General features: G+C 36.7%; 56 protein-coding genes, 1 pseudogene and 1 other annotated feature (1 of these 58 only partly in view). Of the genes and pseudogenes, 43 read left to right on the forward strand and 14 right to left on the reverse strand.

The features are described from left to right. Window positions 1-379 precede the first annotated feature (379 nt). The 5 genes and pseudogenes from HMPREF0381_RS08100 to HMPREF0381_RS15025 all read left to right on the forward strand — a co-directional run bounded on the left by HMPREF0381_RS08100 (window position 380) and on the right by HMPREF0381_RS15025 (window position 3899). A complete protein-coding gene (locus HMPREF0381_RS08100) occupies window positions 380-1258 on the forward strand; it encodes a LysR family transcriptional regulator (protein WP_040461800.1) in 879 nt (292 codons plus the stop codon). A 126-nt stretch (window positions 1259-1384) separates the two neighbouring features. Beyond that, entirely contained in the window at window positions 1385-1855 is a 471-nt protein-coding gene (locus HMPREF0381_RS08105; RefSeq protein ID WP_008751473.1) for a flavodoxin, read from the forward strand. Window positions 1856-1883: 28 nt separating this feature from the next. After that, window positions 1884-2651, forward strand: coding sequence for a carboxymuconolactone decarboxylase family protein (locus HMPREF0381_RS08110; protein ID WP_008751474.1), 768 nt, complete (start codon window positions 1884-1886; stop codon window positions 2649-2651). A 110-nt stretch (window positions 2652-2761) separates the two neighbouring features. Beyond that, a pseudogene (locus HMPREF0381_RS14625) lies at window positions 2762-3349 on the forward strand (BREX system Lon protease-like protein BrxL); the annotation flags it as partial. Between the two features lie 382 nt (window positions 3350-3731). Next, window positions 3732-3899, forward strand: coding sequence for a hypothetical protein (locus tag HMPREF0381_RS15025; protein WP_169311800.1), 168 nt, complete (start codon window positions 3732-3734; stop codon window positions 3897-3899). 78 nt (window positions 3900-3977) lie between these two features. On the opposite strand, the gene HMPREF0381_RS15180 is transcribed toward HMPREF0381_RS15025, so the two are convergent. Beyond that, window positions 3978-4223, reverse strand: a complete 246-nt coding sequence (locus HMPREF0381_RS15180) for a hypothetical protein (protein ID WP_154647094.1) — start codon at window positions 4221-4223, stop codon at window positions 3978-3980. Between the two features lie 87 nt (window positions 4224-4310). Here HMPREF0381_RS15180 and HMPREF0381_RS15590 point away from each other — a divergent pair, with 87 nt between their 5' ends. Continuing rightward, a complete protein-coding gene (locus HMPREF0381_RS15590) occupies window positions 4311-4442 on the forward strand; it encodes a hypothetical protein (protein WP_278244431.1) in 132 nt (43 codons plus the stop codon). Window positions 4443-4543: 101 nt separating this feature from the next. Here the strand turns inward: HMPREF0381_RS15590 and HMPREF0381_RS08130 are convergent, their stop codons facing one another. Next, window positions 4544-4831 carry a type II toxin-antitoxin system YafQ family toxin gene (locus HMPREF0381_RS08130; protein WP_008751480.1) on the reverse strand — a complete coding sequence of 96 codons (288 nt, stop codon included), beginning with the start codon at window positions 4829-4831 and terminating at the stop codon, window positions 4544-4546. Then, on the reverse strand, window positions 4828-5103 hold the full coding sequence (locus HMPREF0381_RS08135) for a type II toxin-antitoxin system RelB/DinJ family antitoxin (protein WP_008751481.1): 276 nt from the start codon (window positions 5101-5103) through the stop codon (window positions 4828-4830). Before HMPREF0381_RS08135 ends, HMPREF0381_RS08130 begins: the two co-directional genes overlap by 4 nt. Before the next feature lie 606 nt (window positions 5104-5709). On the opposite strand from HMPREF0381_RS08135, the gene HMPREF0381_RS08140 reads away from it, so the two are divergent. From HMPREF0381_RS08140 to HMPREF0381_RS08195, 12 genes are all read left to right on the forward strand, one after another. Then, a complete protein-coding gene (locus HMPREF0381_RS08140; RefSeq protein ID WP_008751483.1) occupies window positions 5710-6552 on the forward strand; it encodes a site-specific integrase in 843 nt (280 codons plus the stop codon). Window positions 6553-6614: 62 nt separating this feature from the next. Further along, window positions 6615-7025 (forward strand): hypothetical protein, encoded by a 411-nt coding sequence (locus HMPREF0381_RS08145; RefSeq protein WP_008751484.1) that lies wholly within the window; start codon window positions 6615-6617, stop codon window positions 7023-7025. A gap of 345 nt (window positions 7026-7370) precedes the next feature. Next, window positions 7371-8309, forward strand: a complete 939-nt coding sequence (locus HMPREF0381_RS08150; RefSeq protein ID WP_008751485.1) for an Rpn family recombination-promoting nuclease/putative transposase — start codon at window positions 7371-7373, stop codon at window positions 8307-8309. A gap of 148 nt (window positions 8310-8457) precedes the next feature. Then, entirely contained in the window at window positions 8458-9798 is a 1341-nt protein-coding gene (locus HMPREF0381_RS08155) for an FAD-dependent oxidoreductase (protein ID WP_008751486.1), read from the forward strand. A gap of 215 nt (window positions 9799-10013) precedes the next feature. Continuing rightward, a complete protein-coding gene (locus tag HMPREF0381_RS08160) occupies window positions 10014-10997 on the forward strand; it encodes a diaminopimelate dehydrogenase (protein ID WP_008751487.1) in 984 nt (327 codons plus the stop codon). Between the two features lie 119 nt (window positions 10998-11116). Continuing rightward, window positions 11117-11491, forward strand: coding sequence for a hypothetical protein (locus HMPREF0381_RS08165; RefSeq protein ID WP_008751488.1), 375 nt, complete (start codon window positions 11117-11119; stop codon window positions 11489-11491). Window positions 11492-11625: 134 nt separating this feature from the next. Further along, complete coding sequence (gene rpsO, locus HMPREF0381_RS08170; RefSeq protein ID WP_008754825.1) at window positions 11626-11892, forward strand: 30S ribosomal protein S15; 267 nt, start codon at window positions 11626-11628, stop codon at window positions 11890-11892. A 232-nt stretch (window positions 11893-12124) separates the two neighbouring features. Continuing rightward, entirely contained in the window at window positions 12125-14227 is a 2103-nt protein-coding gene (locus HMPREF0381_RS08175; RefSeq protein WP_040461303.1) for a polyribonucleotide nucleotidyltransferase, read from the forward strand. 28 nt (window positions 14228-14255) lie between these two features. After that, the gene (mgtE, locus tag HMPREF0381_RS08180; RefSeq protein WP_008751491.1) at window positions 14256-15605 is read left to right on the forward strand and encodes a magnesium transporter; all 1350 of its coding nucleotides are present in this window, start codon (window positions 14256-14258) and stop codon (window positions 15603-15605) included. Window positions 15606-15712: 107 nt separating this feature from the next. After that, complete coding sequence (locus HMPREF0381_RS08185; protein WP_008751492.1) at window positions 15713-16321, forward strand: GTP pyrophosphokinase; 609 nt, start codon at window positions 15713-15715, stop codon at window positions 16319-16321. Between the two features lie 3 nt (window positions 16322-16324). Further along, window positions 16325-16996: a response regulator transcription factor gene (locus tag HMPREF0381_RS08190; protein WP_008751493.1), complete on the forward strand. Its 672-nt coding sequence runs from the start codon at window positions 16325-16327 to the stop codon at window positions 16994-16996. A gap of 1 nt (window position 16997) precedes the next feature. After that, window positions 16998-18254, forward strand: a complete 1257-nt coding sequence (locus tag HMPREF0381_RS08195; protein ID WP_040461306.1) for a sensor histidine kinase — start codon at window positions 16998-17000, stop codon at window positions 18252-18254. 55 nt (window positions 18255-18309) lie between these two features. On the opposite strand, the gene HMPREF0381_RS08200 is transcribed toward HMPREF0381_RS08195, so the two are convergent. Continuing rightward, on the reverse strand, window positions 18310-19035 hold the full coding sequence (locus HMPREF0381_RS08200; RefSeq protein WP_242824412.1) for a UTRA domain-containing protein: 726 nt from the start codon (window positions 19033-19035) through the stop codon (window positions 18310-18312). A 223-nt stretch (window positions 19036-19258) separates the two neighbouring features. On the opposite strand from HMPREF0381_RS08200, the gene treP reads away from it, so the two are divergent. From treP to topA, 18 genes are all read left to right on the forward strand, one after another. Beyond that, window positions 19259-21196, forward strand: a complete 1938-nt coding sequence (gene treP / locus HMPREF0381_RS08205) for a PTS system trehalose-specific EIIBC component (protein ID WP_008751496.1) — start codon at window positions 19259-19261, stop codon at window positions 21194-21196. An 8-nt stretch (window positions 21197-21204) separates the two neighbouring features. Next, the gene (gene treC / locus HMPREF0381_RS08210) at window positions 21205-22836 is read left to right on the forward strand and encodes an alpha,alpha-phosphotrehalase (RefSeq protein WP_008751497.1); all 1632 of its coding nucleotides are present in this window, start codon (window positions 21205-21207) and stop codon (window positions 22834-22836) included. Window positions 22837-22876: 40 nt separating this feature from the next. Next, window positions 22877-23009, forward strand: a sequence feature (ribosomal protein L10 leader region). 44 nt (window positions 23010-23053) lie between these two features. Beyond that, complete coding sequence (gene rplJ, locus HMPREF0381_RS08215) at window positions 23054-23548, forward strand: 50S ribosomal protein L10 (RefSeq protein WP_008751498.1); 495 nt, start codon at window positions 23054-23056, stop codon at window positions 23546-23548. Window positions 23549-23572: 24 nt separating this feature from the next. Then, entirely contained in the window at window positions 23573-23950 is a 378-nt protein-coding gene (rplL, locus tag HMPREF0381_RS08220) for a 50S ribosomal protein L7/L12 (RefSeq protein WP_008751499.1), read from the forward strand. A gap of 98 nt (window positions 23951-24048) precedes the next feature. Continuing rightward, a complete protein-coding gene (locus HMPREF0381_RS08225) occupies window positions 24049-25347 on the forward strand; it encodes a dihydroorotase (RefSeq protein ID WP_008751500.1) in 1299 nt (432 codons plus the stop codon). A 420-nt stretch (window positions 25348-25767) separates the two neighbouring features. After that, window positions 25768-26175, forward strand: coding sequence for a GntR family transcriptional regulator (locus tag HMPREF0381_RS08230; protein ID WP_008751501.1), 408 nt, complete (start codon window positions 25768-25770; stop codon window positions 26173-26175). Next, entirely contained in the window at window positions 26165-26749 is a 585-nt protein-coding gene (locus tag HMPREF0381_RS08235; protein ID WP_008751502.1) for a UvrB/UvrC motif-containing protein, read from the forward strand. Before HMPREF0381_RS08230 ends, HMPREF0381_RS08235 begins: the two co-directional genes overlap by 11 nt. After that, window positions 26739-27776, forward strand: coding sequence for an ATP--guanido phosphotransferase (locus HMPREF0381_RS08240; protein ID WP_008751503.1), 1038 nt, complete (start codon window positions 26739-26741; stop codon window positions 27774-27776). Before HMPREF0381_RS08235 ends, HMPREF0381_RS08240 begins: the two co-directional genes overlap by 11 nt. A gap of 12 nt (window positions 27777-27788) precedes the next feature. Beyond that, window positions 27789-30284, forward strand: coding sequence for an ATP-dependent Clp protease ATP-binding subunit (locus HMPREF0381_RS08245; RefSeq protein WP_008751504.1), 2496 nt, complete (start codon window positions 27789-27791; stop codon window positions 30282-30284). Window positions 30285-30458: 174 nt separating this feature from the next. Further along, on the forward strand, window positions 30459-31136 hold the full coding sequence (locus tag HMPREF0381_RS08250; protein WP_008751505.1) for an ABC transporter ATP-binding protein: 678 nt from the start codon (window positions 30459-30461) through the stop codon (window positions 31134-31136). A gap of 5 nt (window positions 31137-31141) precedes the next feature. Further along, the gene (locus HMPREF0381_RS08255) at window positions 31142-32890 is read left to right on the forward strand and encodes a COG1361 S-layer family protein (protein WP_008751506.1); all 1749 of its coding nucleotides are present in this window, start codon (window positions 31142-31144) and stop codon (window positions 32888-32890) included. Then, window positions 32890-34248 (forward strand): ABC transporter permease, encoded by a 1359-nt coding sequence (locus tag HMPREF0381_RS08260; protein WP_008751507.1) that lies wholly within the window; start codon window positions 32890-32892, stop codon window positions 34246-34248. Before HMPREF0381_RS08255 ends, HMPREF0381_RS08260 begins: the two co-directional genes overlap by 1 nt. A 9-nt stretch (window positions 34249-34257) precedes the next feature. Then, a complete protein-coding gene (locus HMPREF0381_RS08265) occupies window positions 34258-34956 on the forward strand; it encodes an IMP cyclohydrolase (protein ID WP_008751508.1) in 699 nt (232 codons plus the stop codon). Continuing rightward, entirely contained in the window at window positions 34956-36134 is a 1179-nt protein-coding gene (locus HMPREF0381_RS08270) for a phosphoribosylaminoimidazolecarboxamide formyltransferase (RefSeq protein WP_008751509.1), read from the forward strand. Before HMPREF0381_RS08265 ends, HMPREF0381_RS08270 begins: the two co-directional genes overlap by 1 nt. A gap of 99 nt (window positions 36135-36233) precedes the next feature. Then, window positions 36234-37301, forward strand: coding sequence for a UDP-glucose 4-epimerase GalE (gene galE, locus HMPREF0381_RS08275; protein WP_008751510.1), 1068 nt, complete (start codon window positions 36234-36236; stop codon window positions 37299-37301). Between the two features lie 106 nt (window positions 37302-37407). Then, window positions 37408-38928, forward strand: a complete 1521-nt coding sequence (locus tag HMPREF0381_RS08280; RefSeq protein ID WP_008751511.1) for a YifB family Mg chelatase-like AAA ATPase — start codon at window positions 37408-37410, stop codon at window positions 38926-38928. Between the two features lie 9 nt (window positions 38929-38937). Then, window positions 38938-40053 (forward strand): DNA-processing protein DprA, encoded by a 1116-nt coding sequence (gene dprA / locus HMPREF0381_RS08285; protein WP_008751512.1) that lies wholly within the window; start codon window positions 38938-38940, stop codon window positions 40051-40053. A gap of 13 nt (window positions 40054-40066) precedes the next feature. Further along, the gene (topA, locus tag HMPREF0381_RS08290) at window positions 40067-42136 is read left to right on the forward strand and encodes a type I DNA topoisomerase (RefSeq protein WP_008751513.1); all 2070 of its coding nucleotides are present in this window, start codon (window positions 40067-40069) and stop codon (window positions 42134-42136) included. A gap of 85 nt (window positions 42137-42221) precedes the next feature. On the opposite strand, the gene HMPREF0381_RS08295 is transcribed toward topA, so the two are convergent. Both HMPREF0381_RS08295 and abc-f read right to left on the reverse strand, forming a co-directional pair. After that, window positions 42222-42422, reverse strand: coding sequence for a hypothetical protein (locus HMPREF0381_RS08295; protein ID WP_008751514.1), 201 nt, complete (start codon window positions 42420-42422; stop codon window positions 42222-42224). Between the two features lie 21 nt (window positions 42423-42443). Further along, window positions 42444-44369 (reverse strand): ribosomal protection-like ABC-F family protein, encoded by a 1926-nt coding sequence (abc-f, locus tag HMPREF0381_RS08300; RefSeq protein ID WP_008751515.1) that lies wholly within the window; start codon window positions 44367-44369, stop codon window positions 42444-42446. A 185-nt stretch (window positions 44370-44554) separates the two neighbouring features. Here abc-f and HMPREF0381_RS08305 point away from each other — a divergent pair, with 185 nt between their 5' ends. The 7 genes from HMPREF0381_RS08305 to HMPREF0381_RS08335 all read left to right on the forward strand — a co-directional run bounded on the left by HMPREF0381_RS08305 (window position 44555) and on the right by HMPREF0381_RS08335 (window position 50054). Beyond that, window positions 44555-45211, forward strand: coding sequence for a redox-sensing transcriptional repressor Rex (locus HMPREF0381_RS08305; protein ID WP_008751516.1), 657 nt, complete (start codon window positions 44555-44557; stop codon window positions 45209-45211). Further along, the gene (gene acpS, locus HMPREF0381_RS08310; RefSeq protein ID WP_040461311.1) at window positions 45204-45572 is read left to right on the forward strand and encodes a holo-ACP synthase; all 369 of its coding nucleotides are present in this window, start codon (window positions 45204-45206) and stop codon (window positions 45570-45572) included. The genes HMPREF0381_RS08305 and acpS overlap by 8 nt, the downstream gene beginning before the upstream one ends. A 26-nt stretch (window positions 45573-45598) precedes the next feature. Beyond that, window positions 45599-46477, forward strand: coding sequence for an NAD(P)H-hydrate dehydratase (locus HMPREF0381_RS08315; RefSeq protein ID WP_008751518.1), 879 nt, complete (start codon window positions 45599-45601; stop codon window positions 46475-46477). Then, window positions 46464-47642 carry an alanine racemase gene (gene alr, locus HMPREF0381_RS08320; RefSeq protein WP_008751519.1) on the forward strand — a complete coding sequence of 393 codons (1179 nt, stop codon included), beginning with the start codon at window positions 46464-46466 and terminating at the stop codon, window positions 47640-47642. Before HMPREF0381_RS08315 ends, alr begins: the two co-directional genes overlap by 14 nt. Window positions 47643-47704: 62 nt before the next feature. Then, window positions 47705-49051 carry a hemolysin family protein gene (locus HMPREF0381_RS08325; RefSeq protein WP_008751520.1) on the forward strand — a complete coding sequence of 449 codons (1347 nt, stop codon included), beginning with the start codon at window positions 47705-47707 and terminating at the stop codon, window positions 49049-49051. Between the two features lie 96 nt (window positions 49052-49147). Then, complete coding sequence (locus tag HMPREF0381_RS08330) at window positions 49148-49876, forward strand: YebC/PmpR family DNA-binding transcriptional regulator (protein WP_008753045.1); 729 nt, start codon at window positions 49148-49150, stop codon at window positions 49874-49876. Window position 49877: 1 nt separating this feature from the next. Then, window positions 49878-50054: a DUF4250 domain-containing protein gene (locus HMPREF0381_RS08335; protein WP_008753053.1), complete on the forward strand. Its 177-nt coding sequence runs from the start codon at window positions 49878-49880 to the stop codon at window positions 50052-50054. 235 nt (window positions 50055-50289) lie between these two features. Here HMPREF0381_RS08335 and HMPREF0381_RS08340 read toward each other — a convergent pair whose 3' ends face one another. The 8 genes in view from HMPREF0381_RS08340 to HMPREF0381_RS08375 are tightly spaced (at most 12 nt apart) and all read right to left on the reverse strand, a layout consistent with a single transcriptional unit that may run on beyond the window. Then, the gene (locus HMPREF0381_RS08340) at window positions 50290-50946 is read right to left on the reverse strand and encodes a precorrin-8X methylmutase (protein WP_008751523.1); all 657 of its coding nucleotides are present in this window, start codon (window positions 50944-50946) and stop codon (window positions 50290-50292) included. Window positions 50947-50958: 12 nt separating this feature from the next. Next, window positions 50959-52464 (reverse strand): cobyric acid synthase, encoded by a 1506-nt coding sequence (locus HMPREF0381_RS08345; protein ID WP_008751524.1) that lies wholly within the window; start codon window positions 52462-52464, stop codon window positions 50959-50961. A gap of 3 nt (window positions 52465-52467) precedes the next feature. After that, window positions 52468-53499, reverse strand: coding sequence for a pyridoxal phosphate-dependent aminotransferase (locus HMPREF0381_RS08350; RefSeq protein WP_008751525.1), 1032 nt, complete (start codon window positions 53497-53499; stop codon window positions 52468-52470). Then, window positions 53486-54247 carry a precorrin-4 C(11)-methyltransferase gene (cobM, locus tag HMPREF0381_RS08355; RefSeq protein ID WP_008751526.1) on the reverse strand — a complete coding sequence of 254 codons (762 nt, stop codon included), beginning with the start codon at window positions 54245-54247 and terminating at the stop codon, window positions 53486-53488. The genes HMPREF0381_RS08350 and cobM overlap by 14 nt, the downstream gene beginning before the upstream one ends. Next, complete coding sequence (gene cbiB / locus HMPREF0381_RS08360; RefSeq protein WP_008751527.1) at window positions 54232-55251, reverse strand: adenosylcobinamide-phosphate synthase CbiB; 1020 nt, start codon at window positions 55249-55251, stop codon at window positions 54232-54234. The genes cobM and cbiB overlap by 16 nt, the downstream gene beginning before the upstream one ends. 6 nt (window positions 55252-55257) lie before the next feature. Next, window positions 55258-56016, reverse strand: a complete 759-nt coding sequence (locus tag HMPREF0381_RS08365) for an adenosylcobinamide-GDP ribazoletransferase (protein WP_008751528.1) — start codon at window positions 56014-56016, stop codon at window positions 55258-55260. 2 nt (window positions 56017-56018) lie between these two features. Next, complete coding sequence (locus tag HMPREF0381_RS08370) at window positions 56019-56537, reverse strand: bifunctional adenosylcobinamide kinase/adenosylcobinamide-phosphate guanylyltransferase (RefSeq protein WP_008751529.1); 519 nt, start codon at window positions 56535-56537, stop codon at window positions 56019-56021. Further along, window positions 56534-57671, reverse strand: the 3' portion of a protein-coding gene (locus HMPREF0381_RS08375; protein ID WP_008751530.1) for a nicotinate-nucleotide--dimethylbenzimidazole phosphoribosyltransferase. 23 nt of this gene lie beyond the right edge of the window; the window shows 1138 of its 1161 coding nt (coding positions 24-1161); its start codon lies off the right edge, out of view — the gene reads right to left on this strand; it ends in the stop codon at window positions 56534-56536. Before HMPREF0381_RS08375 ends, HMPREF0381_RS08370 begins: the two co-directional genes overlap by 4 nt.

Below are 57671 nucleotides of genomic sequence, written 5' to 3' on the forward strand. Positions count from 1 at the left end.
TCGAAAGTTTTCGCAGACTCAAGATAACAGAGGAAGATGTATCCTACATTTTGAGATATACAACAATATATCTCGAATGACAGGGTTATTGTATCATAGGAGGTGATTGAAGGGAAGATGCAATATTAAAAAAACAGTAAGTTATCCACAAAATTTCAAAATTGGCATAATACGCCCATAAAAAGTGGATAACACAAATAATTTACAACGCAGTAGTGGATAAAATGCCGGAAAGTAAAAAAGGGGAATAGAGATAAAAATATAAAATATTTATTCCTCACTGCTGTTTGAGCTATGAAGCTATGGAATTTGTAGGCGATATCTGATAAAATAGAGAGTAAGAATGGCGATACAAATCGGAAGTTGTGGAATGAAAAATATGGAATTAAGACTATTGCGCTATTTTCTGACGGTGGCAAAAGAACAGAGCTTTACAAAAGCGGCAGAACAATTGCATATTACACAGCCAACGCTTTCCAGGCAAATGACTGCATTGGAAGATGAGCTTGGAATTACATTGTTTCTTCGAAATGGTAAAAGGAATACCCTTACTGATGAGGGAATTTTATTAAAAAGACGTGCCTTGGAAATCCTTAATCTTGAAGAAAAAACACTGAAGGAACTGAAGGGAAAAGAAGATGTGGTAGAGGGCACTATAACCATTGGATGTGGTGAATTTGCGGCGGTAGAGACCTTGGCAAGGATATGTAAAACGTATAAAGAAAAATACCCACTGGTTCAGATTGCACTTCATACCGCAACAGCAGATACGGTTTATGAGATGATGAAAAAAGGACTTGTAGATATTGCATTATTCCTAGAACCAATGGACACCGAAGGGCTGGATTATATTCGTATTGCAGATTGTGATCATTGGTGTGTCGGAATGCGACCGGATGATCCGCTGGCAGAAAAAGAGCTTATAAAAAAAGAAGACCTCATCGGAAAACCATTGATTCTGCCCGAAAGGATGAATATTCAAAGTGAACTTGCCAATTGGTTTGGAAAAGATTTTTCGAACTTGCAGATTGCTTTTACGAGTAATCTTGGAACCAATGCAGGAGTCATGGCGGCAAATGGATTGGGGTATTCAATATCAATCGAAGGTGCCGCAAAGTATTGGAGAGAGGACATTCTTGTACAGCGAAGAATTTCTCCCGAAATCATGACAAGTACGGTGATTGCCTGGAGGCGAAACATCCAATATTCTCTGGCAGTCAGTAAAATGATAGAAGAAATAAATGCTTTTCAGGCATAGAATAGAATTCGATATAAGCATTAGACATAATAAAATAATGGGGTATAAAATAGATGTATAAGAGAAATTCAAATCTTATATATCTATTTTTATACAAGAAATTCGCAAAGAAAGGGGCTTTTTATTATGAGCAAAAAATTAGTGGCATTTTTCAGTGCAAGCGGAATAACAAAAAAAGTAGCAGGGATGATTGCAGAGGAAGCAAAAGCTGATTTATTTGAGATTGAGCCGAAAGTTCCGTATACAAAGGCTGATCTTGACTGGATGGATAAAAAATCCCGAAGCAGTGTAGAAATGAGTGATAAGAAATACAGACCGGAGATTATGAAGAAAGAGATAGATATGAGTTCTTATGACGAGATCTTTCTGGGATTCCCTATCTGGTGGTATGTAGCTCCAACAATTATCAATACATTTTTGGAAGCTTATAATTTCAGCGGTAAAAAGATCGTCCTTTTTGCAACATCCGGTGGAAGTGGATTCGGTAATACTGTAAAGGAATTGCAGCCATCCGCACCAGATGCGGTGATCGCAGAAGGCAGCCTGTTAAATCGTGGAACACAACAGGAAATCAGTGAGTGGTTAAAATCTTTATAAATAACAGTGCTATGGAGGTATACAGAATATGGAAAAAATAGTACAAACAGCAGGACGAAATGCACTTGGTGAATTTGCACCGGAGTTTGCACATTTTAATGATGATGTGCTTTTCGGTGAAAACTGGAACAACCGGGATATTGATGTAAAAACAAGAAGTATCATTACAGTGGTTGCTCTGATGGCTTCCGGAATTACGGATTATTCTTTAAAATATCATCTTCAAAATGCAAAAAATCATGGTGTGACGCAAAAAGAGATTGCTGCAGTGATTACACATGTCGCATTCTATGCAGGATGGCCAAAAGCATGGGCTGTTTTCAATCTTGCAAAGGAAGTGTGGGAGGCAGGTGAAGGAGATTTACCATACGAAGAGGAAGCAATGCGGGCGCATGCAAAAGAGATGGTATTCCCAATTGGTGCACCAAATGATGGCTTTGCACAGTATTTTTCTGGCAGAAGTTTTCTTGCACCGATCTCCACTTCTCAGGTTGGAATTTTCAATGTGACATTTGAACCTGGATGCAGAAATAACTGGCACATCCATCATGCAAAAAGTGGAGGTGGGCAGATCTTAGTATGTATTGCCGGAAGAGGATATTATCAGGAAGAGGGAGAAGATGCTGTAGAAATGAAGCCTGGTGACTGTATCAATATTCCGGCAGAAGTGAAACACTGGCATGGTGCCGCACCGGATGAATGGTTTTCTCATCTGGCAATTGAAGTGCCGGGTGAAGAGACATCGAATGAGTGGTGTGAGCCGGTTGCCTACGAAATATATAAATTGCTCAGATAACTTCCGGTTTGTAGACCTAAAACAGAATACCGTTCCTTACATAGCAGTCATGCGCTTCGGTGCCTGGCTGCTAATTTTTTTGCGAAGGAGCAGTATCGAATGAAGCTTGTATCAATCAGAGCGTAGATGTGTTGCTCAAGACTTACTCTCTGTTTGACCCGTTCCCGCTGGAGATGGGAACGGACACAGCCTTTCTTGACCGTCTGCATGGCTATATTCCAGACTGGGAGATTCCGAAGTTTCGTTCGGAGCATTTTACCAATGATTACGACTTTATCACGGATTATCTGGCGGAGTTTATCTGAGAACTGCGGAAAGAACAGTATGGGGATGCGTTGGATAAGTACTTCCGCCTTGGGAAAAACCTGAACCAGCGCGATACAATTGCTGTCCGCAAGATTGTGGGCGGCTATGTGAAATTGCTGTATCCGGATGGAAAATTCACGAAGGAACAGATTGAAGAAATTCTTGTATTTGCGCCGGAAATGCGCCGTCGTGTCAAGGAACAGCTGAAAAAGCCGGGTGGAATGGAGTTCTATGATGTGAACTTCAGCTATATCGACCTTGATACCTTTGAAGAAAAATTTGTTTCCGTGCCGGAGCAGGGCGGTGGAAAGCTCATCCCCGATGGCATTTGCAATCCGGGACAGGTATATACCGTAAGTCAGGGCAAGTCCGGTATGATCGGTGTATTCCGCTAGATTGTTATAATCAACATTTTATGTGGGGAGCGATGCCCCTTAGTACACCAGGAAGTAATGAACAGGTATCTACTGATAACAGCAGAGATTGTCTGGGTAAAGTTCTTAGATATATTGCTGGTTAAATATAGCAAGGGATAATGACAAAATCAGTAGGAAGGAGGAATTGCTTAGTCAACCTCGAATAAAGAATGACGGCTTATGCTTCGATATATCCGACGAAATTTTAGTAGATATGAATGTCCCGTTCTTCGTGACCGTCCACCGTACTGGCCATCATCGGAACTTTGAACCCGGTGGTGGGTGCGTTGGTTCATAATGTCGGTTCGGTGTTGGTTATCACAAATTCAGCGTTCTTATTGAAATGGAGGAAAAAATAATGGCAATTAAAATCGTTGGTCTTATCATCGGTATTCTCATTTTGGGTGTAGGAGTTTACTACCTTGCAAAAGAAATAACGGACAAGGAATCTAAGAAAATTTATACGATAACAAGCGTTGTTGGGGCTCTCATAGACGTGACTTGCGCTGCGCTGCTGTTTCTTTGACTTGACGCTTAATGCAGGCGGAGAAAATTCAATCTTCAGTAAACACATAAAACCGCCATTCAATGACGATTTTGCGTGTTAAAAATCAGACGGCGGTTTTGAAATATTATATTTCAAGCCGCCACTTTCCTTTTGAAAAAATGGATTTACGGGGAGTGCGGTAAAGTCGCCTTTTTTAAGGATACGGCGGTTTCCGAGGAGGTATCGCCGTGTCAATTTTGCTTTTCCATAGCGCTCATAATCTGCACCAGCTAAAAAAAGCGTAGCCCCTCCATGAGCAAAATTATGAATGGTGCAAGAGCAATCACCGCGATTGAACTTCATAAGATTTCTGAATATCTTCAAGTGTCGATGGATTCTCTGATGAAGATGTCCGAAAAACCGATGGATATGAGTGTGATCCATTCGTTTATGGGGCGAGTAAAAACAGAAGAAGCAAGAAAAGGAATCCAACTTGCAGATGAACTGTCCAACATGATTCTGTTCCACGCTATGGTATGTGAGAATGGGAAGAAGATGAAGCAATCTTGGGAGGATAAGTGATGAGCAATGTTCGGGAAAATAGTCATTTGATTCAGGACAAGGTGCTTTTTCATTTCTGCGGAAAGAAAAATGAACCCGGCGTTTGTACCGAGTGCATTTTCTTACTTTCCAAACAAATCGCTGTGCGTTCCTGTTCGGGATAATGTCAAGACGAGCAAATCATTTTCAATCCGATAGACCAATAGCCAATCCGGCTGAATGTGGCACTCACGATGCCCGACCCAGTTTCCGGTTAAAGCGTGGTCTTTATTCTTTTCTGGAAGCTGTTCGCTGCTTGCCAGTTTGCGAATGATGTCGTCCAGAAGGTCAATATCAAGATGACGTTTCATCGCCAGCTTGTAGTCCTTCTTAAATTGATTTGTCCAAACAATGTCTAAATGTTTAATCATTCTTTTAACGCCCTCAATGCTTCCTCTATATCAGAGTAGCGTTTTACAGACGGATCACGGGCAATGCGTTCTGCTTCCAGCATTGCTGCCATCGTTTCCTTGTTCGGTTGCTCCATGCGAACATCAAAAGGAAAACCGCCGACACGGAGCGACTGGCGAAGAAACACATTGATAGCGGTAGTAAGGTTGATGCCTAATTCACCATACAGTGCTTCGCACTGTTTCTTGATGTCGCTGTCCATACGGACACTGAAATTAGTTGTGGTAGCCATGAATTTCAACTCCTTTCCTTGCTATTGCACTTATATTATATGTTGATTACATTGCATAGTCAATCTATTAGACGTAAAATTTACAGAAAAGATTACAATTATTTTTGGAGGAACAGCCTATTGAATGTATTTGAAGAGATAAAAACCAATGTTACTACCGGACAGGCGGCAGAGATATACGGCATTCAGGTCAACTGTCACGGCATGGCAGTCTGCCCGTTTCACAATACAAAAATCTAAAACTGCGTGTGGAATGTCCGGTTATTTATCTTGCTGACTAAGTTGGTATTTACGCTTTTCATGATGCCCCTGAAGCAAGTTGCTATTGAGGAGAATTCAGGCTTATATAGAATCATCTTCGGTGCCTCGTTGGGAAACCAATGGGGTATTTTGTTGCCTTAATCCGGCTGCATAGGACACTGAAAAGTCAAAACGAACCGCAGGTAGTCCTGCAATGACAACCAAAGTGCACCTACGAGGCCAACGCGAAACCGGAGGATTCTTGTTAAACTTACTTTGTAAGGACGAAAGTCCGGATGTCCCTTGAAAACTGAATACTCATTCTTCAGGTACATTCCTGTTTGGTCGAGCCTTCGACTGCACGCCATGAAGCTGTCAAAGTATAAGATGAGTCTTATATGGGTGGAGAAACTGGCTCCAACTCTTCGTCTATGTGATATATCAAGGGTTGAATATCAGCAGATTATCAATGACTATGCCAAGGAGCATGAGCGTCAGGCAACCATGGATTTTCATCACCAGCTAAAGGGTGCTATACTGGATGCGGTGGATGAGGGGCTTGTTCCAAGAGATCCGACAAGGAAGGTTATTATCAAGGGGAAGATTCCGTCAAAAAAGAAGGTTAAGTATTTGAACCAATTTGAACTTCACAGTCTTTTAAAGAGCCTGACTCTTTCAAATGAAGTAAGTTGGGATTGGTTCATTTTACTTTTGGCAAAGACAGGAATGAGATTTTCAGAAGGCCTTGCGATTACACCGAATGATTTTGATTTTGCACATCAGACCGTATCGGTGAACAAGACCTGGAATTATAAGGAGGGTGGAGGTTTTTCACCTACAAAAAACAAATCATCAGTGCGAAAGATACAGATTGACTGGCAGGTGGTGATGCAATTTGCAACCCTTGTAAAGGAGCTTCCGGCAGATGAACCAATATTTGTAAGGGATAATAATGTCTATAATTCCACAGTTAACGATATTTTGGTAAGGTATTGTAAGAAGCTGAATATTCCGGTTATCTCTGTGCATGGGCTTCGTCATACACATGCTTCTATTTTGCTATATGCAGGAGTGTCTATCGCCAGTGTAGCAAGAAGGCTTGGACATGCAAGTATGACTACCACACAGAAAACATACTTGCATGTGATACAGGAGCTGGAAAATCAGGATATTGACCTTGTAATGAGGTCGCTTTCAAATCTTTTATAGAGAAAGTATTTGTTAGGTATACAGGAGTGCATATAATATAGTTTTATAACCGATGGAGGACCATGGATAAATTTATCAGACAAAAAAATATTGTTTTCAGCCTTAACGGCAGCAGAGTAAAGGAAATAAAATTCCATAATAAAATGCTTACTCTAAAGGCGGATACATTATTTAGATATGTTGACAATGAAGAAAAAGAATATACAGGTGAAATTCGTTTTAATGACTGTGATTTAAGCCTATGCAGTGTGTTGATTTTTAATAAAACCTTAGGTAAAGGACGTTTTATGGGTAATGCCGTTTATTTAGAGGAATTTATGGAAAGTTATAAAAATTGTGAGTTTGAGATTATTACAGAAGGTTACTTTGGAAATTCAACTACTTACTCAGGATGGCTTTGGGAAGAAAGGAAGAATCCTGTATCAGTTATTATGTATATTTGGAATAGTGGAGATATGGAGTATGGCATCTAATGAATGGAAGAATATAGATGAGTTCTATTGATAACTCAGATACAAAAAATTCAGTTGGTAGAGTTTATCAACTGAAACCCTACCAACCTAATCAATCATAATGAAATCAAAAAATAATTTTCGGTACCTTTCACAATTAAAATATAATACCGGTGTACTGTAACCAAATATTTATTCCTCACCGTTTCCACCTTTAGTTTTACCTTGTAAATATATTTATAAATTGATATAATTGACTAAACAAAGTCAATTATTTATGGTACGTGGTGTTATTCTAAAGAGGTATGTTAAGCGTATAATTATTTTATTCTAATTAGTTTCTGTAACAATTTTATAGGAGGGAGTATGGCAGAGAAAGATATAACCGAAAAGATGCTTGAGCAGTATAATGATGTTTTTATGGATATAGTAAACGTATTGCTGTTTAACGGTGAGATGGTAGTAAGGGAGGATGATTTAATTGATTTACCTACAAGCAGTTCAAAAAAGATAGGCAGAAAAATCAACTATCAGGACAGAGATGTAGCAAAGTATTGGCAGGGAAATAAGATAAATATTGCTATGTTCGGGGTTGAAAATCAGACAGACCCTGACAAGCTGATGCCTCTAAGAGTTATAAGCTATAACGGTGCAGAGTATGGTATGCAAGCCAACAGAAAAAACAAAGATAAAATGAAATATCCTGTTATCACATTGGTATTGTATTTAGGACATAAAAGCAGATGGAATTATCCGAAAAATATAATGGGTATAATAGATGTGGATAATAGATTAAAGCCATATATAAATGACTATAAAATCAATCTTTTCGAGATAGCTTATCTACCTGAGGAAAAGAGAAAGCTGTTTAAAAGTGACTTTAGGGTAGTGGTTGACTATCTGTATCAGATTCGAAAAAATAATAAATATGAACCTGAGATGTATAAGATAGAACATATAGATGAAGTATTGAATCTGATGTCTGCAATAACAAATGACAACAGATTTGAGGAAGTGATAGAAGAGGTACATGAAAAGGAGGCAAAGTATATGTGTGAGGTTATTGATATTATGCTGAACAAGGGATGGCAGGAAGCTATGGAAGAAGGAATTCAAAAAGGCCTTGAAGAAGGAATTCAAAAAGGCCTTGAAAAGGGAATTCAAGAAGGTCTTGAAAAAGGAATTCAAGAAGGCGCTGAGATTGAAAAGAAAAATATAGCACAGGTCATGAAAGAAAAGGGCTTTGATGTAGGTTTGATTATGGAAGTTACAGGATTATCAAAGGATAAGATTTTAGCACTGTAAGCAGCAGATAAATTATATTTTAAAATATAGCTGTCTCTCATATCTCTTATATGCTTTTTCAGTTGAATAGTTATTTAATTTTAAGTATTTCAATTGTGTAAAATTAGGTGTATAATAATCTAAAATTATAATGAAAAGGAGTTAAGCTATGAAAGCTGAATATGATATAGTTGTTATCGGTTTCGGCAAAGCCGGAAAAACACTTGCTGCAAAGTTTAGTAAAGCAGGTAAAAGTGTTGCTTTGGTTGAGAAAGATGAAAATATGTATGGAGGTACCTGCATCAATGTAGGTTGTATTCCTTCAAAGCGACTTATAACAGATGCGTCAAAATCTCCAAACGGAGAGTTTGAGAAAAAAGCACAGTACTACAAGGAGACGATTGCTGAAAAAAAGAAACTTACAGCTGCACTTCGTAAGGCAAATTATGATAAGATAGCAGGTGCCGGAGTAGATATTATTGACGGTATGGCTACATTTAAAGATGTCCACCATATTACTGTTTCAACAAAGGATAAAAATGTAGAGATTGAAGCAAAGAAGTTTATTATCAATACAGGTTCTCTTACTGTAATACCGGATATTGAAGGTGTTAACAGTAAAGGTATCTATACATCAGAATCTATTATGAATCTTGATAAGTTGCCGAAAAGGCTTACTATTGTAGGCGGTGGATATATAGGACTTGAGTTTGCTTCTATGTATGCAGATTTCGGCAGTAAGGTAACTATAGTTCAGGACGGTGATGTATTCTTGCCAAGAGAAGATGACGATATTGCAGAATCTATTCGTGAAGTATTGGAAGCAAAGGGTGTAGAGATTGTTACAGGTGCAAAGGTCACTAAGCTTGAAGAGGGTAAATTATATTATGAAGTTGCAAAAGAATCAAAGACTTTGGACTCTGATGTAATTTTACTTGCAGTAGGTCGCAGACCGAATACTGACGGATTAGGATGTGAAAATGCCGGAGTTAAGCTTACTGATAGAGGTGCTGTTGAGACTGATGAGCATTTAAAAACAAGTGCAAATAATATTTGGGCGGCAGGTGATGTTTGCGGTAAGCTTCAGTTTACATATATTTCATTGGATGACAGCAGAATAATCTATGATGAAATAATGGGAGAGGATAAGAGAACTACACAAAACAGAGGAGCTTTCTCTTATTCGGTATTTATAAACCCGCCGTTTGCAAGAGTCGGAATGAGTGAAAAGGATGCAAAGCTTGCCGGAGTGGAATACAAAGTTTTAAGTTTAAGTGCCAATGCCGTTCCAAAGGCGAAGGTTCTAAGAAAAACTGACGGAATGCTGAAGGCTTTGGTTACCTCAGACGGTACTGTTTTGGGTGCGGCACTTTTTTGTGAAGAGTCCTATGAGATGATAAACTTTATAAAACTGGCAATGGATCATGGCATCAAAGCAAGGGATATAGCAAACTTTATATTTACACATCCTACAATGTCAGAGAGTTTGAACGATTTATTTATAATGTGACACAATATTTTAAATTGCCTATTGCATTATTTGAAAAATCCTGTATAATACTAAACAGCTGACAACTTAGTTCGCTATGAATGATATTTATTTTTTGGATAGAATACTCAAAGATGAGTCTTGGAGGTATTCTATCTTTTTTATCATGGTGTTTAAGTTGATATTAAGGAAAGGATTTGCCCGAATGATTTATTCAGTTAAGGGCCGGTGAGAAAATGATAAGAATAGGTATTTTGGGATATGGAAACCTTGGAAGAGGAATTGAGTGTGCCATCAAACATACAAAGGATATGAAGTTGGTAGCGGTATTTACAAGAAGAGATCCTTCCGGTGTTAAGATTCTTACATCTGATGCCAAGGTAGACAGTGTTGAGAATATTTTAAGTTATCAGGATGAAATAGATGTTTTGGTGCTTTGTGGCGGAAGTGCAACCGACTTACCGATTCAGACACCTGAATATGCCAAGTATTTCAATGTTATAGACAGTTTTGATACCCATGCAAATATACCGGAGCATTTTTCAAAGGTGGACGATGCTGCAAAGGTAACCGGTCACTTCGGACTTATATCTGTAGGTTGGGATCCGGGTATGTTCTCATTAAACAGAGTTTACGCAAATGCCATCCTTCCAAACGGTGCAGATTATACTTTCTGGGGTAAGGGAGTAAGTCAGGGACATTCAGATGCTGTCAGAAGGATTGAAGGTGTGTTGGATGCAAGACAGTATACTGTACCTGTAGAGTCGGCTCTTGAGTCTGTAAGAAGCGGAAAGAACCCTGAGCTTACTACAAGACAAAAGCATACAAGAGAGTGCTATGTAGTGGCTGCCGAGGGTGCAGACAAGGCAAAGATTGAAAAAGAGATAAAGACAATGCCGAATTACTTTGCCGACTATGATACAACAGTTCATTTCATCACAGCTGAGGAAATGAAGAAGAATCATTCAAAACTTCCACATGGCGGATTTGTTATCAGAAGCGGAAAGACAGGCTGGAAAGATGAAAACAATCATGTTATTGAGTATCGCCTGAAACTTGATTCAAACCCGGAATTCACAGCTTCTGTAATCGTCGCATATGCAAGAGCGGCGTACCGTATGCATAAAGACGGAAAAATTGGAGCTCATACGGTATTTGATGTAGCACCTGCTTACCTTCTTGATATGAGTGCTGATGAGATAAGAGCGCATCTGTTATAGTAATACGAAATTTTTTAAGCTGCTGCACTAAGTGTGGCAGCTTTTTTAATGTAAATATTATAGATTTATGATACAATAATTATAACTGTTACAGGCTGATTTTGAGGGATAAGCTAAGTATGGATAAGCTAAGTATGGAAGAAATTTTACGAAAAATTCTAATTGAAAAATATAAATATACTGTTGTAATCGCAGTATCATATTATATATTGCCGTTTTTGATATACTTAATACCGGTAGACGACCCTTTTGACAGAATGACTCTTTTTGCTTTGGCAGTAATAGCTGTTATACCTTTTATTTTACTTGTTTTATCTATAATATTTGCAATGGATAACGGGTTTCATTGGTACTTTTCATTTAGAGTATTTATTCTGTGTTTGGCTTATATGATTTTTACCGGTGCAAGTGTTTTTATATATTGTGGAATACTTTTTATAGTAAGCTTAACAGGTCAAAGTATAGGAGCATTTATCAGAACTCACAAATGGTAATTGCAAAAGGATTTCGCCATTGACATTACCTATTTATTTTGATACTATACTTTGGTAGTGACGCCTATACATGAGATATGGATACTCCAACCTTACCTTATGTATATGGTAAGATTTTTAAAAGGAGAAAGAAAATGATTACAAAAGAGAAAAAGACAGCTATTATGGAAGAGTATGCAAGAAAAGAGGGTGATACAGGTTCACCGGAGGTTCAGATAGCAGTTCTTACAGCAAGAATCACAGAGCTTACAGAGCATTTGAAGACAAACCCTAAGGATCATCACTCAAGAAGAGGTCTTTTGAAGATGGTCGGTAAGAGAAGAAATCTTTTACAGTATCTTAAGAATAAGGATCTTGAGGGTTATCGTACACTTATAGAGAAGCTTGGACTTAGAAAGTAATATAAAGAAGTCTTCGGTTTCACAGTTTTCGTTTAAGGAAAATTCTTTAGAAACCTTGTGTGATTATAGTACATTGGTGGAGAGTTTTTCTCCACCTTTTTTATGATTTATCTATGGCTTGTAGCCGAAGCTAGTGATAAGTACTAAATATTTTTAGTATTTATCACTAGTTCATATTTTTATGTTTCAAGAAGATTACTTCTCGAATATCGGCAAGCCAAAAGGAGATGAAATGAGTAAGGAATTTAAAAGTTATTCAATGGAACTAGCAGGCCGTATTCTAAGAGTGGATATCGGAAGAGTAGCTGCACAGGCAAACGGTGCGGCATTTATGCATTATGGAGATACAACAGTTTTATCTACCGCTACGGCATCGGATAAGCCAAGAGACGGTATTGACTTTTTCCCACTGTCAGTAGAATATGAAGAGAAAATGTATGCTGTTGGTAAGATGCCGGGAGGCTACAACAAAAGAGAAGGTAAGGCAAGTGAGAATGCTATACTTACATCAAGAGTAATTGACAGACCGATGCGTCCGCTTTTTCCAAAGGATTACAGAAATGATGTTACACTGAATAATCTTGTACTGTCTGTAGATCCCGATTGTTCACCTGAACTTACAGCAATGCTTGGTTCCGCAATAGCAACCGCAATCTCAGATATACCTTTTGACGGTCCATGTGCTACAACACAGATAGGCATGGTAGGCGGCTTTTTTGTGGTAAATCCGAATGAGGAGCAAATGGCTGTATCAGACCTTAAACTTACAGTAGCATCTACCAAAGATAAGGTAATAATGATTGAAGCAGGTGCAAATGAGATACCTGATGAGAAGATGATAGAGGCTATTTATAAGGCAGACTCGGTGAACAAAGAAATTATTGCATTTATTGATAAGATCGTTGCAGAGGTGGGTAAACAAAAGCATTCTTATACCGCATTTACCATTCCGGATGAGCTTAGCACTGCAATCAGGGAGATAGTGCCACAGGATGAGATGGAAAAAGCCGTTTTCACAGATGAGAAGCAGATAAGAGAAGAGAATATAAAGGCTATAACAGAAAAGCTTGAAGAAGCTTTTGCAGATAAAGAAGAGTGGTTGTCTCTACTTGGTGAGGCTGTTTATCAGTACCAGAAAAAGACTGTAAGAAAGATGATTCTAAAGGATCAGAAAAGACCTGACGGAAGAGCCATGACTCAGATTCGTCCGCTTGCAGCTGAAGTGGATATAATACCGAGAGTACATGGTTCAGCTATGTTTACAAGAGGACAGACTCAGATTTGCAATGTAGTTACACTTGCACCTTTGGCAGAGGCACAAAAAATTGACGGACTCAATCAATCAGAGACCACAAAGAGATATATTCATCAGTACAACTTCCCGTCTTACTCGGTAGGTGAAACAAGACCTTCAAGAGGACCCGGAAGAAGGGAGATAGGACATGGTGCATTGGCTGAGAGAGCACTTATTCCGGTACTTCCCGCTCCTGAAGAATTCCCATATGCCATCAGATCCGTGTCGGAAACATTTGAGTCAAACGGTTCGACATCTATGGCATCTACATGTTCATCATGTATGGCACTTATGGCTGCCGGTGTTCCGATAAAGAAGATGGTAGCAGGCATCTCATGCGGACTTGTAACAGGTGAATCGGATGATGACTATGTGCTTCTTACAGATATTCAAGGGCTTGAAGACTTCTTTGGAGATATGGACTTTAAAGTAACCGGAACAGACAGCGGTATCACAGCTATACAGATGGATATCAAGATACATGGACTTACAAAGGATATTGTAAAGGGTGCTATTGCAAGATGTCATGAAGCAAGAGACTTTATCATGGAGACTTGTATGAAACCATGTATTGCTGAACCCAGAAAAGAAATAAGCAAGTATGCACCGAAGATTGCACAGATTCAGATCAGTCCGTCAAAGATCGGTGATGTAGTAGGTAAACAGGGAAAGACCATCAATAAGATTATTGAAGATACCGGCGTGAAGATTGATATCAGTGAAGACGGATTGGTATCCGTTTCAGGAACTGATCAGGCAATGATTGACAAGGCTGTTGACATCATAAGGGGTATTACAATAGAGATAGAAGCCGGAATGATTATGCAGGGCAAGGTGGTTCGTATCTTAGAGTTTGGTGCCTTTGTAGAGTTGGCTCCCGGTAAAGACGGTATGGTTCATATATCAAAGCTTTCCGATCGCAGAGTCGAGAAAGTTGAAGATGTGGTGAAAATAGGAGATGAGGTTACAGTAAAGGTAATTAAAGTAGATGCCATAAAGGGTAGGATTGATCTGTCTATGAAACCTTCCGATATTATCTAAAATAAATTTTGCAGAGAAAGGTGGGACTATGGAAGAAAATATAAAAGAAATACTATTTGATCTCGTATCAAGAAAACAGTTCCGACAATTAAAAGAAAAACTCTGCGATATGAATGAGTTTGATATTGCTTCATTTATGGAGGAGCTGGATTCTGAAAAACAGATAATTGTTTTTAGAATGTTGCCGAAAGAACTTGCAAGTGATGTGTTTGCCTGTTTGGAGGTGGAAACTCAGGGACATATAATAAACAGTATTACAGACAAAGAGCTTGCTTATATAATTGAAGAACTGTATGTGGATGATGCTGTAGATATGCTTGAAGAGCTTCCTGCTACGGTTGTAAAAAGAGTTTTACAAAATGCGGCTCCCAGTACAAGACTTCAGATAAATGAATTTTTAAAGTATCCTGAAAACTCGGCAGGATCTATTATGACTGCCGAGTATATAGGCTTAAAAAAGAACATGACTGTGGAAGAGGCATTTGCCTATATCAGAAAGCATGGATATGATAAAGAGACTATATATACCTGCTATGTAATGGATGCAAAAAGAATGCTTGAGGGTGTGGTAACAGTCAAAGACCTTTTGATGAGTGACTATGAAGTTAAAATGGAAGATATCATGGACACCAATGTCATTAAGGCCGTTACCACAGATGATAAAGAAGAAATCGCAGACCTGTTCAATAAATATGATCTGCTCTCTCTCCCTGTGGTTGACCATGAGAACAGGCTGGTAGGCATTGTCACAATTGATGATGCTGTGGACGTAATGGAAGAAGAGGCTACAGAGGACTTTGAGAAGATGGCGGCTATGCATCCGTCTGAAAAGCCTTATCTAAAGACCGGAGTGTTTGAGCTTGCAAAGAACAGAATTGTTTGGTTGCTTGTGCTTATGATAAGTTCAATGCTTACAGGCGGAATACTTACAAGATATGAAGATGCATTTAAGGTAATGCCTCTTTTAGTATCATTTGTACCTATGCTTACCGATACAGGCGGTAATGCGGGTTCACAGTCATCCACTATGATTATACGTGGTATGACAATCGGTGAGATTGCAAGTTCAGATATACTGAAGGTTATCTGGAAAGAGGCAAGAGTGTCCGTTATTGTCGGTATAATTTTGGGTGCTGTCAATTTTGTAAGACTTGTAGTACAGTATCCGGGACAGCCGCTTGTAGCACTTACAGTGGTTTTGGCACTTTTTGCTACAGTATTTTTAGCTAAGGTTATAGGCGGTATGCTTCCTATTGCCGCAAAAAAGTTACATCTTGACCCGGCTATTATGGCGGCACCGCTTATTACAACAATAGTTGATGCAGTTTCACTTGTGATTTACTTCCAGATTGCAGTGGAACTTTTGCATATCAAATAATTTTTAAATCTTTCTTAGGCTAAACTCCAAAAAGTTTAGCCTTTTTTCATTCTTTATACACTTATTTATGATAAAATATTTGTATCAATGTAAAAAGGATATATGCAATGAATATATATGGCAACTATGAAAAATACTTGGATATGATATTGGATGAGTTTTCAAAGAGAGTGTATAAGCTAAATGATGAATATAAGTTAAAGACCGGTTATAAACTCTTTGAACATTTTATCTCAAGGATAAAGACCAACGACAGCATGATAGAAAAGTGTAAGAGAAAAGGCTTTAAGGTAAATACATACAGTGCACTTAAGGAAATAAAAGATGCGATAGGTGTAAGAATAGTCTGCGGTTTTGTTGATGATATATATACTCTTGTAAGCCTGTTTAAAGATATGGAAAATATCAATGTTGTAGAAGAAAAGGATTATATACTGAATGTTAAGCCGAACGGTTATCGTTCATATCATATGATACTTGAGGTAATAACACCTTACCCGGATTGTGAAGGCAATGAAAGCGGAAGGTATTATATAGAAATTCAGTTAAGAACTATCGTCATGGATTCATGGGCATCACTTGAACATCAGATGAAGTATAAGAAAAATATCAGTAACCATGAAAGAATCACAAAGGAGCTTAAAAGATGTGCCGATGAGCTTGCATCATGTGATTTAAATATGCAGACAATAAGAAAATTGATAGAGGAAGGATAAGCAATGAAGATATTATTGGCAGAAGATGAGGTAGGATTATCAAAGGCATATGCTCAAGTGCTTATAATGCAAGGGTATGAAGTTGAACAGGTATATGACGGTAAAGCCGCTTTGGAAGCCGCAAACAGCAGTACATATGATTTAATGATTTTTGATGTGATGATGCCGAAGATGAGCGGATTTGAAGTCTTAAAAGCACTTCGTGAGGCAGGCAATACTACATATGTTATTATGCTTACCGCTATGAGTGAATTGGATGACAAGATTGAAGGACTTGAGTTGGGTGCGGATGAGTATCTTACAAAGCCTATACCGTTAAAAGAGTTGGTTGCCAGAATACGTTCTCTTGAAAGAAGAATAGACACAAATTATAACGAGAATGTACTTACATTCGGCAGTGTAAGGCTGAATGTGTCACAGCAGGAGCTGTCAGCCAAAAATTCCATAATATTGGCAGGTAAGGAGACCAAGCTTATGGAAGTGCTTATGCTGAATAAAAATAAAAAACTTTCTACAGAGTATATATATAATCATGTCTGGAGCAAGGATGACGACTCGGATGCCGGATATGTTTGGATATATATTTCATATCTGAAGCAGAAGTTAAAAGCAATCAATGCCAATGTGGATATTTTAGGAGAAGAAGATAGAGAGTTTGAACTTGTAGAGGTGTGATTTGTTTAGAAGACTTCGTTTACAATTCATTGTGGTGGCTACAATAGCAGTCAGTATCATGCTTATATCAATAATAGGCATTTTGAATGCTTCAAAGTATGCAACAAGTGAAAAAAGAATAAATAAGATTTTGGATTTGTTGTCTAAAAATAACGGAGTTTTACCTGATGAAGAAGTAGTGGAGAAGATTCTGGGCAGAAAGACAAATCCGGATATAATAGTTCAGTACAGATATTTCAGTGCTTATGTGGACAGTACCAACAAGGTAATTACTATGAACACTGAACATATAGCAAATCTTTCAGAAACAGATGTTATTTTCTATATCAGAAAGATCTTATCAGGCAAAAACAGATATGGAAATTTTACAACTACAGACGGGCAGAAGTTTGCATATAAGTTAAGCCTGCATGAAGATGACAGTAAATTGATTGTAGTACTTGATACTACCAGCTATATAGAGGACAGAGCGGATTTGATAGATACTTCCGTTTTTATCTTCTTCTCAAATCTGGTATTTTTTATCATCATATTTGTTATATTCTCAGGTAAGGTAATGATGCCTTTTATGGAGAACTATAGGAATCAAAAAGCATTTATTACCAATGCAGGCCATGAGTTAAAGACTCCTCTGGCTATAATCTCTGCCAATAATGAACTTTGTGAAATGATTGGAGGAGAAAATGAGTGGACAAAGAGTACCAAGGAACAGGTTGAGCGTATGACCGATCTGATAAACAGACTTGTAGTATTGGCAAGATTCGAAGAAAAATCTGAAGAGAAATCCGATGTAGCGGAAAAAAACATAAATTTTTCAGATATAGTTACGAAGTCCGCAAATTCATTTAAATCAATGGCTATAAAGGGCGGCAAAAATTTTGAATCAAATATTCAAAAGAATTTATGTATATCGGGTGATGACGGTGCCATATATGAACTTGTAAATATACTGATAGATAATGCGAATAAGTACTGTGATGACGGCGGAACTGTAGGAGTCGGATTGTTGCAACATGGTATCACTTTTAAAAAAGCAAAGCTTGTAGTATATAATACGTACAAGTCAGGTAAAGGTGTAGATTACTCCAGGTTTTTTGAAAGATTTTACAGAGAAGATAAATCACATAACAGTAATGTATCAGGTTATGGTGTAGGTCTTTCTATTGCCGGAAATATTGTTAAAAGACATAAGGGAAAGATACATATATCATATAAGAATGATACTATTTACTTTAATGTTTATTTTAATATGGTTTGATAATATCTCACATGCCTTAAACCTTGATATATGATTTAAGACATGTGAGCTTGTTTTATTTTCTTACAGCATTATCACAGAAACTGAAGCAATCCGGTCTATGTTTTGATACTGTGTATTCAAACATTATTCCGTCACTGTTATAAGTGAAACTGCTGACTACCGCCAGACAGTTATATTCATCAAGATTAAGATTCAGATATTTTTCATCTATTTCATCTACTTTTTCTACAGTTATTATCCTTTTACTGTTTACAATCTTCATACCGAGTGTATTTTCAAGGTATTCATATATTGAGTCTTTTGCTATATCAATTGTTAAATCGCCTACAGAGGATTTCAGAAAATAATTATGATTTAAAATGAGTGCTTTTCCGTCCATATAGTGGACTCTTTGTATATAGTAAAGCTCATCACCCTCCATAAAACCTGAACGCTTTGCAAGGTTTGCGCTACATCTGACATCTGTAAAAAGAATCACTTTATTGAATGAACTTTTAGCGGTTCTTTTTGCACTCTCTTTAAAGCTTTCTATAGTATCAAGTTTAAAAGCTTTTGGTGACAGTTTTTGATAAATATTTCTTACACCTTTTCCTTGCATTGTTTGCAGGTGACCCTCAGACACCAGTATTGAAACGGCTCTTCTTAATGTGTTTCTTGAACACTCATATTGTTTTATAAGTTCGTTCTCAACCGGCAACATTTCCGAATATTTGAAGTAGTTATTTTCTATCTTCTCTTTCAGATCCAGATAAATATCATGATATTTGCTTTTTGGCATATAATTCACTCCAAAGTATATTTTTATAGAAAATGAAATAGCAATCAGCATTTTGTCAATCTGCTGTATCAGTAAAACATTTACTCACATATTATACTATAAATTGTTAAATAACAAAATGCTTAATATTGTTTAAACAAATTTTAAATATTTACTTGACAAGGATTGCTGTTTGGTGGTATAAATATCCTATAACTTGTTTAAACAAATATAGGAGGTTTATATGGGAAAGTATTCTGAAGAAGCCAAAGAGCTTTTAAAACTTATTGGCGGTAAGGAAAATATAGCCGCAGTTTCTCACTGTATTACGAGAATGCGTTTTGTACTTAATGATCCCGGTAAGGCAGATGTAAAAAAGATTGAGGCTATGAAAATTGTGAAAGGAAGTTTTACACAAGCAGGACAGTTTCAGGTTATAATAGGTAATGCCGTTGCCGACTTTTACAATGATTTTGTGGCTATATCGGGTGTGGAGGGTGTTTCAAAAGATTCACTTAAACAGACTGCAAAACAAAACCAAAATATAATACAAAAACTTGTTTCGGTTCTTGCAGAAATATTTGCACCTCTTATACCTGCAATTATAACCGGAGGTCTGATACTTGGATTTCGCAATTGTATAGATTCTTTATATCTTTTTGAGAACGGCACAAAGACACTTGTTGAAATAAGTACCTTTTGGTCAGGCGTGGACAGCTTCCTCTGGTTGATAGGAGAGGCAATATTTCATATGCTTCCTGTAGGTATATGTTGGTCGGTTACTAAAAAAATGGGTACTACCCAGATGCTTGGTATAGTTTTGGGACTTACGCTTGTTTCAGGGCAGTTATTGAATGCTTATGCAGTGGCGGGAACTGCTGCCGCCGACATACCGAAATGGGATTTCGGGTTTGTGAAAGTGGATATGATAGGCTATCAGGCACAGGTGCTTCCTGCCATGTTTGCAGCTTTTACCTTGGTATATATAGAAAAATTCTTAAGAAAATATACACCGCAGGTAATTTCAATGATAGTGGTACCTTTCTTCAGTCTGGTTTTATCAGTTATGGCGGCACATTTTATTCTTGGTCCTATAGGTTGGAAAATAGGTGCCGTTATATCGGCAGGTGTTTATTGGGGCATTACAGGACCTGTTAAAGTTATATTTGCGGCAGTATTCGGCTTTATATATGCTCCGCTTGTTATCACAGGACTTCATCACATGTCAAATGCGATAGATTTACAATTGATATCGGACTACAGCGGAACTATACTTTGGCCAATGATCGCACTGTCAAATATAGCGCAAGGTTCAGCTGTACTTGCTATGGTATTTTTGCAAAGAAAGAATGCAAAGGCACAGGAGGTGAATGTTCCGTCTACCATATCATGTTATCTCGGTGTTACAGAACCGGCAATGTTCGGTGTGAATTTAAAGTACAGATTCCCTTTTATATGTGCAATGACAGGCTCTGCCTTGGCGGCTATAATATCCGTAGGTACCAAGACAACGGCTACCGCAATAGGAGTCGGCGGAATACCGGGCATACTTTCAATCAAACCTCAATATATGCCAAGTTTTGCAGTCGCTATGATTGTGGCTATAGCCGTGCCTTTTGTACTGACAACAATTGTAGGCCTTAAAAGACTTGATAAAGATGATTTAAACGGAGAAGAAGTTGAAGATAATTCAGGTATAGCAAAGGATATGACTGTAAATACAGACAATAAGCAGCAATTTAGGGCTTTTCTTGACGGCAAAGTTATAACTTTAAAAAAGCTTGATGACGGAGTATTCTCGGAAGGTGTATTAGGTGAAGGACTTGCGATAATTCCTGATAATGATGAACTTATTGCACCATGTGACGGAACGGTCTCTCTTGTAATACCTGACTCAAGACATGCAATCGGCCTTACTCTTTGCAACGGAGTGGAGATTATGCTTCATATAGGCCTTGATACCGTTAATATGAAGGGCGACGGTTTTAAATATTTTGTAGAAAACGGACAAAAAGTTAAACAGGGTGATAAGCTTATAAAGTTTGACAAAGATAAGATAAAAAAAGCCGGATATGTAGATACAACAGTATGTGTAATTACAAATCCGAACGGTAAAACAATGGAATTTCACACAGATATTTCGGCTAAAGCAAATGAAACAAATTTAATAGAATTTAAATAGGAGCAGATATGATTCCTTTTGGAGAAAAAATAGTTTATCAGGTTTATCCCAAGTCATTTAAGGACAGCAATAATGACGGTTTTGGAGATCTGTCAGGAATAGTTGAAAAACTGGATTATCTAAAAGATTTGGGTATAGATTATATATGGATAACCCCATTCTTTTTGTCACCGCAAAAGGATAACGGATATGATATATCCTCATATACAAAGATTGACCCGGAATTCGGAAGTATGAAAGACTTTGAACTGCTTGTAAAAGAGGCGGATAACAGAAATATAGGAATCATGCTCGATATGGTATTTAATCATACATCTACAGAGCATATATGGTTTCAAAATGCACTTGACGGTGATAAGAAGTACCAAAATTACTATATATTTAAGGAAGCTCCTAAGGATAAGGCACCTACAAACTGGGTATCCAAGTTTGGCGGAAGTGCATGGGAGTACAGCAAAAGGGCAGGTAAATGGTATCTTCATCTGTTTGATGTAAGTCAGGCGGATCTCAACTGGGAAAATCCGGAAGTTAGAGAGGAATTAAAGAATATAATATTCTTTTGGAAAAGTAAGGGTGTAAGGGGATTCAGATTTGATGTAATTAATCTTATCTCAAAGCCGGATGTGTTTGAAGATGATAATGTGGGAGACGGCAGAAGATTCTATACAGACGGCAAGAAAGTACATCAATATTTAAAAGAACTTGTAAGAGATACAGGTATCAAAGATTATATAACCGTCGGAGAGATGTCATCTACAAGTATCAAGGAGTGTATCAAGTATTCAAATCCTGATGAAAAAGAACTTTCAATGTGTTTTAATTTTCATCATCTGAAGGTGGATTACAAGGATGGAGATAAGTGGAAGCTTATGGCTCCTGATATCGCTTCACTCAAATTGATTTTTAAAGAGTGGCAGGAGAAAATACAATCAGGTAACGGCTTAAACGCATTGTTTTGGTGCAATCATGATCAGCCGAGAATAGTCTCAAGACTTGGTGATGAAGGAAAGTACTATAAGGAGTCCGCCAAAATGCTTGCAGGTCTGATACATCTGATGAGAGGTACTCCTTATATATATCAGGGTGAAGAGATTGGTATGACCGACCCGCATTTTAAGAGCATTGATATGTATAGGGATGTAGAGAGCCTAAACTACTACAAAATACTTATGGAACAGGGACTAAACAGTGAAGAGGCTCTTACAATACTTGACAGGCGTTCAAGAGATAACAGCCGCACACCTATGCAGTGGTCTGCCAAGAAAAATGCAGGATTTTCAAAGGTAAGCCCATGGATAAATGTGGCAGACAATTATAAGAGTATTAATGTGGAAAATGAAAAAGACGATAAGGATTCCATATTGAGCTTTTATAAGAAGCTTATTACAATTAGAAAAGAAAATACTGTAATATCAGCCGGTAATATTTCATTTATTGATACAAATGAAAATATCATTGCTTATAAAAGAAGTCTTGGTGAAAGAAAAATACTTGTATTCTGCAATATGTCAAATAAAGATGAGAGCCTTGATATTGACCTTGACGGGTTTAAAAAGCTTATAGGCAATTATGGTGAACTTAACTATATAGATAAAAACTTAAGACTCTCGCCATATGAGTTTGTGGCGGTGGAAAATTAAATAAAAATAGTACTTGACAAGTAAAAATTTCTTTGGTATTCTTGCTACGGTAAAACGACCGTAGACAGTAGGTGCCTTAGGCGTAAGTATTATTCGCCTACCGAGGAAGTGACTAAGTACTTGATGTATTATCACTCTCTGTCTTTTAGTCAGGGAGTTTTTTGTTACACTTATAGAGCTTTTACGGGTTTTACTGAAACTATAAAGGAGGTTAGAAATGGCAAAAATCGAATTAAAACAGCCTATAGTTAAGGAAATTGCCGAGCTTTTAGACGGTGCACAGGCAGCTGTAGTAGTTGACTACCGTGGTCTCAGTGCCGAGCAGGATACAAGGCTTCGTAAGGAACTTAGAGAAGCAGGTGTAACTTATAAGGTTTATAAGAACACAATGATTCGTATAGCTGCCAAGGGTACTCCGTTTGAGTCACTTGACAGTTCACTTGAAGGCCCTACAGCAATTGCAGTTTCAAAAGAAGATGCAACCGCACCGGCCAGAATACTTTACAATTTCTCTAAGACAGCTCCGGACCTTGAGTTAAAGGCCGGTGTAGTGGACGGTGTTACATATGATCAGGACGGAATCAAGGTTATAGCTACAGTACCGTCAAGAGACGAGTTGATTGGAAGACTTCTTGGAAGCATTCAGTCACCTATTACAAACTTCGCTCGTGTGCTTAATCAGATTGCCGAGAGCAAAGAAGCGGAAGCATAAAAACATATAATGGAGGATTATTAAATGGCAAAGTTAACAACTGCAGAGTTTATCGATGCAATTAAGGAATTATCGGTTCTTGAATTAAATGAGCTTGTTAAGGCTTGTGAGGAAGAGTTTGGAGTATCAGCAGCAGCAGGTGTTGTTGTAGCGGCAGCAGGTGCAGGTGCGGGCGCAGCAGCTGAAGAGAAGACAGAGTTTGATGTAGAGCTTACAGCAACAGGTGACCAGAAGGTTAAGGTTATCAAGGTTGTTCGTGAGGTTACAGGACTTGGACTTAAGGAAGCAAAGGATCTTGTTGACGGAGCTCCTAAGGTTCTTAAGACAGAGATTTCCAAGGAAGAGGCCGAGGGTATCAAGAAGCAGCTTGAAGAAGTCGGAGCACAGGTTACTCTTAAGTAATTTTATAAATTTTGGGCGATTGCGTTGCAGTCGCCTTTTTTATTTGTGTCGATATATGATATAATGTTCCCACAAAGATTAGAAAGGAAAGCATATTTATGATAATGCTGAAAAATGTCAGACTTCTTGACCCACAGACAAGAACTGATGATATAAGAGATATACTGATATCCGAGGGAAAAGTAAGGAAAATAGAAAGAGAGCTCTACCTTGATGCGACACTTATGGCAAGAGCCAACGGTGAGAGACTGAAGGTATATGACTGTAGCGGATTATGTGCCGCTCCGGGGTTTGTAGATGTACATGTGCATCTTAGAGAACCGGGGTTTGAATATAAAGAGGATATAGAAAGCGGTGCAAGAGCCGCAGCCAAGGGAGGTTTTACCACTATAGTAGCTATGGCAAATACCAATCCTCCTATTGATACACCGCAAAGAGTATTTGAAGTATTAAAAAAAGGTAGAAAGGCATTAATCAATGTAAAAACCTGTGCCTGTATCACAAAGGGGATGAAAGGTGAGGAACCGGCAGATATGAAGGAGTTAAGAGAAGCCGGAGCCATAGGTTTTACCGATGACGGAAGACCGTTGCTTGATGAGAATCTTGCAAGAGAAGTTATGAGATATGCCAGAAGTATAAAGATGCCTCTTTCATTTCATGAAGAAGACCCTGCATATATCAAAGAAAACGGTATCAATCATGGCTATGCTTCCGATGAGATGCATATATACGGCTCTGACAGAATGGCGGAGATTTCAATGGTAGCCAGAGATTGCAAACTGGCAAGAGAAACAGGTGCCACAATAAGCATTCAACATATAAGTGCAAAGGAAAGTGTTGAACTTGTAAGAAAGGCAAAGAAAATGGGGCTTCGTGTATTTGCGGAAGCTACTCCACATCATTTTTCACTTATTGATAAGGATGTTATAAAATACGGTACACTGGCAAAGATGAATCCGCCGCTTAGGGAAGAAGAGGACAGGATGGCTATTATTGAAGGGCTGAGAGACGGTACTATTGACATCATTGCTACGGACCATGCACCACACAGCAAAGAAGAAAAGGACAGAGATTTTGTAGATGCACCAAGCGGAATAATCGGTCTTGAGACAAGCTTTTCTCTTGGTATTATGAATCTTGTAAAGCCCGGATATCTTTCACTTATGGAGCTTATAAACAAGATGAGTTATCAGCCTGCCAAACTTTACAATATGGACAGAGGTGTGCTTAGAGAAGGTGAAACAGCCGATATTGTAGTATTTGATGTGAACAGTGAATGGAAGTATGATAAAAGCGAAAGTAAGTCCTGCAACTCGCCATGGCTTGGAGATACCTTACAAGGCAAGATAGTCTATACTATTTGTCATGGGAATGTAGTTTATGAGAATTTGAATTAAAAAATATGAAAGACAAAAGTTTTGTATACTGAATTTTAAAATAACCGTTAAACGAGAAACAGCAGTCTCACGACTGCTGTTTCCCTGTTAGAGTGATATAGGAGTGCATAATGCACATTTTGTAGTGAGAGGTCAACGCAAGAAAACTCTCAACTACAAGTCATATAATAGCATAACCATGTGGTTTATGCAATAGAAAAATAATTAACAAATTATGAATTTCTGTTATTAACAGTAATATAAGCCCAAATATCAGCATAATAATTTTGTACAATTGAACTTTTTGTAAGATACAAGGCTCTAAAAATATTGTGTTTAAACATTCATTGTGTTATACTATCGCTAGAACATTTATAACTTACTTATATAGCAAGTTGCAATAAACATAATGTTGACAATTTTTGAATTTGGAGTGTGAGTATGGATGTAATAATAGATTTTCATAGTGAAGAGGCTATTTACATACAGTTATGTAATCAAATAATAGTCGGAATTGCGACCAATAAGTATCATGAAGGTGATATGTTACCTTCAGTACGACAGATGGCTGAAGATATCGGCATTAATATGCATACAGTAAACAAAGCATATGCTACATTGAAAAGAGAAGGTTTCGTACAGCTTGACAGAAGAAGGGGTGCAGTGATAAAAGTAGATGCGGACAAACTTAGAGTACTTGGCAATATGAGAAAAGAATTCGCTACAGTGGTGGCAAGAGGTATATGCAACGGTGTTACCAAAGATGAGGCACACAAGCTGATAGATGAACTGTATAATGAGTTTGAAGTACAAGAAATCGAGGAGATGCAAGACCAAGATGTTATGTGAAAAATGCAAAATAAGAGAAGCAAATGTCTTTTACACGGAGATAGTAGACGGAGATAAGAAAAATGAACGTCATCTATGTTCACAATGTGCTAAGGATTTAGACCAATATACAGGTTTGTTTGATAAGGACTTCAGTTTTTCAAAGTTGTTATCAGGAATACTTGGGGATGTATTTGAAAATACAACAAATCAGGAATACAGACAGATAATATGTCCCACATGTAATACCTGCTATGATGATTTTATAAAAGATTCAATGTTCGGCTGTAAAGACTGCTTTGAGGTGTTTAACCTTTTAATAAATGACAATATAAAGCAGATTCATGGCAATGACAGGCATATCGGTAAGATACCGAAAAATCACCACAAAATCGATAAGATATTACCAAGATCTGTAGTTTCGGAAAACATGAATGTGGATATTAATGAAGCCGTTTTTGATAATGAAGATATGGAACTTGAAATATTGAAGAAAAGATTAGAGGAGGCAATAAAAAAAGAGGACTTTGAACAGGCGGCAATACTGAGAGACAAAATAAAAACAATCAAAAAGGACAACGGCAATGTGGTATGATAATGTAGAATTAAGTACGGAATATAATTATATAAGCAGCAAAATAAGGTTTGCAAGAAACTTTGATAATACATTATTCCCAAATAAACTTACAGACACAGAGGCAAAAAAGCTTGTAGAGGATACTCTTTATGAGTTGTCAAATATTTCACTTGATTTGGGTATGCATACAAGTTCATCTATGTTAAACAGAATCCCTGAGGTGGAAAGGATGTCAATGTGTGAAAGAAATATTTTGAATGATACATTGGCAAAAAAAGAAACTCCGACAGGGATTATACTGGGTGATAATGAGGATACCGGTATAATTATCAATGCAGATGATCATATTCGATTACAAACTATGTCGGCAGGTATCAAACTATATGAGTTGCTGGAAAAGGCAAATAAAATTGATGACTACATAAATGAACACTTTGATTATGCATTTAGTGACAAATATGGATATTTGACTACTTATCCCACCAATATAGGAACAGGAATGCGTGCATCAATATTGCTTCATTTGCCTGCATCCACCAGAAATAAAGGATTTTCAAAGCTTATTGCAAATGCAGGAAGATTCGGAGTGTCTATAAGAGGCTTATATGGCGAAGGAATGGAGAACTTCGGCACACTGTATGAGATCAGTAATTCAAAGACACTTGGTATTTCTGAAAGAGAGATAATTGATACAGTGACCAAAGTCGCCAATCAATTAAATGAAAATGAAAGAAAGCTTAGAGAGGCTGAAGCTGTCAGTGAAGTACAAAGAACAGCAAGAGAGGATGAAGCATATAAAGCATACGGACTTTTAAAATATGCAAGAAAGTTGAATATAAGAGATGCTATGAATTGTCTCAGCCTGCTTATGAAGGGCTGTGCCGACGGTTTCATAAATATAGAATCGCCAAATAAGTTGTATTCAATAATGTTGGGAATACAATCATATAATATATTAAACATGGCAGGCAGTCCTCTAAGTGAGGATTATATAGAAATACACAGAGCGGAATATATAAGAGAAAATATAGGGAAATTAAAGTAGAGAGGAAAAATAATGGCTGAAAGATATACATCTCAAGCAAAGGAGGCAATCAGGTGTGCCGAAATGGCAGCCGGAGAATTGTCGCAAAACTATGTCGGTACAGAGCATATTCTTCTTGGTCTTGTACAAGAAGGTAGCGGAGTAGCGGCAAGGATACTTGAGAACAATGGAATAACAGAAGAAAAAATATTAAATTTAATAGATCAACTTATAGTATCAAACTATAATGTCGCCTTGGAGGGTAAGCAAAATTATTCTCCACTGGCAATAGGCGTATTGCAAAGTGCCTATAGAGAAGCTACAAGATATAAATCTGCACTTATAGGTACAGAGCATATACTTATAGCCATAATAAAGGACAGTGCCTGTATTGCACATAAGCTTCTTTTAACTATGAATATAAATATTCAAAAGATATATATGGAGATACTGTCTGCAATGGGTGAGGACACGGAGCGAAGAGATAACTATGAAAAGAAGTCAAATAAGTCAGGCACACTGTCTACACCTACACTTGATAAGTACTCAAGGGATCTTACAGATCTTGCAAGAGAGGGAAGGCTTGATCCTGTGATCGGCAGAGATAATGAGACTAACAGAGTCATGCAGATATTATCAAGAAGAACAAAGAACAACCCTGTGCTTATAGGTGAGCCGGGAGTCGGCAAGACGGCAGTAGTGGAAGGTCTTGCAGAGCGCATTGTATCAAAAGAAGTACCCGATACATTGTTTGATAAAAGACTTGTTACACTTGACCTTCCTGCAATGATTGCCGGTTCAAAGTATCGCGGTGAGTTTGAAGAAAGAATAAAAAAAGTAATCAATGAGGTGTTAAATGCCGGTAATGTACTACTTTTTTTAGATGAACTTCATACAATCATCGGTGCAGGCGGTGCAGAAGGTGCAGTTGATGCATCAAATATATTAAAGCCTTTGCTTGCAAGAGGTGAGTTACAGCTTATAGGTGCAACTACTGTAGATGAGTACAGAAAGCATATCGAAAAGGACTCTGCACTTGAGAGAAGATTCCAGCCCATAATGGTTGAGGAGCCTTCACTTGAGGATGCTACCAAGATACTTTTAGGACTGAAGCATAAGTATGAAGAGCATCATGCCGTATCTATTACAGACAGAGCTATTGAGAGTGCGGTAAAACTTTCAAAGAGATATATCAGTGACAGATTCTTACCCGACAAGGCTATTGACCTGGTAGATGAGGCGGCTTCAAAGACAAGAATCAGCAATTATATGGAACCTGAAAAGATCAAAGAGATAAAAGCTGAAATCGATAAGATGGAAAAAGAAAAGGAAGATGCTGTAGGTGCCGAGGAATTTGAAAGAGCCGGTGAGATCAAAGAAAAACAGGAGAGATTAAAAGAAAAACAGGATAAGATAAGAGAAAAGTGGATAGAGGATAAGAAGAACAGGAAACTTGTAGTTGATGAAGATGAGATTGCGGATGTAGTTGCACTCTGGACAAAGATTCCTGTAAAAAAGATAACGGAAAATGATTCTCAAAGACTTAATAATCTTGAAAAAGTACTGCATGAAAGAGTGGTGGGACAGGATGAAGCTGTAAGCGCTGTAGCCAGAGCTATCAGAAGGGGCAGAGTAGGCTTAAAGGATCCGAAAAGGCCTATAGGTTCATTTCTGTTTTTAGGACCTACAGGAGTCGGTAAGACCGAACTTTCAAAGGCACTTGCTTACAGTATATTCGGTTCTGAAAATGCACTGATTCGTGTAGATATGAGTGAGTATATGGAGAAGCATTCCGTTTCAAGGATGGTAGGTTCACCTCCCGGATATGTCGGATATGAAGAGGGCGGACAGCTTTCTGAGAAAGTTCGCAGAAATCCATACTCTGTAATCCTTTTTGATGAGATAGAGAAGGCACATCCCGATGTATTTAATATATTATTGCAGGTACTTGATGACGGACATATTACCGATTCAAGCGGCAGGATGGTTGACTTTAAAAATACTGTAATCATACTTACTTCAAATGCAGGTGCTCAAAGGATTATTGAACCGAAACAGCTCGGGTTTGCTTCAAACTCTGATGATAAGAAAGATTATTCCGATATGAAAAACAGTGTTATGGAAGAAGTAAAGCAGATGTTCAAACCTGAATTCTTAAACAGAATTGACGAGACTATAGTATTCCATCAGCTGACTAAAGAAGATCTTAAAGAGATTCTTGATATATTGTTGAAAGAAATCAATTCAAGACTTGATGAGCAGATGCAGATGAATTTAAGACTTACAGATAAAGCCAAGGAATTTCTTATAGACAAGGGCTATGACAAGAAGTACGGCGCAAGGCCTCTAAAGCGTGCATTGCAAAATGAGATAGAGGACAGACTGGCTGAGCAAATCCTGTTCGGAAATATAAAGCAGGGTGATAAGATAAAAATAGATTGTAAGGGCGAGGGTAAGGATAGTGAACTTACATTTAAGCCGACTATTAAAAGAGCAAAACAAAAGCATCTGATTACAGACTCTTTTTAGAATTTTAAAAAAATAGGATATTTAGAAGATAGAATATTTTAAAGACGACTGATAAATGTAAAAGTTTTTCGGTCGTTTTTTATTTTCATAAAAAAATCAGAAATAAAAAGCAAACATATAAAAAATATGGTATGATAGAAGACGCATAAAGTTTTTTTGTATTATTTAAGGTGAATGATGAATAAGACAATTATAGAAGTAAAGGGACTGTATAAGTTCTATAAAGCAGGCGATACTGTAGTTCATGCTCTGGACGGGCTTGATTTTACTATAAATAAGGGTGAGTTTGTAGCTATAGTCGGACCTTCTGGTTCAGGAAAGTCTACGCTTTTAAATATGCTTGCAGGACTTGAAAAGCCTACAAAGGGTGAAATAATAATAAACGGTACACATCTTGAAAAACTGAATGAAAACCGTCTGGTAGCATTCAGGAGGAATAATGTAGGTTTTATTTTTCAATCCTACAATCTTTTGCCTACTATGAACGCTCTTGACAATGTGGCATTACCGCTGGTATTCCGCGGAATGGATGTTAAGAAGCGAATAGAGATTGCAAAGAAATATTTGACTTTGGTAGGACTTGAAAAGCAAATATATCAAAACGGTAATGTTATGAGCGGCGGACAACAACAGAGGGTGGGTATTGCAAGGGCATTGGCAATGGAGCCGAAGATTATATTTGCAGATGAGCCTACAGGAAACCTTGATACAAAAACAAGTGCTGAGGTACTTGATCTTATGAAGCAGATAGTGAAGGAAGAAAGTCAGACACTTATTATGGTAACACATGACAATGATATAGCTAAGGTAGCAGACAGACAAATCAGAATAGTAGATGGGAAGGCGGTATAATCTGTATGAGAAATATTAGGGGAATTTTGGGAGTATGGTTGGTTTTTGTAATGATAATGCTGTTGCCGATGCTGAGTTTTGCCAAGCTTAAGAACATAGAGAGCAACAGTGTATTTCATCAGGACAAGATACCTGTAGGTAAAACAGGCAAGATAATGAATGTTACCTTCTATGTTGAAACAGGATCCGATTATGGTGATGCATGGGCAGGTATAGCCTATGACGACGGTGATGATGAAGAAGATGTAATTTTCCCGTTTGAGCTTACTTCTGAAACGACAGACAGAAAGCATGTAGGAAAGATAACTAAGGGAAAGAAGAAAAATATAACTATTTCCGCCAGAGTCAGAAGGGATGTTCCTGAAGGATACTACGGTATACCTGTATACTTGGCAGATGATAAGGAAAGCGGCAGAGGTGTACAGGAATATATTAATGTATATATTCAAAAGTCTGCTACTACAGACAGCAGCAGTGAATCCGAGGCGGTCAAGGATGTGGATTTTACTATAGGTGAAGGTCAATCCACCCCAAGAGGAAAGTATCCAGATGTGCTTAATTTCAGTCTTAATATGGCAAATACGGGAAAACTTACCGCATTTGATGTTACGGCGCATATGGTTATGGATAAGGACAGTACAGTTTTCCCGTTTGAAATAAATGATGCAAACTATGACAGACATTTTGACAAGGTAGAAAGTGGAGGTATGGTAAATCTTGACTACAGCTTTGCCATACAAAAAAATACCTACACAGGTTACTATCCCATAAAGCTTGAGATAACATATCGTGAAAGTACTGAAGGTGAGCTGAAAAAGGCGGAAGAACAGTTCTTTGTACATATTGACAATAAGGATAAGGATGAGACTACCACTTCTGCAAAAGAGTTCAATCCGAATGACAGAACAAAAGCAAGAATAGTGGTGGACAGCTACAGAACCGAGCCGAAAGATGTTTTTGCCGGAGAAACCTTTGATCTTTTTATCACTATGAAAAATGCTTCCGCAAGTGTACCTGCCAGCAATATCTTATTTACATTAGAGTCTGAAAAAGTAAGTGACAGTGCTGTATTCAGTATGGAAGAGGGTTCAAGTTCTCATGCCGTCAATTCACTGCCTGCCAATCAGACCACAGAACTTAAACTGAAAATGACTGCAAGGGCAGGTGTTGATCAGAGATCGTATTCTATAACAATAAATGAGCAGTATGACTCACCTGAATTTAAAAATGCTACAGATAAGGTGACCGTGGATATTCCTGTAAAGCAGATGGCAAGGATGAATGTAGGCAGCTTTGATATAAATCCGGATACGATAAATGTAGGTGATGACTCAAATGTTACATTCCAGATAAATAATACCGGAAAGGTAATACTTTACAATCTTATGGCAAAGTTCAGTGCGGATTCTATAAAAGAAAATGAAGCCTATGTCGGAAATATAAAGCCCGGTGAAAGCGGAAATGTTGATGTGAACTTGACGGGAAAAGAAGTTACTGCCGATGACGGCAAGATAAACCTGACTATCAGCTATGAGGATGAAAACGGCAATATAAAAGAAGAAACCAGAGATTTTATATTAAATGTCACACAGTCAACTGAAGAGGAAACCGATATAGCAGATCCTGATATATCAGATAATAAAGATAAACATTTTAATATAGTTCCGTTTATCATTGCAGGAGCCGCAGTTGCGGCAGTTGTCATACTGATTATTGTAGTAAAGAGGTTAAAACATAAAAAGGAGCAGGTATAATGAAAGTACTTGATTTACTTAAATTAAGTATTTCAAATCTAAAAAGAAGAAAGTTAAGGACTGTGCTTACTGTACTTGGTGTACTTATAGGCACCGCTTCCGTAGTTACTATGCTCTCGCTGGGTATAGGACTTGATGAGTTAAATAAAGAGAGTATTGCACAGTCCGGTTCACTAAAGGCCATTGATGTAAGTGTTCCGTATACCAAACAAAATGATACAAGCAAAAAGACTGAGCCTATCTATATAAAAGATGAAACCGTCAAAAGCTTTTCAAAGCTTGAACATGTAGAGGGAGTATCTCCCGTTCTGTCTACATCGGTAATTGTTATGCAGGGACCGTATATGCTTAGAACACAGATAAGCGGTGTCGGAGATGACTATATGGATGAAATAAAGCTTGAGAGCGGACATCTTCCAAAGGATAAAAAAAAGCTTGAGTTTGTGTACGGAAATTTTATAATAAGAGATTTTCTTAATCAAAAGAATGCAAGAGGTTCTTTCTTTGAAACAAATAAACTTCCGAATGTTGATTATTATAAACCTATGTTTGTGATTTTTGATACGGAAGCTTTTGAAAAAGCAAATGCAGGCGGTGAGAATGCACCGAAACCTCCTAAGAAATACATCATTGAAACAGCCGGCGTAGTAAAAGGCGGCGCATCTATGGATGATTTTAGCAATTATAATAATTACAGCTATGGAATCTACTGCAATATAGATGCATTAAAGGTAATGTTGAATAAAATATATAAAAACAGACCTATTCCGGATCAACCTACCACAAAGAAGGGTAAACCTTTGAAATATCTTGTATATGACTCTGCAAAGGTATATGTAGACGATATGAAAAATGTGTTGTCGGTACAAAAGCAAATCTCTGAAATGGGGTATCAGGCCGAATCACAGATGGAGTGGATTGAACAGAGTAAGACTTCTACAAATATGATCCAAATGGTGCTTGGCGGTATAGGTGCCGTATCACTTTTTGTTGCATCTATAGGTATTGCAAACACTATGATGATGAGTATATATGAGAGAACCAAGGAAATAGGAATAATGAAAGTCTTAGGATGTGATATGAATCGTATCAGAGATATGTTTCTTATAGAATCAGGTGCTATAGGGCTTATAGGCGGCTTGACCGGAGTGATTTTCAGTTTTATTATTTCAATTATAATCAATGCACTTGGAGTGGCGGCATCAGTTTCAGGAGTTGACGGAGATATTTCAAGAATACCTGTCTGGCTTGTGATAGCGGCAATAATCTTTGCGGTTATTATAGGTATGTTGGCGGGATTTTTTCCGTCACTTAGAGCTATGAAGCTAAGTCCGCTTACTGCACTCAGAAATGATTAGGAGGTTTTTATGTTTGAGTATTTAGCAGCTAATGAGTATCCGGGTAGAGGTATCATCTTAGGCAAATCGGAGGACGGCAGAGCTGTATTTGCATACTTCATAATGGGAAGAAGTATCAATTCAAGAAACAGAATATTTGAGGTCTGTAAAGATGATATAAAGACAAAGGCTTTTGATGAAAGCCTTTTAAGCGATCCTTCACTTATTATTTATTCACCTGTACGTGTTTTCGGGAAGAATACAATTGTGAGTAACGGAGATCAGACAGACACAATATATGAGTATTTGAATGAACAAAAGACATTTGAAGATGCACTGTATACAAGAACTTTTGAACCTGATGCACCGAATTTTACTCCCAGAATATCAGGGCTTATTGATATTGAAAACGGACTCAGATTAAAACTCTCTATATTAAAGAGTGACAATGGAAATGAATCTCAGTCGTTAAGATTTTTCTATAATTATGACAATCCGAAATGCGGTGAAGGCTTCTTTATTCACACCTATAAAGAAAACGGTGACCCTCTAAAGAGTTTTGAGGGTGAACCTAAAAAGGTAAATTTAAAAGGCAATATAGATAAACTGACTGAATCGCTGTGGAACTCACTTAATACTGACAATAAAATATCACTTGCAGTAAGATATATTGATATAAGTACCGGCAAATATGATCAAGTCATTAAGAATAAATTGGAGGGAATGTAATGAAAGAGTTGATTTTGAAATATGGATGTAATCCGAACCAAAAGCCGGCAAAAATCTATATGGAAAGCGGAAATGAACTTCCGATAAAAGTACTCTGCGGCAATCCGGGATATATCAATCTTTTGGATGCGCTTAACGGCTGGCAGCTTGTATCGGAATTAAAAAGGGTAAGTAATTTGCCTGCCGCCACAAGCTTTAAGCATGTTTCACCTGCCGGTGCCGCTATAGGTCTGGAACTTGATAATGTTCTAAAAAAGATATATTGGGTAGATGACCTCACACTCAGTCCTCTCGCAAATGCCTATGCAAGAGCAAGAGGGGCAGACAGGATGTCCTCATTCGGAGATTTTATAGCTCTTAGCGACATATGTGATAAGGAGACCGCACTGCTTGTAAAAAGAGAGGTTTCTGACGGTGTTATAGCTCCCGGATTTAGTGATGAGGCATTTGAAATACTCAAAAAGAAAAAGAACGGAAAATATAATATCATTCAGATTGATAAAAATTATATTCCTGACAGTATTGAAAAAAAACAGGTCTTTGGTATTACCTTTGAACAAATGCACAATAATCTTGATATAAATGATTCACTGCTTGAAAATATTGTAACAAATAATAAGGACTTACCTGAAAATAAGAAACTGGATTTGCTTATTTCTTTGATTATACTAAAGTATACACAGTCAAATTCAGTGTGCTATGTAAAAGACGGTCAGGCAATAGGTATAGGTGCAGGTCAACAGTCAAGGATTCACTGTACAAGACTGGCAGGCAATAAGGCTGATAACTGGTTTTTAAGGCAGGCAAAATGCGTACTTAATCTTCCGTTTAAAGATGATATAAAGAGAGCCGACAGAGATAATGCTATAGATATATATATCGGTGATAACAGTGCGGATGAACTTTTAGCTGACGGTATATGGGAAAATCTTTTTGTAAAAAAGCCGGATGAGTTTACAAAGGATGCCAAAAGAGAGTGGCTAAAAAACCTAAAAGGGGTTTGCCTTGGTTCCGATGCATTTTTCCCTTTCAGTGACAATATTGAAAGAGCAAAAAAAAGCGGTGTAGAGTATATAGCACAGCCGGGAGGCTCCCTAAGAGACGATATAGTTATAGATTGTTGTAATAAGTACGATATTACTATGGTATTTACTGGTATCAGACTTTTTCATCACTAAGATTTTATAATAAATATTGATTTAATATATATTTTATTATAAAATTTAATCAATCAATATATTTATTACAGTTTGAAAAACTGATATTTTGGAGGAATTATGTCAATATTAGTTACCGGCGGTGCCGGTTATATCGGAAGTCATACCTGTGTTGAATTATTGAATGCAGGATATGAAGTGGTTGTAGTAGATAATTTAGTAAATTCATCAAGGGAATCCCTAAAAAGAGTAGAAGAGATTACAGGAAAGTCTTTGCGTTTCTATGAGGTAGATTTGCTCAACCGAAAGGCTCTGACAAAGGTATTTAAAGAAAATAAGATAGATGCGGTTATACACTTTGCAGGACTTAAGGCGGTAGGCGAGTCTGTATATAAGCCTCTTGAATACTATCACAATAATATCACCGGTACTCTGATTTTATGTGAAGTGATGAGAGAATTCAGCGTAGAAAAAATAGTATTTTCATCAAGTGCTACAGTTTACGGAGATCCTAAAGTGGTACCTATCACAGAAGATGCACCTATGGGTGTCATTACCAATCCATATGGTAGGACTAAGGGTATGCTTGAGCAGATTTTAACAGATATTCACACTGCAAACAATAATTTTTCCGTGATGTTGCTTAGATATTTCAATCCTATCGGAGCTCATGAATCAGGTAGAATAGGCGAGAATCCAAAAGGTATTCCAAATAATCTTTTGCCTTATATTACACAGGTTGCAGTCGGCAAGCTTGTATGCCTTGGAGTCTTCGGCAATGACTATGATACAAAGGACGGTACCTGTGTCAGAGATTATATTCATGTGGTTGATCTTGCAAAGGGTCATGTAAAGGCACTTGAAAAGATGATTAAAAGCCCGGGAAAGGTAGATATCTACAATCTGGGAACAGGTATCGGATACAGTGTGCTTGATGTTATCAATGCCTTTGAGAAAGTAAATGATCTGAAGATTAACTATGTTTTCAAGGCAAGACGAGCAGGAGATGTACCGGCTTGTTATGCCGATCCTACCCGTGCCTTTAATGAACTTGGCTGGAAGGCACAAAAGAATATAGAAGATATGTGCAGAGATTCATTCAGATGGCAAAAGAACAATCCAAACGGTTTTGAAGAGGACAATTCCGATATAGTTGTCAGAAAAGATGCTTCAGTTATGAGAAAATAAAGCTATGAGAAAATAAAACTGTTACAAACGGTCTTAAGACTTTTGTAGGCTTACTTATAAAAGTCTTAGACCACTTCACTTACAAATTTAATAAATAAAGGAGATTATGCTAAGTCAAATACATACGGCAGGTCTTTTAGGTATCAATGCATTTCATGTCTGTTGTGAAACCGATATAGGAGACGGTCTACCCGGAATAATTCTGATAGGCTCATTATCGGTTGAGGTCAAAGAGGCGGCAGACAGAGTAAAGACCGCTATAAAAAATTCTAAAATTTCTTTTTATCCGAGAAAAATCGTTATAAATCTTTCCCCTGCAGAAATAAAAAAAGAAGGTTGCGGCTATGATTTGCCGATTGCCATATCAATACTTGAAGCACTTGGTGTAATAAAATCAGATATTCTAAGCAAGTCTATGTTTATAGGAGAACTTTCACTCAGCGGTGAGCTGTTGCCGATAAAAGGTGTGCTCCCTATAGTCATATTTGCAAAGGAGAGCGGTTTTGAAAATATATTTCTTCCATATGACAATCTGGCGGAAGCAAATATAGTAAATAATATAAAAAATATAGGTATAAAAAATCTAAAAGATCTTATTGAAATATTAAACGGTGAAAAGGTCTACAATGAAAATATCAATAAAACAGCGGAAGTCTTACAAGAAAGAAAATATAGTGATTTCAGTGATGTAAACGGACAAATTCTATTAAAAAGAGCGGTTCAAATCGCAGTTGCAGGTAGACATAATATACTGTTTATAGGTCCGGCAGGTACAGGAAAAAGTATGATTGCACAAAGAATACCGGGAATAATGCCGAATATGACAGATGAAGAAGCACTTGAGGTTTCAAAGATATACAGTGTATGTGGACTTCTCAGTTCAAAAGAACCTATTCTAAAAATAAGACCTTACAGATCCCCACATCATACAGTTTCACCACAGGCATTGTCAGGTGGAGGCAGAGTACCGAAGCCGGGAGAAATTTCACTGGCACATAAGGGAGTACTTTTTCTTGATGAGCTGGCAGAATTTAAGACAAACACCATAGAGGTACTTAGACAGCCTATGGAGAATAAGACTGTCAGTATTGCAAGAGTAAATGCAAGTATTGATTATCCGGCTGATTTTATGCTGGTGGCAGCAACCAATCCTTGTAAATGCGGATATTATCCTGACAGAAGTAAATGCAGTTGTAATGAAGCACAGGTAAAAAAATATCTTTCAAGAATTTCAAAGCCTTTACTTGACAGGATTGATATAACTGTAGAAACTTCTATGATAAAATATAATGAATTAAAAGGTGATTTTAACAATATAAGCAGTGATGAGATGAAAAAATATATAGAAAAAGTGAGAGAGCTTCAACTGAAGCGTTATAGAGATTATGATTTTTCTTATAATTCAGAGATACCGCCAAATTTGATAAATACGTTTTGTAGTCTAAGAGAGCAGGATGATATTTTTCTTTCCAATTTATATGAAACAAAAAATATGAGTGTAAGAGGTCTGCATAAGATACTAAAGGTGGCAAGAACGATAGCAGACTTCAATGAACATGAAAATATTGAACATGTCGATATATGTGAAGCTGTATCATATCGCTCTTTGGAGGATAAGTACCGGTAAGGAGGAACTATGCAAATTTGTGAAATGTCGGATAAGGAGAGCTTATTTTTACTTTCTTCACTTATAGAACTCGGTTATTTTTCAAAAAGACTAATCTATGAAAGAATAAGGCCGGTTTCAGAGATTTTTGAGATGGATTTTGATACATTAAAATCACGTTTAAAAATAAGTGAAAAGCAGATTAAAGCTATCTTAAGTATAAAATTAAAAATAGATGAATTACATGATGAATACCTGTCATTGGACGAGAGAAAAATAAGATTTATACTTCCGTTTGAAGATGATTATCCGAAGAAACTTCTTAATATAAGAGATTACCCTTTTGGAATATTTGTAAAAGGAAATATTCCAAGAAGTAGGAAAAGTGTAGCCATAGTAGGCAGCAGAACTGCAAGTGAATATGGCCTCGGTATGGCAAAGTTTATTGCAAAGGAGCTTGCAAGTAACGGTGTAGATATAATCAGCGGTATGGCACTTGGAGTGGATACAAAAGCACATGAAGGTGCTGTTGCAGGAAGCGGCAAGACTTATGCCGTACTTGGCACAGGAGTAAATATATGTTATCCTGAAAGTAATTTTAATCTGTACAATAAACTGTGTGAAAAGGATTGTGGAGGTGTGATATCGGAATTTCCGCTTGGAACAAATCCTCTTAAGATAAATTTTCCTATCAGAAATCGTATAATATCAGGGCTGTCAGATATCACAATAGTAATAGAGGCAAGACTGAAATCAGGTTCACTTATAACAGCATCACATGCCTTGGAACAGGGTAGAGAAGTATTTGCACTGCCGGGCAGGATAACTGATTGTATGAGTCTTGGATGTAATAAGCTCATAGCGGACGGTGCAGGCATTATATCTTCACCAAGTGATATTTTAGAGGCACTTGATATGAGCATTGACGGCAAAATACAAGTATATAATGAAAAAAACATTAATATACTTGCAAAGAATGATAAAAAGGTTTATAGTTGCCTTGATTTAAAACCGAAATATATTGATGACATAATCAAAGAAAGTACTTTAGATATATCGGAAGTGCTAAGCTCACTTTTATTACTTGAATTGGAAGGTTTTATAGTACAGGTTTCATCAAATTATTATTGTAAGAGGATAAATTAAGTAAGGGGTTAAGATGGCTGGAAGTTTAGTGATAGTAGAGTCACCTGCAAAGGTAAAAACTATAAAGAAATATTTGGGTTCAGGTTATGAGGTTACCGCCTCAAACGGGCATGTTAGAGATTTACCGAAGTCAACTATGGGTATTGATGTGGAGCATAATTTTGAGCCGAAATATATTACCATAAGAGGAAAAGGCGAGTTGCTTGCTAAACTGAAAAAGGATGTAAAAAAAGCTGATAAGATATATCTTGCAACCGACCCTGACAGGGAGGGAGAAGCTATCAGCTGGCATCTGTCAAAGGCGCTTAAGCTAAATGATACCGATAAAAAGGTATACCGCATCAGTTTTAATGAAATCACAAAAAATGCTATCAAGGATGCCATCAAACATCCAAGACAGCTTGATATGAATCTGGTAGATGCACAACAGGCCAGAAGAGTGCTTGACAGAATGGTGGGATATTCTATAAGCCCTCTTCTATGGGCAAAGGTAAAGAGAGGACTCTCTGCCGGTAGAGTACAGTCTGTGGCTCTTAGGATGATCTGTGACAGAGAGGCACAGATAGATGCCTTTATTCCTGAGGAGTATTGGAGTCTTGAAGCTGAACTTTTGACGGCATATTCAAAAAAGGGTGTAAATGCAAAGTTCTATGGAACCGATACAAAGCTTGCTATAAATAATAAAGAAGAGATGAATACAATCTTAGAGGCTATAAAAGATGCAAAATATATAGTTTCTGAGATAAATGAAGGTGAAAGGGTAAAAAAAGCTCCGATTCCTTTTACCACATCCACACTTCAACAGGAATCCAGTAAGAAGTTAAACTATTCCACGCAAAAGACAATGAGGCTTGCTCAGCAGTTGTATGAGGGTGTGGATATAGAAGGCAAGGGTGCAATCGCACTTATTACATATCTTCGTACCGACTCTACAAGAATTGCAGCTGAGGCGGATACCGCTGCAAGAGAGTTTATAGGAAAAACATATGGCGAAGAATATATATCAAAAAATACGGTCACAAAAAATGCCAAGTCAAATGTTCAGGATGCACATGAGGCCATCAGACCTACAGATGTTACACTTACTCCTGCAATGGTCAAAGAGTCTTTGCCAAGAGAGCTTTTCAGACTGTATCAGCTTATCTGGAAAAGATTTGTTGCAAGCAGAATGGAAAATGCAAAGTATAAGACAACTTCCGTAAAACTTGCTGCAGGTGATTATATTTTTACAATGTCAGGTTCAAAGATTGTATTTGACGGATTTATGAATGTATATACAGATGATGAAGAAAAAGTAAGTTCGGACGCTGTTATCGGTAAGTTAAAGGTAGGAGATGAGTTAAAACTTGTAAAGCTTATAGACGTTCAGCATTTTACACAGCCGCCTGCCCATTACACTGAGGCAAGTCTTGTAAAAGCACTTGAAGAACAGGGTATAGGTCGTCCGTCTACATATGCACCTACTATAACAACTATTATGGCAAGACATTATGTAGTAAAGGAACAAAAAAATCTCTATGTCACGGAACTTGGTCAAATAGTAAATTCTATGATGGTAAACTACTTTGGAAGTATTGTAGATAAAGATTTTACCGCCAATCTTGAACAACTTCTTGATTCCGTAGGAGACGGCAAGGTCAATTGGAAGACTGTAGTATCAAATTTTTACCCTGATCTTGAGTCGGCTGTAAATCAGGCTTCAAAAGAACTTGAAAATGTGAAGATAGCCGATGAGGTGACTGATGTTATCTGTGAAAACTGCGGTAGAAATATGGTTATAAAATACGGACCGCATGGAAAGTTCTTAGCCTGCCCGGGATTTCCGGATTGTAAGAATACCAAGCCTTACTTTGAAAAGATTGGAGTTGCCTGTCCGAAATGTGGAGGAGATGTGGTTATCAAAAAGACCAAAAAGGGCAGAATCTATTACGGTTGCAGTAATGCACCTGAATGTGATTTTATGTCATGGAACAAGCCTTTTGCACTGCCATGCCCAAAATGCGGTTCATATATGGTGGAAAAGGGAAATAAACTTCTATGTATGAATGAGGAATGTGGATACAGCGAAAATAAACCGAAATAAAAGGACCGTGAGAGAAACTCTCACGGTCTTATGGTTCTTTGTCAAGTGTTGGGGTGGGTTGATTTTTCAGTCCACTTTTTATTTTTTATTCATCATCTTTTTTCTCAAGTTTTTTTATCTGCTTTGTTATTATGATATATGCATAAACTGTTACAGGCATTACAATATCTATAAAGAGAAAGACAAAGAGCAGCTTTGTATTACTTGTAAATATTGCAACATAGACTGTAGCAATCAAACTGAAAATAAGTATAAAAAGCAGTATTACTGCAAAAATTCTCTTCATTTTATTCCTTCCTATTCTTTCCTATTCCTCCATTTGTAAGGTAAGTTCTTCCCAGTCCGCCATCAGCTTATCAAGCCTTTCTTCAAGAGCCTCTTTCTGTTTTTGAAGTTCCATAAGTTTGCCGACATTTGAGGAGTTCTTCGGATTTGCAAACTCTTCATCAACAGTTTGTAATTCAGATTCTATCTCAGAAATCTCTTTTTCACATTTGTTAAGAGTGTTTTTGATTTTCTTTTTTTGAGCCTGTGCAGTTTTATTATCCATCCATTCCTGCTTTGACTCGGAAACATCAACACCTTTTTGAGCCTGTTCAATATTTGAAAGATTGGCGGCTTCCTCCACAGCTTCTCTTTTCTCAATATAATAGTCGTAGTTTCCTATATAGTTTAACAGTCTGTTTTCTGTAAGATCAAGTATTCTTGTGGCAGTCTTATTTATAAAGTATCTGTCATGTGATACATAACAGACAGTACCGGGAAAGCTGTTTAGAGCATTTTCAAGTACATCTTTACTTACTATATCAAGATGGTTTGTAGGCTCGTCAAGAAGCAAAAAATTCGCCTTTGAAAGCATAAGCTTTACCAAAGATACTCTACCTCTTTCACCGCCTGAGAGATCGGATATTTTTTTGTAAACATCTTCTCCGGTAAAAAGAAATGCCGCCAAAATATTTCTTATCCGAGTATTTGTCATCTCAGGATAGGTATCCGATATTTCATCAAACAATGTCTTGTCCATATGAAGTACCTGATGTTCCTGATCATAGTATGCAACCGACACATTTGAACCATATATAACTTCACCCGTATCAGGCTCTAAAATACCGTTAATAATTTTTAAAAGTGTAGTCTTTCCTGTACCGTTATCACCTATTATGGCTACTCGTTCACCTCTTTTTATCTCAAAGTTTATATCATAAAATAATTTTTTACGGTCAAAGCTTTTTGAAAGATTGTGTACACTAAGTACATCCTTTCCGCTTTCCTTTGCTATATCAAGAGACAGTCGCATATTTTCAGTATATGTCTGCGGTGCATCGACTCTTTCAATCTTTTCAAGCTGTTTTTGTCTGCTTTCGGCTCTCTTTATTGACTTTTCTCTGTTAAACTGCTTTAACTTTGTGATAACAGCCTCCTGATGCCTGATTTCCTGCTGCTGATTAAGATATTCCTTCATCCTTGCATCTAAAAGCATCTGCTTTTTATTTGAAAAGTCTGTATAATTGCCCATATACATCTGCACATTACCGTTTTCTATATCAATGACTTTACTGACTATCTTATCAAGAAAATACCTGTCATGAGATACTATGACCACTGCACCATTATAGTTTAACAGATATGATTCAAGCCACTCTATGCTCCTTAAATCAAGGTGGTTGGTAGGCTCATCCAAGAGTATAATATCAGGTTCCTCAAGTAGCAGCTTTGCCAAAAAAACTCGGGTCTTTTGACCTCCGGATAAGGTGTTTATTTTCCTGTCAAAGTCCGCTTCTTCAAATCCAAGTCCCTTTAATATGCCTACTACTTTACTTTTGGCGGCATACCCGTCCATAAGCTCATAGTTATGTGTAAGAGCTGTATATGAAGAGTACAGTTTTTCAAGTTTTTCACCTGTCAGATGCCGCATCTCATTTTGCATCTTTAAAATTCTTTTTTCCATATCCAGTATAGGTTCAATAACTGTATATAATTCATCAATAATACTAAGTGTTGAATCTACATTATTGATCTGTCGCAGATATCCAAGCTTTGCATCCTTTGCAAGTGTAACACTGCCGCTATCAGCTTGTTCTTCACCGGTAAGTATTTTCAAAAGTGTAGTTTTTCCCGCACCGTTTACACCTACAATAGCCGCTTTTTCATGTTCATTAATAAGAAATGTTGCACTCTTTATTATCTCATTGCTTCCAAATGATTTTGAGATATTTGTGGCATTTAAAATCAAAAAAATTGCCTCCTTACTCTATAATCCACATAAGTATATCCTATATATACAATCGAATGCAAGGGAAAACAAATTGAATACCAAGATTATCTGTATTGACAATTATATTGATGAATAATATACTAGTTGTAGAATTCTTAACAAATAAACAGATATACAGATTATGTATATTAGATGGAGATTGAATGGAAGAAAGAAAGATATCAAGAGCAGTCATTTCAAGATTGCCAAGATACTACAGATACTTGGGGGAGCTTTCAGAAGAAGGTGTTGAGAGAATCTCTTCAAAAGAACTTAGCGACAGAATGAAAGTTACCGCTTCACAGATTAGACAGGACCTCAATAATTTCGGCGGTTTCGGTCAACAGGGATATGGATATAATGTAAGATATTTATACAATGAAATAGCAAAGATATTAGGTATTGATCGTCAACATAATGTTATTATAATCGGTGCGGGACATTTGGGTCAGGCTATTGCAAATTATGCAAATTTTGAAAGAAGAGGATTTATGATTCAAGCCATGTTTGATGTGGATCCTAATCTTTTCGGTAAGACTATACGCGGTGCAAGAGTATATTCATTAGACAGTCTTGAAAAGTTCATTACAGAAAATGATATTCAGATTGCGGCACTCACTATACCTAAAGCAAGAGCCATGGAGGTTGCAGACAGGCTTATAAAATCAGGAATCAAGGCAATTTGGAACTTTGCACACACAGATCTTGCAGTGCCTGATGATGTGGTGGTGGAAAATGTACATCTGTCAGAGTCTTTGATGAGACTGTCCTACAGGGTCAGCAATATGGATGCAATACCTTTTGAAGGAAAATATGATTAGAGGTATCGGAACCGACATAGTAGAAACAGACAGAATATCAAGAGCAATAAAAAAAGATTTTTTTTTAAAAGGAGCTTTTAGTGAGAGTGAAATTGCAATGGCAAGGAAAAGAAATACAGAAAGTTTTCTGGCAGGCAATTTTGCTGCAAAGGAAGCCTTTGTGAAAGCATTAGGATTAGGTTTTAGAGGTATCAAGCTGAAGGATTTTGAAGTGCTTAGAGATGAATACGGTAAACCTTTTATAAGAATTTCCAATCATTCAAATATTCACTTAAAGGATATCAATGAAAAAAATATTTATGTATCCATAAGCAATACAAAATCTGTAGCTGTTGCAATGGTGGTAATAGAAGTTGATTAATGGTTAATTAATATTGGGAGATATATATGAGAATATTGGATAAAACTGTATTAAAATATATTCCTGAAAGAATAGAAAATGCCAATAAAGGCAGTTACGGCCATGTGCTTGTCATTGCAGGAAGCAACGGTATGAGCGGTGCCGCTTTTCTCAGTTCTATGGCGGCGTATCGCTCAGGTGCAGGATTGGTAAGGATACTTACCGTAAATAAGAATCGGACAATTCTACAGACACTGCTGCCTGAAGCCGTTATTACAACCTATGATGAGAGAGAGGCATTTGAGAATAAGGAGAGTTTATTAAGTAAGATAAAGCAATGCCTTGACCGGGCAAGTGTTGTAATACTCGGTCCCGGGCTTTCCACTGAGTACTATGCAAAAATTATTGTGGAATATGTATTATCAGAGTGCTATGTGCCGATGATAATAGATGCGGACGCACTTAATATAATTGCTTCTGATAATTCATTAACCAAGTATTATACAGACAATATCATTATCACACCTCATGTCGGAGAGATGTCAAGGCTTATAAATGTATCTATAGATGAGATACTTGCAGATACACAAAAATACGCAAGAGAATATGCAAATAAATATGGCATTACAGTAGTATTGAAGTCACATAAAAGTGTGATTGCGGCCAAGGAAGATACTTTTGTCAATAAGTCGGGTACTCCTGCTATGGCAAAGGCCGGAAGCGGTGATGTACTTTGTGGTATAATAGCAGGTATGTTTTGCCTTGGAATAGAAGATGATTTAGCTGTGGCACTTGGTGTATATATACATGGACTGGCAGGGAGCCTGGCAGGGCAAAAAAAGGGAGAACATAGTATTATTGCAAGAGATATACTTGATAATATAGGAGAGGTACTAAATAGAAGGAAGAGAGATGGACTCATATAAACGAGCTTATGCAAAAGTAGATTTGGACGCTATAAAACATAATTTGACGGTGACGAAAAAATCACTGAAAAAGGATATGAAACTGGCTGCGGTTGTAAAGGCGGACGGATATGGACATGGAAGTGTGCCGGTATCATTATATATAGAAGATATTGTGGATTTTTTCTGTGTGGCTACACTTGAGGAGGGTATTAATCTAAGGTATCATGGAATTACAAAGCCTATTTTGATACTTGCCTGCATTCCAAGAAACAGCTACAAGGAATCTATAGTTTTTGATATAAGAGAATCGGTATTCACACTTGAACAGGCTGAAAAAATAAATGAAGAAGCAAAACAGATGGGCAAAAAGGCGGCAATCCATATTGCAATAGATACCGGAATGAACAGAATCGGCTTTAAACCCACAAAAAAAAGTGCGGATATTATAAAAGAAATAAATGATATGGAAAATATTGAGATAGAGGGGGTATTCACACATTTTCACAGTGCAGATGAAAGTGATCTTACTTCTGCAAAAGAGCAGAACCTTCTGTTTACAAACTTTTTACATACATTACATGATATGGGTATTGACCCTAAGATTGCACATGCTTCTAATTCCGCCGGCATTTTAAACCGCATAGGAACGGAATTTGATATGGTTCGCTGCGGTATAACAATGTATGGTATCGCACCTTCAGGAGAAGTCAACTTAAATGGCCTTGATTACAGACCGGCTCTAAGTATTTATTCAACCGTCACATATATAAAGCAAATAAATGCCGGAGAATGTGTAAGTTACGGTGCAACATTTGTTGCAGATAAGGATATGAGAGTTGCGACAATCTCAATCGGTTATGCTGACGGCTATCCAAGGGATTTAAGCAATAAAGGATATGTGCTGATTCATGGTGTCAGATGTAATATACTGGGTAAAATCTGCATGGATCAAACAATAGTAGATGTAAGTGCTGTGGATAATGCAAAAATAGGAGATAGAGTAGTAATCCTTGGTGAAAGTGAAGGCAATAAGATTACTGTAGATGAATTAACCGGGGATTCAAATACTTTTTCATATGAATTTATCTGTGGCATTAATAAAAGAGTACCCAGACTTTACTATTGTAAAGATAAATATATAGGGAAAAAGGACTATATAAGGGATTTATATACTATAATATAGTGTACTTAATTTTAATATTAAAAATATTAGAATTAGAAATATTAGATAAGTAGGAGATTTTCATGGACGATGCTCATTCGGCATTACTAATTATTAGTACTATAATTGTGTTGTTTATCAATTTTTCAATTCATTCATTTAACTCAGCACTACGTGAATTGAGCAACTCAGATATTGAAGAAAACAATAAGGAAGACAAGAAAGAATACAGATTAAAGTATTTTTTAGAAAAAAAGGATAAGGTGCTTTATTGTACACATATAGTAAATATACTGTCTGTAAGTTTTCTTGGATGGTTTTTTGTAAGGACTTTCAGCAATGTTATTAAAGATAAACTGCTGAATACTTTACCTGTATCACCGGCTGTAGGTATTTCAATTTTTATTGTTGTTGTGATTTTTTGTATTCTGTTTGTTATATTCGGAATATCCTTGCCGAACAAACTTGCAAGAAAAGTACCTAAAAAAAGTGTATATACCTTTATGGGAATATCTGCCGTACTGATGTTTTTATTGTCACCGATTATATTTATCATTGACGGCGTATCGTATATTATACTTAAGCTTTTTGGAGTAGATATAAAAGTGCAGGCGGAAACTGTAAGTGAAGAAGATATAGTAAGTATGTTAAACGAGGGTCATGAACAGGGTATTTTTGAAGGCTCTGAGGCTGAAATGATTACAAATATCTTTGAGCTTAATGACAAGCAGGCCAGAGATGTAATGACACATAGAAAAAGTGTTGTATTTATAAACGGTGAGGACACCTTACAAGAGGTCATTGATTTTATGCTGACTACAGGCAATAATACAAGATATCCTGTATATGATGAAAACATTGACAATATCATGGGTATTTTGAATATGAAAGATGCCTTAATATGTGAGAATACAAGTAATTATCAAAATACAGCTATTAAGAATATTCCGAATATACTTAGAAAGCCTGTATTTATTCCGGAAAATAAAAGTCTGAATACCTTATTTAAGGAGATGCAATCACATAAAAATCATATGGTGGTAGTTGTGGATGAATATGGACAGACCTCGGGTATTGTTACAATGGAGGATATACTGGAAGAGATTGTCGGAAATATACTGGATGAATATGATGTGGATGAAGAACTTATAAAGAAACTTTCAGACGGATCGTTTATAATAAAAGGAATGACACCTTTATCTGATATTGAAGATATTCTAAATATAAAATTTGATGAAGAGGAGCTTGATAATTTTGATACTATAAACGGACTTATGATATCCGGACTTGACAGGATACCTGAAGATAATGAAAAGTTTGATATCATAATGCATGGATATGAATTCAAGGCGTTAAAGGTGTCAAACAGGACAATTAACACCATTAAGGTGACAAAATTAAAAGAGGATGAGGAGCTTAAAGAAGAATAGTGACAGCAGAAGATAACCAAAAAATATGCTATATAATTGACAGCAAAATAATTTAAGTATAAAATGGTTTTCTGTATAGTAGATAAAGGAGAAAATATGTCAGGACATTCAAAATTTGCAAATATTAAACATAAAAAAGAAAAAAATGATGCTGCAAAGGGCAAAATTTTTACTGTAATCGGAAGAGAGATTGCAGTTGCGGTAAAAGAGGGCGGACCCGACCCGAACAATAACTCAAAACTTAGAGATGTTATTGCAAAGGCAAAGGCAAACAATGTACCGAATGATACAATTGAAAGAGGTATCAAAAAGGCCGCAGGGGATATCAATTCTGTAAACTATGAGCAAAACACTTATGAGGGCTATGGTCCGAACGGTGTTGCAATCATTGTAGAGACTTTAACAGATAATAAGAACAGGACCGCAGCAAATGTAAGAGCGGCTTTTACAAAGGGTGGCGGAAATATCGGGACACAGGGCTGTGTATCATTTATGTTTGACAAGAAGGGTCAGATTATCATAGATAAGGAAGAATGTGATATGGACTCTGATGAACTTATGATGACGGCACTTGATCTTGGAGCTGAAGACTTCAGTGAAGAAGAAGACAGCTATGAGATTTTAACAGATCCTGATAATTTTTCGGTTGTAAGAGAGGGTCTTGAAAAACTGGGTATTCCAATGGCAGATGCCGAGATTACAATGATTCCACAAAATTGGGTTACTTTAAGTGATGAGGAAGATATTAAGAAGATGAATCGTATTCTTGATCTTTTAGATGCTGAGGATGATGTACAGAATGTATATCATAGTTGGGATGAGTAATATGACATTACCAAAAGATCCTGTGATATTGTTATCATTTGTAAATACAAAACTTAGAGATTTTAATTCATCATTAGATGATTTTTGTAAAGAGAATAATTTAAATGAAGATGAGATAAAGCAAAAGCTTGAGATGATTGATTATCACTATGATGAATACAAAAATAAATTCGTATAAGTGGATTGCCGGAAATGTCAACGTAGAAGCTTTTCCAGTATATAAGCGTTTTTAATATGAGTATGATGAGGTTGCCGGGAAGATACATTTCCCGGCAACTATATATTTAGTAAATATGCTATATATAACTATTCGCAAAATTCAAGTTTAACGCATAGTTGATATAATAAAAATATAGAGCTATTTATTACAATAACTCCATTAACAGTATTACACTCTTAAAATAACGGTCATATTATACCATCTGTAATAATACCGCATTGATAATTGCGGCACAGACATTGCTGCCGCCTTTATTACCGTCACATATGATTGCCGGTATATTGCTTTGTTTTATAAGTTCCTTTGCTTCTATCACATTTACAAATCCTACCGGTGCCGCAATAATAAAATCCGGCTTATATTTATATAATAATTCATTAATCCTAATCAATGCTGTAGGTGCATTACCCACTGCAAATACTATAGGTACTTTTTTTTCATTATTGGAACCCTGTTTTTTATCACACATTTGATAAGCTAAATCAACGGAGGCCGTCGCTCTGGTGGTATTATTTTTCTTGGCATACTCAATTGTATCGGTTTCTGAAATAAGACAATGTGGGGTTATGCAAAACTTACCTGTCAGTATCCTCTTATTGATACCGCTGAGTGCCATATTTGTATCCGTAAAAATCATAGAATCTGATTGTATGCAATGTTTTAAACTTTCAATTGCATTATTTTGAAATATAACATTGTACTGATAATCAAAATCCGCTGTAGTGTGGATAGCTCTTTTTACTACTAACAGCTCATCTGCACTATAAAACTTTAATCTTTCCTCATCCATTTTTGATGTAAGTATTTCAAAACTTTTTTTCTCTATATCTTCAGGTCTTATCTGCAACATAAAATCGCCTTTCTATTTTTCAATATTTAATATATCCATTATTTTTTTCATATCCAATGACTCTTCCACCAGATTGGCCAGCAGCTCGTACTGTAAGTCCTTATAACTTTCAAAGTCAAGGATATTACCGTCCGGCTTAATATCTTTACCGGTATTTTTAATCAACCCTCTTATCAGACCGTCCACAAAATTGTCATTTTCAAATATACCATGCATATATGTGCCAAGTATATTTTTGTTTACAAAACCGCCGTTTTCATTAATATCAGATATTGTAAAATACTTCTCATGTGCATCTACAGTGGTACCCATATGTATCTCATATCCGGTTATAGTAATGTTTTTGAGTCGGGCAACAAAGTTTGGCCGATTTATTATCTGACTCACACTTTGCCTTGTAGTCTTTTCCTTAGCAAAAACAGTACTGAAATTCAGTAGACCAAGTCCATATTCAGAGCCTCCCTCTTCTACACCGAACTCATCAATCAAGATATTTCCAAGCATCTGAAAACCTCCACATATACCTATAAGATTTTTATCTTTCAGATTGTTATAATTAAAGCCGCTTTTTTTTAGCCATCTGAGGTCATACAAGGTATTCTTTGAGCCGGGCAATATTACAAGGTCGGCATCAATCATTTCATTTGGAGAGTTGATATACTTCAGTACCACCTCTTCTCTTCTGCCAAGCGGGTTAAAATCAGTAAAATTTGAGATATGAGGCAGTCTGGCCACTGCAATATTTATCTTATTTTTTGAAAATTCAGTATGAGTTGTATCAAGTCCGGCAGATAAGCTGTCCTCATCATCTATATCAATCTCAGTCATAGGTATAACGCCTATAACAGGTATATTCACATTCAGCTTTTCAAAATGTCTTTTCAGCATATCAAATCCGGGAGTAAGCAAAGTCTTTTCACCCCTGAACTTATTTATCACAATACCTTTCAGCCTTTTTTGACTGTTACTGTCTAAAAGTGCCACTGTACCGAAGATAGAGGCAAATACTCCACCTCTGTCAATATCAGCCACTAAGATCACAGGTGCATTTACAAGTTTTGCAAGTCCCATATTCACTATATCATTTTCATTCAGATTTATCTCGGCAGGTGAGCCGGCTCCTTCTATTACAATGATATCATATTCACTATAAAGCTTATTGTAAGCGTCCATTACATACGGAATAAAACTTTTCTTATGAGCATAGTAATCTCTTGCATTCATATTTGCATAGACCTTACCATTTAATATTATCTGACTTCCTGTATTTGATGTAGGTTTTAAAAGTATAGGATTCATACAGGCATCAGGCGCTACCTTGGCAGCCTCTGCCTGCATAACCTGAGCCCTGCCCATTTCCAGTCCGTCTTCAGTTATAAAAGAGTTTAGAGCCATATTCTGTGCTTTAAATGGTGCCACCCTAAATCCCATTCTTTTAAATATCCTACATAGTCCGGCAACTAAAAAGCTCTTACCTGAGTTTGACATAGTTCCTTGAACCATTATAACCTTTGCCATAAACTACCCCCTAATGATTTTTTGTATTGTATCAACCAGTAAATTGTTTTCAGGATTTGTCCTGACCGCCACTCTAAAATAGTTCTCATTTAAGCCGATAAAATCAGAGCAGTCTCTGACAATTATTCCATGCTCTAAAAGTTCTTTTGACAAATTCTTTTTGTATTTGCAAAGCAGGAAGTTTACCTTGGACGGAAATGTAACTATACCTGAATTCTCTAAATTATCTGATAAAATACTCTTCTCTTTTTGAATTTCTTCAATAACAGAGTCCATATTTTGTTTCAGTGAATACCCGGCAGCTTCAAGTGCCAAAGCATTTATTTCCCATGACGGTGTAAGTTTTTTCAGTCCGTACATTATATCACAATTATATGTAAGCAGGTATCCGAAGCGAAGCCCCGGAAAAGCATATAGTTTTGTAAGAGATTTAAGTATTGCCATATTGTCAAAAGTATCTAATTTGCCACATAGTGAATACTGCTCACCGGTTTTTATAAAGTCTAAAAAACATTCATCCAATAAGATAAAAATATTTTTTATTTTACAGTATTCAATTATCTTATATAACAGTCTTTCTTCCACTATAAATCCTGTAGGATTATTAGGATTTGCAAGTACAAGTACATCAATATTACCTGCCAATATATCAATTATATCTTCATGGATACAAAGATCCTTCATATGGTAATATGTGATATCAGCATCTACAGATTCGGCCGCCAATCTATAGGATTCAAAGCTTGGTACAGGAATACATATATTTATACTGTTTTTAAATACTTGAAAAAGCCTGAATATAATACTGTTTGCACCGTTTCCAATGTAAATATTATCCCTGTTTACACTATGTTTTTTACTTATTACGTCCTTTATTTCAGAATAATCCTCATTCGGATAATGTTCTGAAAGTGAAATGGAATCAATTAAAATCTTTTTCAGTTTTTGATCCAGCCCATAGGGATTGATACTTGCAGAAAAATCAATAAAACTTTTTCCGGACTTGGTATATTCTAAGAACCTACCTCCATGCATCTTTTGCCTCTCTGAATTCATGACTAAAACGCTTGTCATAGAGCTTACTAAGTTCAAACTCATCTGCAAGAAATCTGCCCACATATATAATAGCAGTTTTATTGATATTTGCTTCTTTCACTTTATCGGCTATATTTTCAAGAGTAGATATAATGATTTTTTGTTCAGGCCAGCTGGCCTTATATACTACCGCAGCCGGTGTTTCTTTAGGATATGAAGTCATCAGCTTCTTTACAAGTTTATCAATACTTGCAATACTAAGAAAAATTGCCATACTTGCCTGTATTTTTGCCAAATTTTCAATATCTTCAGACTCAGGTACAGGTGTTCTGCCTGCCATCCTTGTAAGAATCAGTGTCTGTGTCACTCCCGGCAGAGTAAATTCTCTCTTTATGGCGGCAGCACCTGCAAATACGGAGCTGACTCCGGGGATTACCTCATATTCTATACCTGCCTTATCAAGAGCTGCCATCTGCTCTCTTACAGCACCATACATTGACGGATCACCTGTATGAACTCTGGCAATATTTAATCCCTTAGAGTTTGAATCAAATATAATCTCAAGCACTTCATCAAGGTTTAAAGATGCAGAATTGATAAGCTTTGCACCTTCCTTAATATCTGTAAATAATTCTTTGTTTACAAGAGAACCTGTATAAATAATAATATCCGAACTGTCAATAATTTTTTTTCCTTTGACAGTCAAAAGTTCAGGATCTCCTGCGCCTGCACCTATAAAATAAAGCATATTATGCCCCCAATTATTAAATTTATTATCAGCAATACTATGTAAGCAAAATACATAATATTATTTACTGCAATTATATCATCAGCTTTAACCTTTGTATTTCCGTCTCCTATACTTCTCTTTTTAACAAGTTTGCCGAAATAAAAGGCATCACCAAGTAACTTTGTATCTAAAAATCCTGCAATAATGCTCTCAGTCTGACCGGCATTAGGGCTGGAATGGATATATCTGTATTTTACAAAAGACTTCAGTGATCTTGTAAATATTATAGAATTGTTTTTGGTTACGGATATAATGAATATAACAAAAAGTAATATAAAGGCTGAAAATCTGGCAGGTAGGAAATTGACTATATCGTCAAGTCGGGCTGCCGCCTTTCCGATATAAAAGTACTTTTCATCCTTATACCCAATCATAGAATCCATAGTGTTTATTGTCTTATATACTATAGGAAGTACCAAGATAAGCCCTGTAAACCTGTTGTTGAAAACCGCTGCTATAATTCCAAGTGTTGCATAAAACCATGGTGCCACAACACCGTCAGACATATTTTCAGCGACAGTCTCTATAACCGCCTTTATGATATGTTCGTAGTCAAGTCTGTCTGTATCTCTGCCTACTATCATAGAAAGTTCCTTTCTGGACTTTTCTATATCATCACTTTTTATTGCATAGTACACCTTCATACTTTCAAACTTAAGTGAAGCCTTTGCAAATATTTGAAAGAACAGAAAACTTTCTATTACAAAGCCCGCTAAAATATTTATTCTATATACAAAACTGTTTATAAGATATGCAAGTCCGCCCCAGATAAATATATTAAAGCAAACAATAAGTAAGCCTGAAAATAACAGCCCGATATTTGACTTAAAAACTTTTCTGAAAAGCTTTTCAAAAATAGAGACACTAATTCCGATAAATCGTACCAAATGTGGGATTTTTTCAAAATCTCTAATAAAAAAGTCTAATATAAAACCGCATAAAAATGCCAAAAGATAAATCATTTTTACTTAAGGTGCCAATGCAAGAACCAAGACAATCACAAGCTCAGCTAATTGCAAAAAATAGCCTGCAAGGTCACCTGTAATACCTCCAAATTCTTCAAAAGATTTTACTCTGTAAAACAAAAAGACCAAAAAGGCGGCAATTGAACAAAGCAATCCATAGTTTACATTTACTGCTATCATAGCCACACTGCCAAAACAAATAAATAAAAGCAATACTATTCTATTGATATAAATAAGACTCTTGTTTGCAAACTCAAAAGCCAATCCACTTCCTCTTGCATTTTTAAAGACTGTTAAAGACAATGCACTGTATGCTCTGATTAACATATATGAAATCGCCAGCATATATATTTTTGTAAAGTTATTGACGGACAGCATTCCGGCAAAATATAAAAGGATATATACAAGTCCGCCGATTATAGCAAATGCTCCTGAATTGGAGTCCTTTAGTATACTGAGCTTTTTCTCTCTGGTTTGATTGGAACCGAGTGCATCCATAGTGTCAAGAAAGCCGTCCATATGTATGCCGCCTGTATACAAAATAGGCAGTGCGGTAAGTATCGCTGCAACTAAAAAGGAATTCACCTTCAATTTACTTAAAAATATAGAAAATAAAACCAAAAAAATCCCCTCTACTATACCGACAACCGGTAGAAATAAAAGGCAATATTTCATATTTTCTTTTTTCCATTCAAAACTCCTGACCGGAAGCTTTGAATACATGGCAAAAGTTATTGCCATTGACTTTAATACATTTATCATCTTTACTTTCTGTTATAGGGTAGCCCATAAATCACTTCAACTACTCTATCTGCATTATCTGTTATTTTCTGATGTAAAGAAAAAAGGCAATCTATAAAGATATCCAACTCTTTACTTTGATTTCTCTTTGTAGAAAAAATATCGTTTCCTACAATAAAAAGAGAATTACATTTCTTTTCAAGTTCAATTATATCAGAAAAAATCTCTCCTGTAATCTCTATAGGAGCATATTTCAGTCCGTTTTTATCAAAAATATTGTTGGAAAGTAGATTTGTCAAATCTTCAAGCAAAATATTGTCATCACTATTTATATTTATATTACTTATATATCTCGGTTCTTCAACAGTGATAAAATTTTTAGATGCTCTTTGTAACAAATGTTTTTGTATTCTTTTTTTTGCAAAATCCCCATCATTTTCCATAGTAGCAAGATAGATTTTTCTTTCAAAACTTTTTGAAATCAGTTCTTCCGCATACTCCGATTTGCCACTTGCCACACCTCCGTAAATATATATCATCATACAAATCTCTTATATTTTTCTATTTTGATATCTGAAAAACAGGCATTTTTAGTATAAATCTCAAAGATCATATCAAGAAGTGAAAAAAGCATAGCACAGCCGCTACCCTCTCCAAGTGCCAATGAAGCATCTATAACGGGATTTAACTTCAACATGTCAAAGATAATGCTTGCTACCGGCTCACGGCTTAGATGTGAGGCAATCATATATTCCTTACAAAGCGGATTAAGAAAATATGCCAAAGCGGCAGCAACCTCAGAGATAACTCCGTCTATAACTATAGGCAATTTGTATATACATCCTCCAATGAAAACGCCTGTAATTGCAGCAATGTCAAGGCCTCCCACAGATGAGAGTAAATCAAGTATTGCCAAAACTCTTACTTTTGTATCATCTGAATTTATACTGTCTAAAAATAACTTATCTCTAAAGCCGTATTTTTCTATACCTTTATATATAACATTTATCTTTTTCTTTAATTTGGTATCATCCAACCCGGCACCGCGACCTGTTACAGTTTCTACAGGTAAATTAAGCATTGCGGCAGAAAGTGCGGAGGATGTTGTAGTGTTTCCTATCCCCATCTCACCGGTGCCGATAACTGTAACTTTATTTTCCTTCAGCTCCTTTACTGTATTGATTCCTGTAAGTATCGCTCTGATTGTAATATCAAGCGGCATTGCCTTTTCTTTTAAAAAATTATTACTGCCATGCATCAATTTATGATTAAGTACACCAAGTGAGTATATTTCTGTATCAAAGCTGTCAATTCCCATATCAAAAACCATAAGCTTAGAATTAACAGATTTACAAAGCACTGCAATACTTGAGGTTCCGATTGCCATGCTCTTAGCAACGGCTAAGGTAACATCCTTGTTTGACTGTGAGATACCCTCTTTTACTATTCCGTTGTCGGCACACATTACAGTAATACATTTATTTGAAATATCAGGGATTTCACTTTCATATATTGCTGATAATTTCTGGAAGATTTTTTCAAATTCTCCCAGACTGTCAAGCGGTTTTGCAATACTGTCCCAATGCCTTTTTGACAGCTGTATATAGCTTTTTGATGTGGGAGCAATGGTATCGGAGAACTTATAAAATTCCAGTAATAAATCTTTTTGTATTTCT

The organism is Lachnoanaerobaculum saburreum DSM 3986, assembly GCF_000185385.1.
Classification (GTDB): domain Bacteria; phylum Bacillota; class Clostridia; order Lachnospirales; family Lachnospiraceae; genus Lachnoanaerobaculum; species Lachnoanaerobaculum saburreum.

Excerpts from the sequence above, each read along its gene's own strand:
- HMPREF0381_RS08100 (WP_040461800.1), top strand. The coding sequence starts at position 380 with ATGGAATTAAGACTATTGCGCTATTTTCTGACGGTGGCAAAAGAACAG.
- HMPREF0381_RS08105 (WP_008751473.1), top strand. The coding sequence starts at position 1,385 with ATGAGCAAAAAATTAGTGGCATTTTTCAGTGCAAGCGGAATAACAAAA.
- HMPREF0381_RS08110 (WP_008751474.1), top strand. The coding sequence starts at position 1,884 with ATGGAAAAAATAGTACAAACAGCAGGACGAAATGCACTTGGTGAATTT.
- HMPREF0381_RS15025 (WP_169311800.1), top strand. The coding sequence starts at position 3,732 with ATGGCAATTAAAATCGTTGGTCTTATCATCGGTATTCTCATTTTGGGT.
- HMPREF0381_RS15180 (WP_154647094.1), bottom strand. The coding sequence starts at position 4,223 with ATGAAGTTCAATCGCGGTGATTGCTCTTGCACCATTCATAATTTTGCT.
- HMPREF0381_RS15590 (WP_278244431.1), top strand. The coding sequence starts at position 4,311 with ATGGGGCGAGTAAAAACAGAAGAAGCAAGAAAAGGAATCCAACTTGCA.
- HMPREF0381_RS08130 (WP_008751480.1), bottom strand. The coding sequence starts at position 4,831 with ATGATTAAACATTTAGACATTGTTTGGACAAATCAATTTAAGAAGGAC.
- HMPREF0381_RS08135 (WP_008751481.1), bottom strand. The coding sequence starts at position 5,103 with ATGGCTACCACAACTAATTTCAGTGTCCGTATGGACAGCGACATCAAG.
- HMPREF0381_RS08140 (WP_008751483.1), top strand. The coding sequence starts at position 5,710 with ATGAAGCTGTCAAAGTATAAGATGAGTCTTATATGGGTGGAGAAACTG.
- HMPREF0381_RS08145 (WP_008751484.1), top strand. The coding sequence starts at position 6,615 with ATGGATAAATTTATCAGACAAAAAAATATTGTTTTCAGCCTTAACGGC.
- HMPREF0381_RS08150 (WP_008751485.1), top strand. The coding sequence starts at position 7,371 with ATGGCAGAGAAAGATATAACCGAAAAGATGCTTGAGCAGTATAATGAT.
- HMPREF0381_RS08155 (WP_008751486.1), top strand. The coding sequence starts at position 8,458 with ATGAAAGCTGAATATGATATAGTTGTTATCGGTTTCGGCAAAGCCGGA.
- HMPREF0381_RS08160 (WP_008751487.1), top strand. The coding sequence starts at position 10,014 with ATGATAAGAATAGGTATTTTGGGATATGGAAACCTTGGAAGAGGAATT.
- HMPREF0381_RS08165 (WP_008751488.1), top strand. The coding sequence starts at position 11,117 with ATGGATAAGCTAAGTATGGAAGAAATTTTACGAAAAATTCTAATTGAA.
- rpsO (WP_008754825.1), top strand. The coding sequence starts at position 11,626 with ATGATTACAAAAGAGAAAAAGACAGCTATTATGGAAGAGTATGCAAGA.
- HMPREF0381_RS08175 (WP_040461303.1), top strand. The coding sequence starts at position 12,125 with ATGAGTAAGGAATTTAAAAGTTATTCAATGGAACTAGCAGGCCGTATT.
- mgtE (WP_008751491.1), top strand. The coding sequence starts at position 14,256 with ATGGAAGAAAATATAAAAGAAATACTATTTGATCTCGTATCAAGAAAA.
- HMPREF0381_RS08185 (WP_008751492.1), top strand. The coding sequence starts at position 15,713 with ATGAATATATATGGCAACTATGAAAAATACTTGGATATGATATTGGAT.
- HMPREF0381_RS08190 (WP_008751493.1), top strand. The coding sequence starts at position 16,325 with ATGAAGATATTATTGGCAGAAGATGAGGTAGGATTATCAAAGGCATAT.
- HMPREF0381_RS08200 (WP_242824412.1), bottom strand. The coding sequence starts at position 19,035 with ATGCCAAAAAGCAAATATCATGATATTTATCTGGATCTGAAAGAGAAG.
- treP (WP_008751496.1), top strand. The coding sequence starts at position 19,259 with ATGGGAAAGTATTCTGAAGAAGCCAAAGAGCTTTTAAAACTTATTGGC.
- treC (WP_008751497.1), top strand. The coding sequence starts at position 21,205 with ATGATTCCTTTTGGAGAAAAAATAGTTTATCAGGTTTATCCCAAGTCA.
- rplJ (WP_008751498.1), top strand. The coding sequence starts at position 23,054 with ATGGCAAAAATCGAATTAAAACAGCCTATAGTTAAGGAAATTGCCGAG.
- rplL (WP_008751499.1), top strand. The coding sequence starts at position 23,573 with ATGGCAAAGTTAACAACTGCAGAGTTTATCGATGCAATTAAGGAATTA.
- HMPREF0381_RS08225 (WP_008751500.1), top strand. The coding sequence starts at position 24,049 with ATGATAATGCTGAAAAATGTCAGACTTCTTGACCCACAGACAAGAACT.
- HMPREF0381_RS08230 (WP_008751501.1), top strand. The coding sequence starts at position 25,768 with ATGGATGTAATAATAGATTTTCATAGTGAAGAGGCTATTTACATACAG.
- HMPREF0381_RS08235 (WP_008751502.1), top strand. The coding sequence starts at position 26,165 with ATGTTATGTGAAAAATGCAAAATAAGAGAAGCAAATGTCTTTTACACG.
- HMPREF0381_RS08240 (WP_008751503.1), top strand. The coding sequence starts at position 26,739 with ATGTGGTATGATAATGTAGAATTAAGTACGGAATATAATTATATAAGC.
- HMPREF0381_RS08245 (WP_008751504.1), top strand. The coding sequence starts at position 27,789 with ATGGCTGAAAGATATACATCTCAAGCAAAGGAGGCAATCAGGTGTGCC.
- HMPREF0381_RS08250 (WP_008751505.1), top strand. The coding sequence starts at position 30,459 with ATGATGAATAAGACAATTATAGAAGTAAAGGGACTGTATAAGTTCTAT.
- HMPREF0381_RS08255 (WP_008751506.1), top strand. The coding sequence starts at position 31,142 with ATGAGAAATATTAGGGGAATTTTGGGAGTATGGTTGGTTTTTGTAATG.
- HMPREF0381_RS08260 (WP_008751507.1), top strand. The coding sequence starts at position 32,890 with ATGAAAGTACTTGATTTACTTAAATTAAGTATTTCAAATCTAAAAAGA.
- HMPREF0381_RS08265 (WP_008751508.1), top strand. The coding sequence starts at position 34,258 with ATGTTTGAGTATTTAGCAGCTAATGAGTATCCGGGTAGAGGTATCATC.
- HMPREF0381_RS08270 (WP_008751509.1), top strand. The coding sequence starts at position 34,956 with ATGAAAGAGTTGATTTTGAAATATGGATGTAATCCGAACCAAAAGCCG.
- galE (WP_008751510.1), top strand. The coding sequence starts at position 36,234 with ATGTCAATATTAGTTACCGGCGGTGCCGGTTATATCGGAAGTCATACC.
- HMPREF0381_RS08280 (WP_008751511.1), top strand. The coding sequence starts at position 37,408 with ATGCTAAGTCAAATACATACGGCAGGTCTTTTAGGTATCAATGCATTT.
- dprA (WP_008751512.1), top strand. The coding sequence starts at position 38,938 with ATGCAAATTTGTGAAATGTCGGATAAGGAGAGCTTATTTTTACTTTCT.
- topA (WP_008751513.1), top strand. The coding sequence starts at position 40,067 with ATGGCTGGAAGTTTAGTGATAGTAGAGTCACCTGCAAAGGTAAAAACT.
- HMPREF0381_RS08295 (WP_008751514.1), bottom strand. The coding sequence starts at position 42,422 with ATGAAGAGAATTTTTGCAGTAATACTGCTTTTTATACTTATTTTCAGT.
- HMPREF0381_RS08305 (WP_008751516.1), top strand. The coding sequence starts at position 44,555 with ATGGAAGAAAGAAAGATATCAAGAGCAGTCATTTCAAGATTGCCAAGA.
- acpS (WP_040461311.1), top strand. The coding sequence starts at position 45,204 with ATGATTAGAGGTATCGGAACCGACATAGTAGAAACAGACAGAATATCA.
- HMPREF0381_RS08315 (WP_008751518.1), top strand. The coding sequence starts at position 45,599 with ATGAGAATATTGGATAAAACTGTATTAAAATATATTCCTGAAAGAATA.
- alr (WP_008751519.1), top strand. The coding sequence starts at position 46,464 with ATGGACTCATATAAACGAGCTTATGCAAAAGTAGATTTGGACGCTATA.
- HMPREF0381_RS08325 (WP_008751520.1), top strand. The coding sequence starts at position 47,705 with ATGGACGATGCTCATTCGGCATTACTAATTATTAGTACTATAATTGTG.
- HMPREF0381_RS08330 (WP_008753045.1), top strand. The coding sequence starts at position 49,148 with ATGTCAGGACATTCAAAATTTGCAAATATTAAACATAAAAAAGAAAAA.
- HMPREF0381_RS08335 (WP_008753053.1), top strand. The coding sequence starts at position 49,878 with ATGACATTACCAAAAGATCCTGTGATATTGTTATCATTTGTAAATACA.
- HMPREF0381_RS08340 (WP_008751523.1), bottom strand. The coding sequence starts at position 50,946 with ATGTTGCAGATAAGACCTGAAGATATAGAGAAAAAAAGTTTTGAAATA.
- HMPREF0381_RS08345 (WP_008751524.1), bottom strand. The coding sequence starts at position 52,464 with ATGGCAAAGGTTATAATGGTTCAAGGAACTATGTCAAACTCAGGTAAG.
- HMPREF0381_RS08350 (WP_008751525.1), bottom strand. The coding sequence starts at position 53,499 with ATGCATGGAGGTAGGTTCTTAGAATATACCAAGTCCGGAAAAAGTTTT.
- cobM (WP_008751526.1), bottom strand. The coding sequence starts at position 54,247 with ATGCTTTATTTTATAGGTGCAGGCGCAGGAGATCCTGAACTTTTGACT.
- cbiB (WP_008751527.1), bottom strand. The coding sequence starts at position 55,251 with ATGATTTATCTTTTGGCATTTTTATGCGGTTTTATATTAGACTTTTTT.
- HMPREF0381_RS08365 (WP_008751528.1), bottom strand. The coding sequence starts at position 56,016 with ATGATAAATGTATTAAAGTCAATGGCAATAACTTTTGCCATGTATTCA.
- HMPREF0381_RS08370 (WP_008751529.1), bottom strand. The coding sequence starts at position 56,537 with ATGATGATATATATTTACGGAGGTGTGGCAAGTGGCAAATCGGAGTAT.